The organism is Phreatobacter aquiterrae (assembly GCF_053471285.1).
Genome location: NZ_JBJPHW010000006.1, coordinates 108121 through 165410 on the forward strand (window position 1 = coordinate 108121; position 57290 = coordinate 165410).

Here is a 57290-nt window from a genome sequence, read left to right on the forward strand (position 1 = left end):
GCGGCCCGCGAAGGGAAGGGCGGCCCGTGCCGCCCTGTCCCGTTAGTTCACCCGCGTCCAGGTCTGGCTGCGGCAGACGAGGCCGCCGAGAACGCAGCCGGACAGGCTCATGGCGTTCGCCGCCGGCATTGTCATGCGGCCGTTGTAGGTCTTTCCGTCCTGGAAGTTGTAGAGCGTGCCCTGCCAGGCGTTGGCGCCATTGGGGCGCATGGTGATCATCCGCACGCCGACGAGATTGCGGCTGCGCAGCGCGGCATTCTCGTTCTTCTCGTCGCGGGTGTTTCCGCGAACAGAGATGATCGTGCCGCAAATCTGACCGCCGCAATCGGCAAAGTGCACGCGGGTGTCGCCGGACTGGCTGGCGAAAGTGCCGATGGGGCTCTGGGCGAGGGCTGGCAGCGACAGGGCGGCGAGCAGGGCGGCTGTGGCGAGCGGCGTCTTCATGGGTGTCCTCCCGATGCGCCTTTGCGTCTGGGCACATCTGATCCGGCATTCTGCCGTCCGCGCCGGGGCGTCGTCCAGCGCCGGAGCCCCCTCTTCATCTTCCCGTAGCGTTAATTCATCGTTGACCTATGGGAAGCACACTGCCCCGAACAGAGGTAGCGGGTGGCCGCCGGCCGCCCTCATGGGAGATCATGCGATGACCGTGATGATCCTCGCGGAAGCGGACGTGCCGTCCATTGCGCCGATGGAGCTGGAAAACCGGCCGGCGCGGGAACTGGGAACCCTCTATGCGGCCGGCCGGGTTGTGCCGCGCGATCTGGTGGCGGCCCACATGTGGTTCAACATCGCCGCGCTGAAGGGCGACAAGGACGCTGCCCGCCAGCGGCAGGAGGTTGCTGCCGAAATGAGCAAGGATGAGATCGCTCAGGCTCTCGGCTGGGCGCGCGCCTGGCTGGATTCGCAGGCCCCGGTGGCGGTTTGATCAGGCGGCCTTTGCCCTTGCCCTCTCCCTGTCCATGTCGGGCAGGAAGATCGTCAGAAGGCCGATGAGCGGCAGGAACGAGCAGAGCCAGTAGACGTAGGCGATACCCTTCGCATCGGCGATCTGGCCGAGGACCGCCGCGCCGATGCCGCCCATGCCGAAGGCGAAGCCGAAGAACAGCCCCGCGATCATGCCGACCTTTCCCGGCACCAGTTCCTGCGCGAAGACGAGAATGGCCGAGAAGGCGGAGGCCATGACCAGACCGATGACCGCAGTGAGGATCGCCGTTCCGGTCAGGTTGGCGTAGGGCAGGGCGAGCGTGAAGGGGAGCGTGCCGAGGATCGACCCCCAGATGACCAGCTTGCGGCCGAAGCGGTCGCCGATCGGCCCACCGAGCACGGTGCCGACGGCGAGGCCCCCAAGGAAGATGAACAGCAGCAACTGGGCGTCGCGCACCGACACGCCGAAGCGGTGCATGGTGTAGAAGGTGTAGTAGCTCGTCAGGCTGGCCATGTAGACGTATTTCGAGAAGACGAGCAGCCCGAGAACGACGAGCGCTATCACGACCCTGCGGCGCGGCAGGACGAAGGGACGGGCCGGTGCGGGGCGGGTCGCCTGTGCCGCCCGCTGGCGCGCACACCAACCGCCGACCCTGACGAGGATGATCATGGCGGTGAGCGCCAGAACGGCGAACCAGGCGACGCTCTGCTGGCCGCGCGGCAGGATGATGAAGGCGGCCGCGAGCGGGCCGAGCGCGGTGCCAACATTGCCGCCGACCTGAAACAGCGACTGGGCGAGGCCATGGCGTCCGCCCGACGCGAGACGCGCCATGCGTGAGGATTCCGGGTGGAAGACTGCCGAGCCGAGCCCGACGAGCGCAGCGGCCAGCAGCAGCAGCTCGTAGCTTCCGGCATAGGCCAGCAGGATGAGCCCGGCGAGCGAGAAGCCCATGCCAGCGGCGAGCGAGTAGGGCTGCGGGTGGCGGTCGGTGTAGAGGCCGACGAGCGGCTGGAACAGCGAGGCCGTGCCGGAGAAGACGAAGGCGAGCAGGCCGATCTGGCCGAAATCCAGCGCGTAATTCTCCTTAAGCACCGGATAGAGCGCCGCGACCAGCGACTGCATGACGTCGTTGAGCAGGTGGCAGGTGCTGAGCGCCGCGAGGATTCCGAAGGAGGTGCGGTCGACGTGAGGCGCAGCCTGCTCGACGGGTGTGCTGGTCACGCGGGGCTCCTCGGGGCGGCTTCGGCGCGCGTTCTTCTTGCCCGATTGGGAGGCAGTTGTTGGCGTCGGTCAATGGCGCGCCGATGGGAGCCCGCATGCGCGGCGCGAGGGGCTCCCGTCGGGATCAGTTCACGACGCGGACCGCGCCCCTGGCGGCGCTGGTGGTGAGCGCCGCATAGGCTTTCAGCGCCGTCGTCACCTTGCGCTTGCGCGGTGCAGCCGGCTGCCAGGCGGACTTGCCCTTCGCCTCCATGGCGGCGCGGCGGCGGGCGAGTTCCTCGTCCGAGACACGCATCGAGATCGAGCGGTTGGGGATGTCGATGTCGATCATGTCGCCCTCTTCGACGAGGCCGATGGCGCCGCCCTCTGCGGCTTCCGGCGAGGCGTGGCCGATGGAGAGGCCCGACGTGCCGCCGGAAAAGCGACCGTCCGTGATGAGGGCGCAGGCCTTTCCAAGGCCCTTCGACTTCAGGTAGCTGGTCGGATAGAGCATTTCCTGCATGCCGGGGCCGCCGCGCGGTCCCTCGTAGCGGATGACCACGACGTCGCCGGCCTTGATGCGGTTGGTCAGGATCGCCTCCACCGCCGCGTCCTGGCTCTCGAAGATGCGGGCCGGGCCGGAGAATTTCAGGATCGAGGCATCGACGCCGGCCGTCTTCACGATGCAGCCGTCGAGCGCGATATTGCCGGAGAGCACGGCGAGGCCGCCGTCCTTCGAATAGGCGTGTTTGGCCGAGCGGATGACGCCCTTCTCGCGGTCGGTGTCGAGTTCCTCGAAGCGGCGGCTCTGGCTGAAGGCGGTTTGGGTGGGCACGCCGCCCGGCGCGGCCGAGAAGAATGTCCGGACGCTCTCGCTGTCGGTCACGGTGATGTCCCAGCGGGCGAGGGCGGCGGCCATGCTCTCGGCATGGACCGTCGGCAGGCTGGTATCGATGAGGCCGGCGCGGGCGAGTTCGCCGAGGATCGCCATGATGCCGCCGGCGCGGTGGACGTCCTCCATGTGGACGTTGGCGACCGAGGGCGCGACCTTGCAAAGCACAGGCACGCGGCGGGACAGGCGGTCGATGTCCTCCATCGTGAAGCCGATCTCGCCCTCGTAGGCGGCGGCGAGCAGGTGGAGCACCGTGTTGGTCGAGCCGCCCATGGCGATGTCCAGCGTCATGGCGTTCTCGAAGGCCTTGAATGAAGCGATGGAGCGCGGCAGCGCGGTGGCGTCGTCCTGCTCGTAATAGCGGCGGGCGAGGTCGACGATGAGGTGCCCGGCTTCGACGAAGAGGCGCTCGCGGTCGGCGTGGGTCGCAAGCACCGAGCCGTTGCCGGGCAGGGCGAGGCCGAGCGCCTCGGTCAGACAGTTCATGGAATTGGCAGTGAACATGCCCGAGCAGGAGCCGCAGGTCGGGCAGGCGGAACGCTCGATGACGTCGACCTCGGCATCGGAGATCCTGTCGTCGGCCGCGGCCACCATGGCGTCGACGAGGTCGACCTTCCTCAGCACGCCCTCGGCGATGAACTTGCCGGCTTCCATCGGCCCCCCGGAAACAAAGATCGTCGGGATGTTGAGGCGCAGCGAGGCCATCAGCATGCCGGGCGTGATCTTGTCGCAGTTGGAGATGCAGACGAGGGCGTCGGCACAGTGGGCGTTCGTCATGTACTCGACGCTATCGGCGATCAGTTCGCGCGAGGGCAGCGAATAGAGCATGCCGTCATGGCCCATGGCGATGCCGTCATCGACCGCGATGGTGTTGAACTCCTTGGCGACGCCGCCGGCCTTCTCGATCTCGCGGGCCACAAGTTGGCCGAGATCCTTCAGGTGCACGTGGCCCGGCACGAACTGGGTGAAGGAATTGGCGATGGCGATGATCGGCTTGCCGAAATCGCCGTCCTTCATGCCGGTGGCGCGCCACAGGCCGCGGGCGCCGGCCATGTTGCGGCCGTGGGTGGACGTGCGGGAGCGATAGGCGGGCATGGTCGTTTCCAGGGCTCGACGGGTTGTGCTTCATCGGACCGGCGGGCGGCCCGTTCCCTCCAGCCTTTAGCGTTTCGACGACGGATGTGCCAGTGCATGGCTGGCCCGGCGCCATGAGCCGGGCAGGGGACGCGATCCCTCATGGCAGGCATTCCGGTCCGATGGTTCGGGACTTGCTTCAAGTGCGTAGCCGCCGGCCCCGCGAGGGGCACTCGGCGCGCAGGCGACGAGGGTTGCAGCGGGGTCAGGCCTCCGGTCCGGAGGCGGGCCTTCCGCCACAGCCGCACTCCGCCTTCAATGCAGTGACGGGATTGGCGCGTCCGATCGGGGAGCAGAACGACGTGCAGACCAGAGACTGGGATATCGGCACCGACATCGGCGGCACCTTCACCGACATCATCGCTGTCAGGAGCGGCAGTCACGAAACCCGGATCGCCAAGGTGCCCTCCCGCCCCGATGCGCCGGTGAGGGCCATGATGGAGGCGCTGACAGCGGTCGGTCTCGGACCCGACGACGTGCGGCGCTTCGTCCACGGCACGACGCGCGTCACCAACGCCCTGGTCGAGGAGCGCCTGCCGAAGGTGGCGCTGGTGGCGACCGCGGGCTTCGAGGACGTGCTGGAGATTGCCCGCTACCGCAGGCAGGAACTCTACCGGCTCGACATTCCGCCCAAGGCGCCGCCACTGGTGCCGCCGTCGCTCTGTTTCGGCATCGTCGAACGGCTGGACCATACGGGGGCGGTGCTGACGCCGCTCGCCGACAGCGAGATCGCGCGTCTCGTCGCCTGGCTGAAGGCGAACGCGGTGCAGAGCGTGGCGATCTGCCTGCTCCACTCCTACGCAAACCCGGACCACGAGAAGCGGCTAGCCGAGCGGCTCGCGGGGGTCGTGCCGCATGTCTGCGTCTCGCACGAGATCAACCCGGAGGCGCGCGAATACGAACGCGCCTCGTCGACGGCCTTCAATGCGGCGGCCATGCCGATCGCGGTCGAATACCTGACCGAGCTTGAGGAGAAGCTGCCGATCGGGCCGGGCCTGCAGGTGTTCCACTCGGCCGGCGCCATGGTGCCGGTGCCGGCGGTGAAGCGGCGGCCCCTCGTCATGGCCATGTCCGGGCCGGCCGCAGGCGTCTCGGCGTCGGCCCGCATCGCCCGCGACCTGAAGCGCCCGAGGGTTTTGACCTTCGACATGGGCGGCACCACGACCGATGTCTGCCTGATCGTCGACGGCGCGGCGGAGATGACCGACACCCGCATGATGGGCGGGCGGCCGCTGCGCCAGCCGATGCTCGCGGTCCATTCGATCGGGGCCGGCGGCGGCTCCATCGTCGATCTCGGGCCGGGCGGCCTGACCGTCGGCCCGAAGAGCGCCGGCGCCGTGCCCGGACCGGCCTGCTACGGCCGTGGCGGGATGCGGGCGACCATCACCGACGCCAATGCCATCCTTGGATATCTCGACCCCGAGGCCTTGCTCGGCGACACCATCCAGATCGATGTCGCGGCGGCGCGCGCGGCGGTGCAGCCCATCGCCGACCGTCTTGGTCTCGGGCTCGAGGAAACCGCGCTCGGCATCGTCAAGGTCGCCAATGCCACCATGGCGCGGGCGCTCAGGCGCGTCACCGTCGAGCGCGGCGTCGACGGGCGCGACTGCACGCTGCTCGCCTTCGGCGGCGGCGGACCGATGCACGCCACCGGCCTCGCCGACCTCTATGGCCTCGCCGAGATCATCGTGCCGGCGGCGTCCAGCGCCTTCTCGGCGCTCGGTTGTCTCACCGCGGACTTCAGCTTCCTGCAGCAGCGCACGGTGCGCATGGCGCTGAACGGGCTGTCGCACGCGGTCTTCGGGAGCCGAGTCGCCGAACTCGTCGCCGAGGCGCGCGATCCGCTCATCGCCAACGGCATTCCCGAGGCGGAGATCTCCGTCGAGCATGTCGCCCTGATGCGCTACGCGGCGCAGAGCGACGCGATTCCCATCGGCTTTGCCATGCCGCTCGACCCCCATCGGCTTGAGGCCGATTTCCACGCCCGCCACCGCGAGCTCTTCGGCTACGCCACGGGCGAGGACTGCGTCATCGAGGCGCTGCGCGTGAAAGCGACCAAGCCCTCCGTGACACCCTTCTCGCGGCCCGACGTCGGTCGCCCGCCGGTGGCTGGCCGCAGCCGCGCCTGCATCTTCGGGCCGGAGGGGCCGGTCGAGACGCGCATCCTGCCGCGCGAGACCATCGCCGGCATCACCACCGGCCCCGCCATCATCGAGGACGCCTGGTCCACCGTCATCGTGCCGCCAGGCTGGCAGGCCCGGCCCGACGACCTCGGCAATCTGTTTCTGACCCGGAGCGCGGCATGAGTACGCTGGACCCCTTCGTCGTCGAGGTGATCCGCCACGGCCTCTCGGCGGCCGCCGAGGAAATGAGCCTCGTGATGACGCGCTCGGCCCGCTCGCCGCTGCTGCGCGAGGCCGGCGACCTCTCCTCTGCCATCACCGATGCCGAGGGCGGGCTGGTGGGGCAGGGGCGCGACATCCCGATCCACCTCGGCGCCATGGCCTATACGGTGAAGGAGCTTCTCAAGGTCTGTCCCGCCTCCGGGATGAAGGAGGGCGACGCCATCATCTACAATGTCGGTGCGCTCGGCGGAAACCACCTCAACGATGTGAAGATCGCCCGGCCGGTCTTCGTCGATGGCAGGCTCATCGCCTTCGCGCTCAGCCTTGCGCACTGGCCCGATGTCGGCGGCACCTGGCCGGGGAGCTATCTCGCCAATGCCTTCGATACCTTCCAGGAGGCGATCCGCATTCCGCCCCTGCCGATCGCCAGCGCCGCCGGGGTCAACCGCTCCGTTCTCGACCTGATCCTCGCCAATGTCCGCGATCCCGTCTCCTGCGAGGGTGACCTGATGGCGCAGCTCGCCGCGACGACGGCGGCCGAGCGGCGCATCCGCGAGATGTGCGCGCAATACGGCACTGCATCCTTCGTCGAGACGATGAGCCGGCTGCACGACCTCTCCGAGGCGGAGATGCGCGCGGCGCTCGCCGACCTGCCGGACGGCACCTATGAGGGCGAGGACTTTCTCGACGATGGCGGACCGAACGGCGAGCCGGCGCGCATCCACGTCAAGATCCAGATCCGCGGCGACGAAGCGACCTTCGACCTCTCCGGCTCGGCCGACCGGGTCGCCAATTTCTGCAACACCACGCCCTTCATCGCACGCTCGGCGGTGGTCTATGCCGCCCGCATCATGAGTGGGCGTGACATGCAGCAGAATGCCGGCGCGCTGCGCCCCATCACCATCATCACCCGGCCCGGTTCGATCCTGGAGCCGGGCTGGAACGCGGCGGTCGCAGCGGGCAATCACGAGACCTCCATGCGCGTGGTCGATGCCGTCTTTCGCGCCATGGAACACGTGATCCCGGAGCGGCTGTCGGCCGGCGGGCCGGCAACCTCGGGGCTGCTCGCGTTCGCCGAGCCGATGCCGGACAGTTCCTGGCGCATGCTCTACGAGGTTCATGGCGGCGGCGAGGGCGCCCGCCATGACCGCGACGGCTGCCCGGCGACGCGCGTCCATCTCGCCAACACCTCCAACACGCCGGCCGAGATGATCGAGGCGAACTACGCCATCCGCGTCGAGAGGCAGGCCATCCGCCGCGATTCCGGTGGGCGCGGTCTCCACAAGGGTGGCGACGGCGTCATCCGCGCCTATCGCGTGCTGGCGCCGAGCCTTTGGCTGACCACCTGCGTCGAGCGATCGGTCATGCCGACCTATGGGCTGAAGGGCGGCGAGGACGGCAAGCCTTACACGATCACGCTGGAGCGCGACGGCAAGGCGGAGCGGCTGTCGGGCAAGGCCAACCTTCTCCTGAAGGCCGGCGACCTCGTGACGCTGGAAGGCTGCGGCGGCGGTGGTTTCGGGGCCCCCGTCGCATGAGCGTCTGGCCGGCCGGCGTCGATCGCAGCATCGGCCCGTTGCTGGAGAGCCTCGGCGCGGCCCTGAGGGCGACAGCGGCGCGGCGGGGCGAGGCGCTGGCCATCGCCTTCTACGGCGCGGAAATCAGCTTTTCGGAGCTGCTGTGGCGGGTGGAGCGGCTGGCCGCCTTCCTTCAACACCGCTGCGGCGTTGCGCACGGCGACCGCGTCCTTCTCGACATGCAGAACTCGCCCCACGCCATCATCGCCTACCAGGCCATCGCCCGGGCCGGCGGCGTGGTCGTGCCGGTCAATCCGATGTCGATGCCCGAGGAGATCGCCTATCTCGCTGATGACAGCGGCGCGAAGGTGGCGCTGATCGGGGCCGAACTGATCGGCCGTTTCGCGGCGCTCGTGCCGGCGCCGCTCGGCCATGTGGTCGTCGCCGCCTACGGCGACGAGATCCCCGCCGATACGCCCTTCCGCCTGCCGCCCGTCATCGGCGAGAGCGTGCTGCCGGCGCGGCTGCCGCCCGGTTTCGTCGCCTGGTTCGATGCGCTGGGCGAGGCGCGGCCGCCCTTGCCGGATGTGAGCCGGCCGGACGATCTCTGCGTCATGCCCTACACCTCCGGCACGACCGGCAAGCCCAAGGCCTGCATGCACACGCATCACAGCGTGCTCTTCACCGCCTTCGTGCAGGCCCGGTGGTATTTTTACGACGACGAGACCGTGCTCACCGGCTTCATGCCGATGTTCCACGTCGCCGGCATGCAGCTGTCGCTCAACGGCTGCGCCGCCTGCGGCGCCACCGTCGTCGTCATGGCCCGCTGGGACCGCGATCTCGTGGCGCCTCTGTTCCGTCGTTACGGCGTGACGCTGTGGAGCGCGGCGCCGACCATGGTTGTCGACGCGCTGGCCGCCGACAGTTTCGACGATTCAGCCTTTGCAAAGCTGAAGATCATCACCGGAGGTGGTGCGGCGATGCCGGCGGCCGTCGCGGCCGAGTTGAAGCGGCGCTGGAACCTCTCCTATGTCGAGGGCTACGGACTGACCGAGACCATGTCGCCGAGCCATCTCAATCCCGTGGACCGTCCAAAGGCCCAGTGCCTCGGCGTGCCGGTGCAGGAGACCGATGCGCGCATCATCGACCCGGAAACGCTCGGCGAGTTGCCGGCCGGCGAGACTGGCGAGATCGTCATTGCCGGGCCGCAGGTCATGCGCGGCTACTGGAACCGTCCCGAGGCCGACGCGACGGCCTTCGTCGCGCTCGACGGCAAACGATTCCTGCGCACCGGCGACCTCGCGCGGGTCGATGAAGACGGCTATTTCCATATGGTCGACCGCCTCAAGCGGATGATCAGCGTCTCCGGCTTCAAGGTCTGGCCGTCGGAGGTCGAGGCGGTGCTTTATCGCCATCCCGCCATCCAGGAGTGCTGCATCGTCTCGGCGCCGGACGCCTATCGCGGCGAGACGGTGAAGGCCTTCGTCGTGCGGCGGCCCGGCATGGAACTGACGGCCGAGGCGCTCACGAATTGGGCGCGCGAGGCGATGGCTGCCTACAAGGTGCCGCGGCTGGTGGACTTCGTGGCAGCCCTGCCGCGCACGGCATCGAACAAGCTGGACTGGCGATCCCTGCAGGACGCCGAATGGGCGAAGGCCGCGTCATGAACGCCTGTCTTGTGAGCCTGCGACCCACAGGTCAGGATGCGGCCTGCATCTTGCCTGCCCGAGCCGTGCCCCCTCTGCGTGCCGCCTGAGACCCAAGATGACCCTGCCGTGCCTGAGCGACCTCGAAGCCCGCATCCGCGACGATCTCGACCGCATCGCCCATCCGCGCGCTCCCTGGCTCACGCCGCGTGCTGCACCAGATGGGTCGAAGGCTCTGGATGTCCTCATCGTCGGAGCCGGGCAGTCCGGCGTGGTCGCCGCCTTCGGCCTGAAGCGGTCGCGCGTGGACAATGTCCTGGTCGTCGACCGGGCGCCCTACGGGCAGGAAGGGCCATGGGTCACCTACGCTCGGATGAAGACCCTGCGCAGCCCGAAGGACTTCACCGGCCCCGATCTCGACATTCCGAGCCTCACCTACCAGTCCTGGCACGAGGCGCGCTATGGCGCGGACCATTGGCGGGCGCTCGATCTCATCACCCGCGACGACTGGAATGCCTACCTCCTCTTCATGCGCAGGGTCACCGGCGTTCCGGTCGAGAATGACACCGAGCTCCTGTCGCTGACGGAGGCCGCCGGCCTGATCGCCGCGCGTGTCAGGGGTCCGCAAGGCGAGCGCACCGTCTTCGCGCGGAAGGTGGTTCTGGCGACGGGGCAGGATTCCACCGGCCGCTGGTGGCTGCCGGACTTCGTGGAGGCGCTGCCGAAGGCGCTACGCGCGCACACGGCCGATCCCATCGATTTCGGCAGCCTGAAGGGCAAGGTTGTGGCTGTGCTCGGCGCCGGGGCTTCGGCCTTCGACAATGCCGCCGAGGCGTTGGAGGCGGGCGCGGCCTCGGTCCATCTGTTCTGCCGCCGGCTCGAGCCGCAGGTCATCCAGCCCTATCGCTGGATCACCTTCCGCGGCTTCATGAAGCATCTCGCAGATCTCGACGACGCCTGGCGCTGGCGCTTCATGAGCCGCGTCATGGGGCTGCGCGAGGGCTTCCCGCAGGCGACCTATGACCGCTGCGCGAGCCACCCCAATTTCATCCTCCACACCGGCGCGCCATGGACCGGCGCGCGGGCCGCGGACGGCAAGGCGGTGGTGACGACGGCCCATGGCGATTTCGCTGCCGATTTCCTCATCTGCGGCACGGGCATCGCGATGGACTATGCCGCGAAGCCGGAACTCGCCGCATTCCACGACAACATCGCCACCTGGGCCGACCGCTACACGCCGCCCGAGGAGGAGCGGAACGACAGACTGGGCGCCTTTCCCTATCTGTCTCCCGACTACCAGTTCGTCGAGAAGGTGGCGGGCCGGACGCCGTGGATGGCCAATGTCCACCTCTTTTCCATCGCCTCGACCATGAGTTTCGGGCCCTCGGGGTCCTCCATCAATGCCATGACCACGGCGGTGCCGCGTCTCGTCGACGGCGTCACCAAGGGTCTGTTCGCTGCGGATGTGGAGGCCCACTGGCAGGCCTTCCTCGCCTATGACGTGGCGCAGGCGGAGGTGCGCGGGACGGTGCCGGGGCTCGGGGTGGCGGCGGAATAGTTCCGCGCGGCGCATCGTCGGGCCGGTCAGCCGGCGGGCACGAGTTCCCGCGCGCGCGTCATCGCCGCTTCCGGATCGAAATGCGGAATGGCCGCGATGAGCTGGCGCGCATAGTCGGAGGCCGGATCGCTGAACAGAGCGCCGCTCGGTCCCTGTTCGACGATCTGGCCGGTCTGCAGGACGATGGTGCGCTCGCACATCATGCGGACGACGTTGAGGTCGTGGCTGACGAAGAGATAGGCGAGCCCGGTCTCGCGCCGCAGCCGGTCGAGCAGGTGCAGGATCACCGCTTGGACGGACACGTCGAGGGCAGCGGTCGGCTCGTCGAGGACGAGGAGGCGGGGCCTCGCCGCGATGGCGCGGGCGATGCCGACGCGGGCCTTCTGGCCGCCCGAGAGCTGGTGCGGGAAGCGGTCGAGGAACTCGACTGGCAGTCCGACCCTGAGCGCGCATTCGGTGACCTGCGTGCGCAATTCGCGGGAATCCTGCACGCCGGCGAGCAGCCGCAGCGGATCGGCGATACAGTCGAAGGCCGAGAAGCGCGGGTTGAGGCTGTCGCCGTGGTCCTGGAAGACGATCTGGATGTCCTTGCGGAATCGCGACCGGTAGAACTCGCTCGAGGTGATCCTGCCGATGTCCTCGCCGTCGAAGGCGATGGTGCCGGCCGAATGATCGAGCAGGCGACACACCAGACGGGAGATGGTGCTCTTGCCGGAACCGGATTCGCCAACGAGGCCAAGGCTTTCGCCGGGAGCGAGCGCGAATGACACGTCGTCGACGCCGCGGAAGCCGTTGTCGAAGGTCTTGACGAGGTTCGAGACCTTCAGCAGGGGCTCCGACTCGCGACGCGGTGTGATGCGGACCGCGGGGGTGACGGGCTCGCCGGCATCGACCACGAGGCTCTCGACCGTGGAGTTGCGGGTCGGCGAGGCGGCGACGAGGCGCTTCGTGTAGGGGTGGCGGGGGTTGCCGAAGAGGGTCGCGGGAGGCGCCTCCTCGACCACGAGACCCTGCTCCATGACGGCGACCCGCTGGCAGTATTGCGCGGCGAGGCCGAGGTCGTGGGTGATGAGGATCATCGCCATGCCGCGCCGTTCGGTGATCTCGGCGAGAAGGTCCATCACCGTCTTCTGCGTCGTCACGTCGAGGCCGGTGGTCGGCTCGTCGGCGATCAGCAGCGCCGGCTCGCAGGCAATCGCCATGGCGATCATGATGCGCTGGCACATGCCGCCGGAGAGCTCGTGCGGATAGGCGTCGAGGCGATCCTCGGGATCACGGATCAGCACGGCCTCGAGCAGCTTCAGCGCGCGGGCGCGCGCCTCCTTCGCGGATAGCGGCTCATGGGCGCGCAGGACGTCGGCGATCTGCAGACCGACCGTGCGGATCGGGTTCAGCGCCGCACGCGGGTTCTGGAAGATCATCGACATGGCCGCGCCGCGCAGCGGCTGCAGCATGGACCGCGAGGCGCGGGTGATGTCCTGGCCGCGGAAGGTGATGCGGCCGTTGGTGATGCGGCCGGCCCGGTCGAGGAGCTGCATCACCGAGAAGGCGGTCACCGACTTGCCGGAGCCGGATTCCCCGACGATGCCGAGTGTCTCGCCAGCGTCGAGCGTCAGGGATACGCCCTTCAGCGCCTCCACGAGGCCGTTGCGGGTGGAGAAGGTGACCTTCAGGTCGTCAATGGCGAGGAGCGGCGCCGTCATGTCCGCATCCTGGGGTCGAGGATGTCGCGCAGGCCGTCACCCAGCAGGTTGAAGCAGAGCACGGCCGTCATCAGCGCCGCGCCGGGAAAGACCACCAACCACCATTTGCCGGTGGTGATGAAACGCGCGCCCTCGGCGACCATGATGCCCCATTCGGGCGTGGGCGCCTGGACGCCGAGGCCGAGGAAGGAGAGGCCTGCGGCATTGAGGATGGCCCAGCCGAGGTTCAGCGAGATCTGCACCGCCATGGCCGGCAGGACGTTGGGCAGGAGGAAGAGCAGGACCACGCGCACATGGCTGTTGCCGGACGCGCGGGCCGCTTCCACCCAGCCTGAATTGCGGCGGACGTTCACCTCGGCCCGGGCGAAGCGGATGTAAAAGGGCAGGTTGATGATGGCGGTGGCGTAGATGATGTTCTCGACCCGGTTGCCGAGCGCCGCCACCAGCGCCATGGCCAGCACGAAGAGCGGGAAGGCCATCAGCACATCGACGAAGCGGCCGACCCAGCGGTCGACGCGCCCGCCGTGATAGCCGGTGAAGGCGCCGATGGTGGCGCCGAGGACGAAGGACAGGCTGACCGCCGAGGCGGCGATGGCGAGGTCGAGCCGGGTGGCCACGATGACGCGGGAGAAGACGTCGCGTCCGAGCTGGTCGGTGCCGAACCAGTGCGCCGCGCTCGGCGGCTGCAGGGACTGCGGCACGTTGGAGACGGTCGGGCCGTAGGGCACGATCCACGGGCCGATGAGCGCGATCAGGACCAGCAGCGCCGCGCCGAGGCCCGCGACGAGCGTCACCGGGTTGCCGCGCAGGATGTAGCCGGTATGGCGGAGCGTCGCGCTCATTCGATGGAGATCCTAGGATCGGCGAGCCCGTAGAGCACGTCAATGGTGAGATTCACCATGACGAAGATGAAGGCCATCAGCAGCACGAAGCCCTGGACGGGCGCATAGTCGGAGGTCAGCAGGGCGTCGAGCGCGTAGGAGGCGACGCCCGGCCAGGAGAAGACCTTCTCCACCAGCACGTTGGCGCCCAGCATGGTGGAGAAGACGATGCCCATGATGGTCAGCACCGGCAGCAGGGCGTTGCGCAGCGCATAGACCAGCACCACGCGCCGGCGCGACAGGCCAAGGGCTTCACCCGTGCGCACGAAATCGCTGGTCATCACCGCGAGCATGGCGGCGCGGGTCATGCGCGCCAGCGGCGCGAGGACAAAGAGCGCCATGGTGGAGGCTGGCAGGATGAGCTGACTCGCCGCGGCGCGCCAGGATTCCCACTCACCGGCGAGGACCGCGTCGATCAGGATGAAACCGGTCACCACCGGCGGCTGCGAGGCGAAGACGTCGAGCCGGCCGGTCGGGTCGGGGGCGATGCCGAGGATGTAGTAGAAGGCGTAGATCAGCAGCAGCCCCGAGACGAAGGTCGGAACGCAGACGCCGAGCGTGCAGAGGAAACGCACGCCGTGGTCGACGATGGAGTTGGGCTTGAGCGCAGCGAGGATGCCGAGCGGCAGGGCCAGCGACAGGGCGATCAGCAGAGCGGTGAACGTCAGTTCGAGCGAAGCCGGCAGCCGGTTGATGAGGTCAGTCACCACCGGCTGGCCGGTGTTCATGGAGCGGCCGAGATTGCCGGTAGCGATGTCCTTCAGATAGAGCAGCAATTGCTGCGGCAGCGGTTTGTCGAGCCCCATCTGCTCGCGGATCATCTCGATTTCCGCCTGCCCGGCATTGGGACCGGAGGCGAAGAACACCGCCGGATCGCCCGGCAGAACCCGCATCAGCAGGAAGGTGAAGACGATCACGCCGAGGAGCGCCGGGACGGACGAGAGCGTCCGTCGTCCGGCGCGCCTGGCGATGGCGACTGCAAGGCTCATCGGGCGGTCAGGTCCGCTTCACGTCGCGGAAGTCGACCTGCCGGTGATAGCCGTAGGTGTAGCCGTCGATGTTCTTCGGCATGACGGCGTCCTGGTTCGGCTGCCACAGCATGACGATGGGCGTCTCCTCGGCCATGATGGCGATCATCTCCTTGCAGGTCGCATCATACTTGGCCTTGTCGGTCTCGAAGCGCGCCTTGCCGGCGAGATCGGCGATGCGCTCGTCGTTCCAGCCTGAGTAGTTCCAGCGCTGCGGTCCGTAGAGGAAGGTGCGGAAGAAGTAGTCGGTGGAGGGCAGCCAGGCGATGGAGGTCTCGATGAAGAAGGGCAGCTTGCGCTCGGTGACCATGGTCGAGATCTGCGCGTCGGGCAGCTTCTGGATCTCGACCCGGATGTTGATGGCGCCGAGCGCCTCCTTCACCAGGGCCGCGATGGGCTCCGCGAAGGCGGCCGAACCGAGGTTGAAGGCGAAGAACGTGTCAAAGCCGTTGGGAAAGCCGGCTTCGGCGAGCAGCGCCTTGGCCTTGGCGACGTCCTGCTTGTAGGGCATCGGCTGCGGGAAGGAGGCGTCCGTGGGCGTTCCCGACCAGGTGCCGCCGTAAAGCTTGGCGCCGCGCTCGAACAGGCCCGCCTTGAACAGGGAATCATAGGGCAGGGCGGCGGCGATCGCCTGACGCACCTTCTTGTTGTCGAAGGGCGGCATCTTGGTGTTGAAGGCGATCATCGAGAAGGCGTTGAACTGCGGGGTCGAGATCGCCTTGACGCGGCCGCGCTGGACCAGCGTGTCGATATCGCTCGGCTGCAGGTCGATGGAGAGGTCGGCATCGCCCTTCTCGATGAGGCTGGCGCGGGTCGCCGCCTCGGGAATGGTCTGGCAGATGATACGGCGGAAGGGCGCTGGCTTGCCGTCGACGCCGCCGGTCCAGGCGTCGTTGCGGCGCAGGATGACCTGCTCGCCGGGCTTGAAGCTCTCCACCGTGTAGGCGCCGGAACCGGCCGTGTTGTCCTTGGTCCAGGCCTGGCCCCAGGGGTCCTGCGGCGTCACGTGTTTCTTGACCAGGGTGGAGTTGAAGACGATGGCGTAGAGCGTGCAGAGGTTCGGCAGCGCCAGGCGGTCGGGCTTGTCGATCTTGCCGACAACCGTGTGGGTATCGACGATCGTGAACTGCTCGGGCTTGGTCCATGAGCCGGTGGCGATCTGGGCGGCCGCCAGCGAACGGGCGGAGACGGCGCGGTCATAGGACCATTTGACGTCGGCGGCGGTCACCGGGGTGCCGTCGTGGAACTTGGCGTTCTTGCGGATGTGGAAGGTGAAGGTCATGCCGTCGGGGCTGACGTCGACCTTCTCGGCGATCTCGCCGCGGATGGTGTCGATGTCGAACACCCAGTTGCCGTCCCTCTGCTTGCGGCCGAACGAGACGAGACGGTCATAGACGTTGACGCTGATGCCGAAGGCCTCGCGCGTCGATCCCGGCATGGTCGGGTCGAGCGTGTTGACCGCTGCGCCGGTCACGTAGCGCAGGGTTTCGGCGCGGGTCTGCGCCTCGGCCCTGCCACTAAGATAGGGCGCGGTCGCCACGGCGGCCGTTCCCGCAAGGAGGTTACGACGGTTCAGATTCATGACGCAGTCTCCGTTGACGCTCGCGGACCGATCGCGCGGATCGGGGTTTCCAGAAGGTGTTTGCAAGCGCCATACCAGCCGCCTGCGATGTCCATGCCGTGCGGGATTCAGGGAAAATCCTTATTGCCGAGTGACGTCGATGCAGGGGCGGCGTTTGGATTTCGCCATAAGGAGCAGAATGAAAACCATCCTGCCCAAAGGTTAGGCAGTGTCAGCCCGCCAGCCACCCGCCGTCAACCGCCAAGGTGGTTCCGGTGGTGAAAGCGGCGGCATCGCTGGCGAGATAGAGGGCGGCCTCGGCGATCTCTTCCGGCCGTCCGAGCCGGCCGAGCGGATGGCGGCCAACCGACTTCGCCTCCGCCGCGGCAGGGTCGGCGGCGCGTCCGAAACTGCGCCTTAGCATCGGCGTGTCGATGGCGCCGGGCGCCAGTGCATTGACGCGGATGCGGTCGGCGGCGAAGTCGAGCGCCATGGTTCGGGTCAGGCTGAGGATGGCGCCCTTTGCCGCGATATAGGCAGCGTTGCCGGCCCCTCCCGCGATGGCGAGTTGGGAAGCGGTCGTCACGATGGCGCCGCCGCCCTGCTGGCGCATGACGGGGACGACGGCACGGGCCCAGAGCCAGGTGCCGCCGACATTGGCGCGGAAGACGCGGTCCCAGTCCTCCGGCGACGTCGTGAGGATGGTGCCGCCCACGGAGAAACCGGCGGCGGTGAACAGCACGTCGATCCGTCCGAAGCGCTCGACGATGGCCGCCGCGTCCCGGTCCGCGGACCCTGGCTCGCCGACGTCCGAGATGCGGACCAGTGCTTCTCCGCCGGTCGTGGCGATCATCGCGGCCGTCTCGTTCGCGCGCGCCTCGTCGCGGTCGATGATGGCGATGCGGGCGCCCTCGCGGGCGAAGAGGAGCGCGGAAGCCCGGCCGATGCCGGATCCGCCGCCGGTGATGACGGCCACCTTGTTCGCCAGGCGCATCAGGCCGCGTCCGTTCGCACGCCGGCGATGGCGGCTTCCACCGAGGTTTTCAGGAGATCGACCATGTGGTCGATCTCCGGCCGGGAGATGATGTAGGGCGGCGCCAGGATGACGTGGTCCCCCGAGTGGCCATCCACCGTTCCGGGCGAGGGGTAGCAGAGCAGGCCGCGCGCGAAAGCCTCGTCCTTGACGCGCTTGTAGAGGCCGAGTTCGCTGGCGAAGGGCGCCTTGGTCTCGCGGTCCTTCACGAGTTCCACCGCGACGAAGAAACCGCGGCCGCGAATATCGCCGACATGCGGGTTCTGGCCGAAGGCCTGCTCCAATGCGCCCATGAGATAGGCGCCGTCGTCGCGGCACTTGGCGACGAGGCCGTCGCGGATGATGACCTTCTGCACGGCGAGGCCGGCGGCGCAGGCCGCCGTATGGCCCGAATAGGTGTGTACCGAGGCAATGGTGCCAAAGGTGTCGGCGATGGTGCGATAGACGTCCTCGGTCATCAGGGCGGCGCCGAGCGGGGCATAGCCGCCGGCGAGCCCCTTGGCGGTGACCATGATGTCCGGCGAGACGCCGTCGTGGGCGAGGGCGCGCCAGGTGCCGCAGCGCCCGACGCCGCACATGACCTCGTCGGCGATCATCAGGATGCCGTAGCGCGAGCAGATTTCGCGCATCCGCGCGGCGTAGCCCTCGGGGGCCGGGACGGCACCTCCCGCAGCTCCCACGACCGGCTCGAAGAAAAAGGCGGCGACCCGCTCGGCGCCGAGGCGGTGGATCTCCCGCTCGAACTCCGCAGCGAGACAGTCGACCAGCCCTTCCTGCGTCACGCCAGCCGGCGGACGATAGTCATTGGCGGGGGAGAGATGCGTCACCGGCATCAGTGCCCCGACATAGGGACGGCGGCGGGCCGGATGGCCGGACAGCGACAGGGCCCCCATCGTGTAGCCGTGCCAGGACTGGCGGCGGGCGAAGAAATGCGTTCGGCCGGCATGGCCGCGTGCCAGATGGTATTGCAGCGCGATCTTGATGGCGGTCTCGTTGGCCTCCGAGCCGCCGGAGACGAAGGAGACGCGGCTCATGCCACCGCCGGCCTGCTCGACAAGCGTGTCGGCGAGGGCGTCGATGGGGTCGGAGGTGAAATCGGCCGTGTAGCCGAAGGACAGCGTGTCGTACTGCGCCTTGATCGCCTCGATCACCTCGCGATGGCCATGGCCGAGGCAGAAAAGGGCGGGGCCGGACGAGCCGTCGAGGAAGCGGCGGCCGTGTTCGTCGATCACGTGGATGCCTTCGCCGCCGACGGCCCTCGGCAGCCTCTGCCCCACGCGGTGCTGATTGAGCCAGCGGTGTCCGACGTCATCCATGCCCGTTCCCCTTCGGCGAATAGGGAAGGCTAGGGTCGGCGATCAGGCGCGGTCAAACCCCGCCTTGCGCATGGCTGTCCTCGCGCCGGCAGCGGCTGCTCAGGCCCGGCCAAGCCAGGCGAGATAATCGGCGGCGGCAGCCTTCAGGCCGAAACGCGGCGCGAAGCCGGTCGCTGCCTTCAGCCGTTCGAAGTCGCTGCCAGGCTTGTCGGCCGGAATCTGGTATCGGACCGTGGGAGCCGCGGCGTCGATGGCATGGCTCCAGCCGGAGAAAGCGGGTGCGATCTCGGCGCAGAAGGCCTCGACGGAGAAGACTTCCGGTCCGCCGAGATCGAAGACCGGCGCCGGCTGGTCCAGAGCCGCGTCGACCAGCGTGACAAGTCCCGCCGCCGCGTCACGCGAATAGAGCCAGCCGGCAAAGCCCGGCCGGCTGAGGCGGGTGCGCTGTCCCGCCATGGCATCGGCGACGACCTGGGCCTGCGCCGACAGGATCTCGCGGACGCCGGTTTCGCGCTCGTAGGGGCCATAGACGCCGGCAATGCGCAGGATCGGCGTCATGATGCCGTAGACTTGGCCGAGGCGCCGCGCCACGTCCTCGGCCATCTTCTTGGTCATCCCATAGAGGGCGGCCGGAGCCGGGGCATCGACATCGGCGCGGAACCGCCGGTCATCTGCCTTCGCGAGCGGATAGACACTCGCCGACGAGGCGATGACGACGCGGGAGCAGCCGGCCTCGGCCGCGGCCTGCATCACGGCGGCCGTGCCGCCGACGTTGACGGACACGATCTTCTCGGGGTGGTTCTTCTCCATGTCGGGACCGGCGGTGATGGCGGCGGCATGGACGACCGCCGAGACCTTGTGCGCGGCCATGACGGCCCGTAGGCCGTCGCCGTCGCGGACATCGCCAATGGTCACCGCGATGCCCTCTGGCAGCCAGCCGGGCTCCGCCGGATGGGCCGCGAGGACGACGACGTTCCGGCCGTTCCGGACGAGGTGATCGACGGTGGCGGCGCCGACGAAGCCGGTTCCCCCGGTGATGAGAATGGTCACGCGCGCCCCTGCCTGCTCGATGTCGAAGGGCCCATGCTAGCGAGGTCGCGACGCCGCCGGTAAGGGGCCGGGCGCACAGCGACCATTCGAGGCCGCCGGTCAGGCAGCCCAGCGGTCCGCGTCGGGCTCGTGGCCGATCAGGGCGAGGCCGTAGGCGATGGATTCAAACTGGTCGCCGTTGGTGAGCTTTGCCTCGTCGAAGCGGCGGGTGAAGAGGCGTCTGATGGCCGGAACGAAGGAGGTGCCGCCGGTGAGAAACACCCGCTCGATGGCGCTCTCCTTCACCCCGGCCCGGGCAAGGGCCTCGTCGATGGTGTCGGCGATGCGGGCGACATCGGCAGCGATCCAGCGCTCGAACTCCTTCCGGGTGATGCGCCCCGTGATCTCGACACCCTCGGCGGCGAAGCGGAAATCGGCAGCCTCCGCGGATGAGAGGGCGACCTTGGCATGGGAGACGGACCGATAGAGCGCGAGGCCGAGATCGTAGTCGATGATGTCGATGAACTTGCGCAGCCCTTCAGGCTGCACCGCTACTTTTTCGAGATCGCGGAGGCCCTGAAGGTCGCCGTTGGACTTCATCATGGCGAGTTGGTGCCAGCGCGCGAGATTGGCATAGTAGCGGTTCGGCACCGTCAGGAGCTTGTCCATCGAGCGGTAGTCGGACCCCTTGCCGAGCACCGGCGAGACGACATGGTCGACGATGCGGTAGTCGAAACTGTCGCCGGCGATGCCGATGCCGGCATGGGACAGCGGCTCGGCCGCCAGGCGGCCATCCCGCCGCTCGAAACGCATGACCGAGAAGTCGGACGTGCCGCCGCCGAAATCGGCGACGAGCACGGTCGCGTCGTGGTCGAGGGCGCGGGCATAGAAGAAGGCCGCGCCGACCGGTTCATAGACATAGCGGGCGGTTTCGAGGCCGAGCCGGCCGAAGGCATCGCGATAGCGCTGCATGGCGAGCCCCTCGTCGGGGTTCGACCCGGCGAAGCGCACCGGCCGGCCGATCTGCACCCGCGCCGCGCTAAAATCGAGCTCGCGGTCGGCGTGGCGCTGGAGGGTCTGCATGAACGCGACGAGCAGATCCTCGAACTGCGTCTTCTGACCGAAGATGCGCGTTTCCTGGAAGCTGCGGCTGGCGGCGAAGGTCTTGAAGGACTGGATGAAGCGATGGGCCATGGTCCCGGTCATCAGCTGGTCCATGGCCCAGGGACCGCCCTCGACGCGGGTGGTCAGCCGTCCTCCCGCACGCTCCTGCCAGTAGCAGAGGGCCGTGACGTAGCCCTTCAGCGTGGCGCCGTCGTGCCGGAAGGTGATGGCCTCGGCCCGTCCGTCGGCGCCCGCGATGGCGACGACGGTGTTGGTGGTGCCGAAATCGATGCCGATCGACACGGCTTGGGCGGCGGAGGGCACGGGCGTCTCGCAGAAGGGGCTTCGGGAAAGCCGGCGGGCATAGACCATTGCCGCCGGCAAGGCCAGAGCCGCGGCCCGGTCAATCCTGTGGGATTCGCTGGGCTGGCCGCAGCGGCGGCCGCGCCGGGATGCTAGGAGAGGTCCGCGCAGTGGATGAGGGTTCCTGAGTCGGGATGAGAGTCGATATCGACATGGGGTCGCAGTCCGGCGGGAAGGCGGCCATGCTCGATCTCGAGGAGCTTCTGGCCACCCGCCTGCTGGTGCAGGGCAATTCGGGGTCGGGCAAGTCGCACCTGCTCCGGCGCCTGCTTGAGCAGAGCGCGCCCTGGGTGCAGCAATGCGTCATCGACCCCGAGGGCGATTTCGTCACGCTGGCCGACCGTTTCGGCCATGTCGTCGTCGACGCCGCGCGCACCGAGGCGGAACTCACCCGCATCGCCGCGCGCATTCGCCAGCACCGCGTCTCGGTGGTGCTGAATCTTGAGGGCCTCGACGTCGAGCAGCAGATGCGCTGCGCCGCGGCCTTCCTCGGCGGGCTCTTCGACGCCGACCGCGACCACTGGTATCCGGTGCTCGTCGTGGTCGACGAGGCGCAGCTCTTCGCGCCGGCGGTGGCCGGTGAGGTCTCCGACGAGGCGCGCAAGCTTTCCCTCGGCGCCATGACCAACCTCATGTGCCGCGGCCGCAAGAGGGGGCTCGCCGGTGTCATCGCGACGCAGCGGCTCGCCAAGCTCGCCAAGAACGTCGCGGCGGAAGCCTCCAACTTCCTGATGGGCCGCACCTTCCTCGACATCGACATGGCGCGGGCCGCCGACCTGTTAGGCATAGATCGCCGGCAGTCCGAGATGTTCCGGGATCTGGCGCGCGGCCATTTCGTCGCCCTTGGACCCGCCCTGTCTCGCCGCCCCCTGCCGGTGACCATCGGCGCGGTGGAGACCTCCGCCCGCTCCACCAGCCCGAAGCTGACGCCGCTGCCTGATGCGCCGGCGCCGGAGGATGCCCGCGATCTCATCTTCACGCCCTCGGCCGAGGAGATGAGGCCGATGCCGGTACGCCGTCCGCCGCCGCCGCCCTCCGTCTCGACCGCCGACATCCTCACCCAACTCTCGCAGGTTCGGCCGAAAGTGGAGGAGCCCTCCGAACCCATGCTTCCCGTCATCGCCGAGGCGGACCACAAGGCGATGATCGACGAGGTTCTGCGCGAAATCCTCGCCGATCCCGACGCAGCCTTCCGCACCGTCGCCGTGCTCTACCAGGATTTCCTCGTGCGCTGCCGCATCCGCCGGGTGCCGGGCGAGCCGCTGACCCTCGCCGATTTCCGCCGCCGCTTCGCCGTGGCGCGGGCCGGGGTCGACATGACCAAGGGCGGCGAAGAGGGCTGGTCGCAGGCCGTGGAGCTGTCCGCATCACTCCCCGACGACCTGCAGGGCGTGTTCCTCGTCCTCGCCCGGGCGGCGATGACGGGCGCGCCGTGTCCGTCGGATGCGACTATCGCGCGGGTCTATGGCAGCCATTCGCCGAGCCGTGCGCGGCGGCTCCTCGCCTATTTCGAGGAGCGCGGGCTGTTCGTGGTGCGGACCGACTTCCGCAACCGCCGGATCGTCGCCTCGCCCGATCTCGGCTGCGAGACCGCACCGGGCGATTCCGCCGGGGCCGAGGAGCCGCTGGATGTCGTGCGTTCGGCCGCCGGCTGATGGACGTTCGGCTCAGCTGTAGCCGAGCCAATGCCAGTAGGTGGCGCCGAGCAGCATGACGAGGGCGAGTGCAATGACGGTCAGCACCAGGCCGGTGCGGACGAAGTCACGCGCCTCGAATGTCTCCGTGCCGTAGGCCACCATGTTCTGCGGCGCGTTCACCACCAGGATGAAGCCGAAGCTGACCACGAACTGCAGCAGCATGGTCATGCCGGCGATGTTGATGCCGGGGGTGGCGACGTTCTGCAGCACGGCGATGACGATCGGGATCATTGCCGAGGCGAGGGCCGTGGCGCTGGCGAAGCCGAGGTGGATGACGGTGAGGAACAGGCTGAGGGTGCCGAGGATGAACAGGGCCGTCGCCTGCTTCAACCCGAACTGGGCGACGACGATGTCGGCGAGGAACACCGCGGCGCGGGTCTGGAGCAATGCCGTGCCGAGGCTGATGCCGATGCCGAAAAGGACCACGGTTCCCCACGGAATCCGCGGCTGCGCGTCCTTCCAGGTCATGATGCCGATGCCGGGCAGGAACATCAGCGCAACGGCGGCGACGGTGGTGGAGGAGGTGTCGAAGCGGTGCAGGACGCCTTCGGTCGACCAGAAGGCGAGCAGGGTCAGCGAGATGGCGAGCAGCTTCTTCTCCGCCAGCGTCATCGGGCCCAGCTCGGCCAGCGATGTCGCGATGGCCTCGCGGCCGCCCGGAACGGCCTTCACCTCGGGCCGCATCATGGTGGTCATGACGAAGTAGAGGGCGATGGTCATCAGCACCGCGAAGGGCGCCGCGGCGATGAACCATTCCAGCCAGGTGATGGTCTTCTGCAGCGTGCGCTCGATGAAGCCGACCGCCACCATGTTCTGGGCCGCTGCCGTCTTGATGCCGACGTTCCAGATGCTGGCCGTCTGCACCGTGGTGATCATGAGCATGCCGGCGAAGGCACCCTTCCGGTCGACGCCGAAGGCCTTGATGATGCCGACCATGATCGGCACGAGACAGGCGACGCGCGCCGTGGTGGAGGGGACCAGGAAGGCCATGACGAAGCCGACGAGCATGGCCCCGATGATGACCTGGCGCGTCTCGCCGCCGACGCGCGACAGGATGACGAGGGCGATGCGCTTGTCGAGGCCGGTCGCGGTCATCGCGGCAGCGATGAAGAGTGCGGCGGCGACCAGCGCCAGGGCCGTGTTGGCGAATCCGGAAAAGGCGAGGCCGAGGCCCGCGCTGGTGCCCATCAGCACGTTGGGATTGGTCAGACTGGGCGACAGGCCGAGCAGGAAGGCCATCAGCGCCGCGATGAGAACGGCCGAGACGGCATAGTCCACGGCTTCCGTCATCCAGACGATGACGGCGAAGGCGAGGATGGCGAGCATCCTGTGGCCGGCCACCGTCAGGCCTACCGGCGTCGGCAGGACCAGGATCACCGCCAGGGCGAGGATGGCCAGCAGCAGACCCCAATGCTGGCGCAGCCAGGACGGCGGCGGGGTGGGCGTCGCCTCGCCCGTTTGAGGAGCTGTTCCCGTCCGACTGTCGCTCATGGCACGCCTCCCCTGCATGATGAACTGTCATTCAGCGACAAACGGCAGGGACTCGCCTTGCGCAAGATCAACCCTGCGTTGGCGGGATCGCGTCGGCGCTCGCGTGCCGAGACGTGGAACGGCCGATCAGTAGCCGCGCGAACGGTCGACGAGGCCGGGCAGGGGCTCGCCTCTCCTGTGGCGGGCGATGGTGTCGAGGACGAAACGGACCGCGGTTTCCGGCGTCGTCATGCTGGCGACGTGGGGGGTGAGGACGATCTTGTCGTGATGCCAGAACGGATGGCCGGGCGGCAGCGGCTCGGGCTCGGCGACGTCCAGCATGGCGGCGGAAAGCTGGCCGGAATCGAGAGCGGCCAGAAAGTCCGCTTCCACCAGATGGCCGCCCCTGCCGACGTTCACCAGCATGGCGCCCGGCGGCATGGCGGCGAAAAGATCGCGGTTGAGAATGCCGCGCGTCACGTCAGTGAGCGGCAGGAGACAGACGAGGATGTCGGTCCGCCCGAGGAACTCCTTCAGGCTGTCCGTGCCGGCATAGCAGTTAACGCCGTCGATGGCGCGCGGCGAGCGGTTCCAGCCGGCCAGCGGAAAGCCGAAGGCCTTCAGCCGCTCCAGCACCGCGTGGCCGAGCTGGCCGAGGCCCATGACGCCGACCCTGCGGCGGGCGGCGGCGGTGATCTGGATCTCCTTCCACACCTGGCGACGCTGCTGGTCGAGGAAGCGCGGCATGTCGCGGTGCAGGGCGAGAACGGCCAGAGTGACATATTCGACCATGCCTGCGGCGATGCCCGGTTCCAGCATCCGGACAAGAGGCACGTGGTCGGGGACCTTCGTGAAGTCGAACTGGTCGACGCCGGCGCCGACCGAGAAGACCAGTTCGAGGTTGGGGAAGGTCGCGGCCATGTCGTCCGGCGGCACCCATGTGGCGAGGTAGCGCACCGCGGCGGGGTCGCCGATATCCGGCCACAGGCGAAAGGGCAGGTCGGGCGCCAGTGCCGCGACGTGCCGTCCCCACTCCGCGCCGCGGACGGCATTGGCCTTGTAGAGGAGCGTCATCGGGTCCTCAGAACAGCCCGACGGGAGCCAGAGGGCGGCCGTCGATAAGCCGCTCGTAGGAATAGGCGGCCGGGTCGATCAGCGGCGCATCGCCCATGACGATGTCGGCGGCAAGACGGCCGGCGGCAGGTCCGATGCCGAAGCCGTGGCCGGAAAATCCGGTGGCGAGGAAGAAGCCGGGCAGCTTGTCGACGGCGGAGATCACGGGAATCGTGTCGGGGGTGGTGTCGATGGTGCCGCCCCAGGCCTCGGCGATCTGGACGCCGTTGAGGTCGGGATTGGCCTTGATGAGGGCGGCGAGCGCCTCCTCGACCAGCGTCATGTCGGGTGCGGGGTCGCGGACGCGCTCGGCCTCGAAGGGCGAGGGCTTGTCGAGGGGCCAGTTCGTGCCGCGCAGCAACTGGTCGAGGAAGGGCTTGCCGAAGGAGATTTTCAGGCCCTTGCGGCGCTCCCGGTAAGTCGGCAGGAAAGTGCGGGCATAGCGGATGAGGTCGGGCGTCAGTTCGACGGTGCCGCGGCCGCGGAGCGCCAGGGTGAGCCCGCCGTCGAGGCGGCGGCGGATGCAGAAGAAGTCGGTGCCGAGGGCGCCATCGGTGATCTCGGGAGCCGGCGTCGTCCGGCACGCTGTGGCGTTGACGAGGCCCACCGGCAGCTCGATGCCGTGGCGGCGGCAGAACAGCGACGACCACGCGCCGCCGGAGAGCAGGGCCGCGTTGGTGCGGATGGTGCCCTTCTCGGTGACCACCCCCGACACGCGCCCGCCCGAGGTCTCGAGGCCGCGGGCCGCGCATCCCTGATGGATGGTGACGCCGTGCTTGCGGGCGGCGACGGCCAGAGCCGGAACCGCCATGGAAGGCTCGGCGCGTCCGTCGCTCGGCGTGTGCAGGCCGCCGACCCAGGTATCGACATTGCCGGGCAGGCGCTCGCGGACTTCCGCGGGCGTCAGGACGGTCGAATGGACCTGCATCTCGCGGGCGACCTCCGCCCATTTCTCCCACGCGGCCAGTTCCTCCGGGTTCTTGGTCAGGAAGAGCACGCCGGTGCGGCGGAATCCGGCATCGCGGCCGGCGTCGATCTGCATCTCCTCCCACAGGCGCAGGGCCTCCCGCGCGAGCGGGATCTCGGCGCGGGCCCGGCCCTGCTGGCGGCACCAGCCCCAGTTGCGGCTCGACTGCTCGCAGCCGACATGGCCTTTTTCGATGAGGGCCACCGAATGGCCCTTGCGCGCGAGATGGTAGGCGGCGGAGACGCCGATGACGCCGCCGCCGATGACGACGACGTCGGCGGTCTCGGGCAGGCGGTCGTCGCCCTGGATGCGGTCAAGGGGTGGCGACATGGCGGATGGCTCCTGGGACTGCTGAAGGGGTGCGGCGCATCGGGGGCGGGGTCACTTGATGTCGAGGCGGGGGTCCAGCGCATCGCGCAGGCCGTCGCCGAGGAAGTTGAAGCTGGTCACCGCCAGGGTGATGGCGACGCCGGGCGCGATAGCGAGCCAGGGGGCGCTGGTCATGTAGATCTGGGCGTTGTTGAGCATGTTGCCCCAGCTCGCGGCCGGCGGCTGGATGCCGTAGCCGAGATAGCTGACATAGGATTCCAGCAGGATGGCCTTGGCGACGTTGAGGGTCGCCGCCACGACGATGGCCGCCATGGCGTTCGGCACCAGCTCCTTGAACATGATGCGCAGGTTCGACGATCCGAAGGCGATCGCCGCAGCGGTGAAATCGCGCTCGCGGAGCGCCCGCATCTGCGCCTCGACGATGCGGGCGACGCTCATCCAGGCGGTGATCGAGATCAGGATCGTCGTGGCGACGATGCCGGGCTCGATCAGGGCGGCGAGGGCGAGCAGCAGGAAGATGGTCGGGAAGCACAGGACGGCATCGACGAAGCGCATCAGCGCGGCGCCGAGAACGCCGCCGTAGAACCCGGCGAAGGTGCCGATGACGATGCCCACCGCCATGGCGATCACCATGGCGACGATGCCGATGGTCAGCGATACGCGCCCGCCCATCATCAGGCGCGCCAGAACGTCGCGGCCGAGCTCGTCGGTGCCGAGAACGTGCGCGCCGGAGAGCGGCGGCGCGAAGCGGTGCATGATGTCGATGAACTTGTCGTCGAAGGGCAGCAGGAACGGTCCGAAAACCGAACCGAAGACGAGAAGGACGATGATGACCAGGCCGGCCATGGCGAGCCTGTGCCGGCGGAACCGCTGCCAGGCGGCCTGGGTAGGCGTGACGTAGACGGTCTCGTCGACGGCAATGGCGGTCATGGCTCAGCCCACCCGGATGCGCGGATCGACCACCGCATAGAGCATGTCGGCAATCAGCGAGCCGATCAGCACCATGGTGGCGGAGAACATGAGGATGCCCATCACCACCGGATAGTCGCGGTAGCCGATGGAATCGAGGAAGAGGCGGCCCATGCCCGGCCAGGTGAAGACCGTCTCGGTGACCAGCGCGCCGCCGAGAAGGGTCGGGAACTGCAGGCCGGCCACCGTGATCATCGGCAGCAGGGCGTTGCGCAGCGCGTGCTGGGACAGGATGCGCCACTCGGGAAGACCCTTGGCGCGGGCCGTGCGGATATAGTCCTGATTGATGACGTCGAGCATGGAGGAGCGCATGAAGCGCCCCCACATGGCGGTCTCCACCAGCGCCAGCACCAGGGCGGGGGCGATCAGGTGGTGCAGCATGTCGAGGAGCGAGCCGTCCTCGCCGACGGTCTGGCGGTTGCCGGAGGGCAGCCAGCCGAGCGTCACCGAGAACAGGTAGATGGCGATGAGGCCGAACCAGAAGGTGGGGATCGACAGGGCCACCATGGCGCCCACGGTCGCCAGGGAGTCGAAGATGGAATAGCGGCGGATGGCGCCGAGAATGCCGATCCAGCAGCCGAGGACGACGGCGATGAGGGTCGCCGTCGCCATCAGTTCGAAGGTGGCGCCGAGATGGGCGCCGATGATCTTCAGGACCGGTTCGCCGTCGCGGTAGGAGTTGCCCCAGTCGCCGCGCAGCATGCGCCACAGCCAGTCAGCATACTGGATCGGCAGGGGCCGGTCCAGACCGAGCTGGCGGGTGATGCGGTCGAGGTCCTCCTGCGTCATCTGCGACGACAGGGCGAACTGCGACAGCGGACCGCCCGGAGCCAGGTGCAGGATGGCGAAGCCCAGCATCGAGACGATGAAGAGCAGCAGCACGGCCTGGCCGAGGCGGTTGACGACATAGCGGGCCATGTCAGGCGATCCGGTCTCGCGGCCGCATCAGGCCCAGTACCATTCGCGGATGTTCCAGCAGTTCGTCGAGGTGTTGGCGTTGGGGCGGAAGCCCCTGAGGTTCGCCTTCATGCCCTCGGCGATGATACCCTGGTACAGCGGCAGGATGGCGAGATCGTTGCGGATCACCTTCTGCAGTTGGCCGTAGGTCGCCTTGCGTTCGGCGATGTTGAACTGCGTCGCGCCGAGAGTGAGAAGGCGGTCGGCCTCCGGGTTCTGGTACTGGTAGGTGTTGAAGCCGCGGCCGCCCTTGGCCGGGATCGCGCCGGAGCCAAAGCGCGGCGTGACGTCCGGGTCGCTGCCCAGCATGAAGTTGACCGAGACCAGCGCCGAGTTGAACTTCGACTGCTGCCAGAACTCGCCCCACATGACGGCGGGCGGCATGTTCTGGATGCGCATGGCGGCGCCGATACCGCGCCAGTCCTGCATGAGGAGCTGCTGGGTCTGCTCGCGCACAGCGTTTCCGGAGGTGGTCGAGTTGGTGAACTCCAGACGCACGCCCCCCTTGGCGCGAACGCCATCGGAACCGCGCGCCCAGCCCGCCGCGTCGAGCATCGTATTGGCCTTGGCCGGATCATAGGCGTGCTGTGGCAGGCCCGGCTGGAACGACCAGCCCTGCTGCGGCACGAAGGTTTCGGTGGGCGTCGGCAGGCCGTAGTTCAGCGCGTCGATGATCGCCTTCTTGTTGACGGCCATGTAGAGCGCCTCGCGCACCGTCCGGTCGGCGAGAGGCCCGAACTCGAGGTTGGGCGCGATGTGCTCGACCGACGAGGTCGAGGAGACGACGACGGTGCGGTCGCGCAGGGTCTTCGCCTCGGCTACGAAGTTCGGCAGGATGCCCTGGATGCCGGTGTAGTCCACTTGTCCGGTGCGGAACTGGGTGTAGAGCACGGTCAGGTCGGAAATGTACTTGAAGATCAGCCGCTCCACGTAGGGGCCCTTGCCGTGATAGGCGGTGTTGGCCATCAGCAGGATGTTGTCGCCGGGCGTGCGCGAGCCCCAGCGGAACGGACCGGTGCCGACCGGCGCGTTGTTCATCGGCGAGGTGTTCGGGTCCGCAGCCTTCTCCAGCACGTGCTTCGGCACCAGGAAGGTGAGCGACAGGATCGACAGGTAGGGCGAGTAGGGCGCCTCCATGCGCCAGTGGATCTCGTCCGGCGCGACGACCTTGATGTCCTTGACCAGGCTGTGGCCGACGCGGTTGCGCACCCGGAAGTTCGTATTGTTGATCAGCTCCAGCGAGTACTTGACGTCGTCGGCGGTGAAGGCGGTGCCGTCATGCCATTTGACGCCGGGGCGCAGCTTGATCTTCCAGGTCAGGCCGTCGGCGGACAGGCCGCCATTGGCGACGGTGGGAATCTCGCGGGCGAGGTCGGGGACGAAATTGCCGTCGGCGTCGATGTACCAGAGCGTCGAGAAGAGCTGCCACCAGACCGCCTGATCCACCTCGATGCCGGGCATGAGCGGGTTGAAGACGGTCGGCTCCTGCGACAGGGCGGCGACGATCTGGCCGCGCGGCCTTTCCGGGGGCGTGGAGGGGCGGGCGCCCTGGGCGAACACGGAGGCAGGTGCGGCCATGCCGGCAGCGGCTCCCGCGCCGAGGACCATCAGCGTGCGGCGGCTCGGCGCGGCAAACTCGTTCGCCGGCCCGAATGCGCCATGCTTCGTCTTGTCGACCATCGTGCAGTCCCCCTTGGCCTGGCGCACGGCATGGCGGTACCGTTCGCCGGAATGTTCCGGCGCCCGGCGGATTTGCCATCCGCGGCCTTCAGTGATCTTGAATTGTCGGCAGAGAACTTCAACACTGCTAAACAGAGCTGTCAATGGCGTCGCAAGCGATGCTCGGTTGCCCGCACAGGAGATCTTCTCTCCACGCGCAGGTGGCAATGATCGGCGGGCGAACGACGGGAGATCCAAGCATGAGTGGCCGCAGCAGCGCCGGACGCACCGGGACGGCAGAAGTTGCAGAGTCCATGGTGGATGCGGACGGCGACCAGCGCCTGGGCGAGACGATCCGCGTCATGCGCCAGCGCGCCGGCCTGTCGATGCAGGAGGTGGCGAAGCGGACGGGCTTGTCGACGGGCATGATCAGCCAGGTCGAACGGGCGCTCGCCACGCCATCTGTGCGAACCCTCCGGCTGCTCAGCATCGCCCTCGACGTGCCGATCTCCTACTTCTTCGAGGAGCATGCGGTGGTGTCGCCGGCGCGCTACATCGTGCGCAAGAACGACCGCCGGCTTCTGCGGCTAACCGCCAGCGGCGTGGTCAAGGAGGCGCTGACCCCGGTCGAAAAGGGCGAGCTGGAGTTCTACGAACTGACGCTCAACCCCGGCGGCTCGTCGGGGACGGATTTCGTCCAGCATACCGGCGAGAAGGCCGGATATGTGCTGTCGGGCCGCCTGCGTCTCTGGCTCGACCACGAGGCGCACGTGCTGGAGGCCGGCGACAGCTTCCGCTTCCCCTCCACCGTGCCGCATATGTTCGACAACCCGTCGCAGCAGGTCGCGCGCATCATCTGGGTGACGACGCTGGGCGCCCGCTCCGGATCCTGAGGGGCGGACAGTGGGGCCTTCGCCGCGACTGGAACCACTCTGGTGCCATCCGCGTTGACGTCCGATGTGCCCAAGACAGGAGCGACGATCATGATCGACAGAATCGGACGACGGCAGTGGCTGGTGGCCGTGGCCGCAGTGCTGGCCGTGACGGCCGTATCGCCGGCCAGCGCCCAGGGGCGCGGCTGGGGCCCCGATGGCATGCGTCCGCCCGGCCAGCGTCGCCGGCGCGGGTGGGTTCCGCCCGGGCAGCGCAGGCGTCGCGGCTGGGTCGCACCGGGCCGTGGACGGCGCCGTGGCCCGCCTCCCGGCCGTGGCTGGCGCCGCTGGGGCAACTGACCGGACGCCGCCAGCGATCATGATGGTGGTCGCTGGCGGCGCGCCGCCCGGCTCTCGCGGAACCCGGACGGTCGCGCGGCGTTTCTCCCGGACGACAGAGGAGTGAGGCCATGAGCGACACGAAACGAGACCCAGCCTATCGTGACACCGACGGTCAGCGGCCGGAAGCGCTGGCGACGTTCGCCGAGGCGGCCCGCGCCGACGGACGCAAGCCCGACGACGTCGGGCTGACCGCGACGCCGGACACGGCGCCGATTCCGACCGATTCCGCCCAGAAGGATCGGGCAGCGACGAAGGTTCTGCAGCGCGGCGTGACCGGTGAGGATACCGGCGTCGACGAGGCGGTCGATGCGCTGCCGGACAGGACCCTTCAGGGACAGTGAGACGGAGAGGGCGTGACGGGCCTGATCCGTCACCTGCTTGCGTCCGCCTTATTCGGCGGCGGTGAACGCAATCTCGACGCGATGCCCGGGCCTCTCCGCGTCATCGCGCGCCGGCCCGGACGTCAGCTTCGCCCGCAGGCCACGGACGAGGTTCTCGACGACGACCTGGCCGATCCCCCGCGCCGCTCCCTCCGCCGAGGCCAATCCCACGCCGTCATCCTCGATGATCAGGCGGCGCGGCGCATCGTCCGTCGCCGGCGACATGGTGACCCGCACGCGACCCGAGATGTCGCCCGGGAAGGCGTGCTTCAGAGCGTTGGTGACGAGTTCGTTGATCAGCACGACATAGCTGAGGGCGTCCCTCCCCGAGACGACCATGTCCGGCATGTCGAGCTCGACCGCGATCTTCGGGGTAGGCTGTGTCTCGCGGATGGCCGTGATGGCCTCCTCAAGATAGGGGCGGGCCTCGACCTCATCGGTCTCGATGTTGAGCCGCATCCGCCGCTGACCGGCAGCGATGGCGTGGATTCGCTCTCGCGCATTGGCGAGCGCCCGCTTCACGTCCTCGCTGCCCTCGGCGCGGCTTTGCATGTTGAGCAGCGATGACACCATCGCAAGATTGTTCCCGACCCGGTGGTTGACGTCGCGCAGCAGGGCCTCGACACGCAGCTTCTCGCGTTGAAGGTCCTCGGTGCGCTGATCGATCAGGGCTTCAAGGGAAGCATTGTCGGCGGCGAGCAGCTTCGCCTCCCCGAGCGCGTTGACAATCTGCCGGCTGCCGACGGCAACGAGCACCCCGATGATCAGGAGCATGGCGACAAGGCTACCGATCCGCGTGAGCCGGGCCCAGTCGAGGCGCTCGTCCAGCAGCGTCTGCTCGGTGAACTTGATCTGCTCCATGAGGCGCGTCGCCTCGTCCATCATGCCCTTGCCCCGGCCGTCGGCGATGATCGCGATGGCCGCCGTCGTGTCTCCGGCCTGGGTCAGTCGCGCGATCTCCTTCGACTGCTCCAATACGCGCAGCAGGACCGGGCGCGCCTGCTCCACCAGCCGGACCTGGGACGCCCTTTCCGCCACCAGCGCCTGCAATTGCGCCAGGTGGCTGAGGACCTGATCCTCGGCCCCGTCGAGCAACTGCATGAACTCGCGGTTCCCGGTCGACGCGAAGGCCCGGATGCCGGACTGTGCCTCGCGGGTGCGCCGGAGCACCTGTTCGGACCGCTCGCGAACCTGGAGCGAATGGATGGCCCAGTCCGCCGACTGCGCCGCCTGCCAGTTCGCCCACATGGCGAACAACGCCGCGGACGCCAGGATCAACAGGCCGAGGACGAGTGAGTTGACGGCAAGGGCGGCGCGGATTTTCGGCAATGGCGTGGCGGCTGCAAGCATTCGGACCCCGGGGGAAAGCGGTGGAGGTAATCGATAGGGCGTCGCGGCCGCGGTCAATGTGTCAAATGACGTTCAGGTCAGAGATCCCCTTCCGCCGCAGCGTCCGCCGGCTCATCGCCCGCGTTCAGGGATCCGTCATCAGCGGCCGCAACTTGCTCGCCACACTGTGCGACCTGATGATCGCCTTCCGAGCGGACGCAAGTCGGCAGGTGGGGCCGAAGGTCGGCTCGGTTGATCCCGTCGCTGGCGACAATCGCCCTCAAATGTGGCGAGGCAGCGTAGAGGTCATAAATTCTCGACTTCGGGCCGGGAACCGATGCCAAAAATACCGCGTTTGAGACGCGTCACAATGGCCACGAGGATGGCATCATGGTCGACAAGTTTCTTTCGCAGGATCTCTTGAGGGCGCTCGACATCTTCATCGCCGAACAGCATCCGGGCATTTCCCGTTTCGATGCGCTCCGGCTCGCCTTCCACGACTGGGCGACCCGACACGGCTATCTCGACACCCAGCTGGAAGAGGCCGAGGTGTTCCCGCGTCGCCATCAGGTGGGCGTCTCCAGGGCCGACCGGCATACGGCCGGCGAGATGCTCGACCAGTTCATCCATGTTCACCGATCGCCCAACGGCAAGGCGCGATAGGTTGGCGGCGGGGCGGCGGGTGGAGTGGCGGAGACGGAGGGATTCGAACCCTCGATACCCTTTTGGGGTATGCTCATTTAGCAAACGAGTGCCTTCAGCCGCTCGGCCACGTCTCCGTTAGCGCGCTTCTATGCCCGCGCCGCCGGTGATTTGCAAGGCGGCGGGGCGGGCGATGTTCACAGCACCGTCATGCCGAAGCCGGCCGTCTCGGCGAGCGGCTCGGCGATGGCGTCCTCGGCTGCCTCCTCGCGCAGCCAGGCGCAGAAGGCGGCGACCTGGGGCTTGGCCGCGCCAGCCTGCGAGCGGATGAGATAGTAGCCGTGGGGGCCGTCGACCTGCCGGTCGAAGGGAGCGACCAGCGTGCCGGAGCGGATCGCCTCGTTGATCAGCGGGGAGACGCCGAGCGCCACGCCCTGGCCGCTCATCGCCGCCTGAATCATCTGGTCGTAGCGCGAGAAGCGCAGCGAGCCGGCGGGCTTCAGGTCCTCGATGCCGAGCGCCGTCATCCAGGTGCCCCAGTCGAACCAGGTGCGGCTGGCGCCGTGGTAATCGAGATGCAGCAGCGTGTGGTGGCGGAGGTCCTCCGGCCGGCGCAGCGGCGTGACGCCGTCGGCGACGAGCGAGGGATGGCAGACGGGCAGGATGTCCTCGGCGAACAGGCGTTCGGCGCCGGCCGCGGCGCGGTCGGTCTTCGAATAGCGGATGGCGAGGTCGATCATGCTGCGGTCGAGGTCGAGGACGCGGTCGTTGGCGATGATGCGCACGTCGATGTGCGGGTGGAGCCGCGTGAAGCGCTTCAGCCGGGGGATCAGCCAGAGCGAGGCGAAGCCCGAGACGGTGGTCACCGCCAGCTGGTTGTCGGTGCTGCGCGCCCGCATCTGGTTGATGGCGCCCTGCAGGCGGTCCAGCACGTCGATGGCGATGCGCTGGAAGGCGCGGCCGTCCTCGGTGAGGGCGAGGGCGCGGTGCCGCCGCTCGAACAGGGTCACGCCGAGATGCTCCTCCAGCGTCTTGATCTGGCGGCTGACAGCCGACTGGGTCAGCGCCAGTTCGTCGGCGGCGCGGGTGAAGGAGAGGGTGCGGGCGGCCGCCTCGAACCCCTGGACGAAGCCCAGGGGCGGCAGGTCATAGCGTTTGCGTGCCATTCTCTGAACTCATGCAGTGCGTGAGAATTGATCGTTTGTGCGGTGCCGCAAGAGCAAACATCATAAGCGCATGCCGGAGCAGTTGTCGCGTCCGGATCAGTTCTGACATTCCCCTCGTTCATTCAGAGGAGGCCGCCATGGTCTGTCTCGACACCCCCTCGCGCGTCCACGTCCGCCGTGGCGGCATCATCCGCCTCGAAGGCGCCCTCGGCGCCGCCGTCCTGTGCCATGCCGGTGCTGTCTGGGTGACGCTGGAGGACGATTCCCGCGACATCCTCATCGAGGCGGGCGAGAGCTTCGTCATCGATCGCGGCGGGCTCAGCCTCGTCTGCGCCATTGCCGGGCCGGCGGAGATCGAGGTGACCGCGGCCGGGGCGGAACTGTCCGGCGGGGCGCCGGCCAACGAGATGCCCGCCGAGCTCAACCAGCCGGCCAGGGCGGCCTGACGCGATGCTCCGGTCCGCTCCACCCATGCGGCGCGGGCCGGCTGCCGCGCGCGTCACCCTGACCGAGCAACTCATCGTCCGCCGGTTCGAGGCGGGCGAGGAAGCGCGCCTGCAAGCGCATGTCGAGGGCCTGTCGCCGCTCTCGCGCCGGTACCGCTTCCTCGGGGTGATCAATGGTCTATCCCTCGCCGAGGCGCGCCGCCTGATCGGTGACGGAACCGGTCCCGTCTTCGCCGTCGCAGCCGAGTTGGACGGACCGGACGGGATGCGACTGATCGGGGAGGGGGTCTGCGCCATCGGTGGCGATGGCACGACGGCGGAATTCGCCCTGTCCGTCGCCGACGCCTGGCAGGGGCAGGGCATCGGCCGGGCGATCCTCGCCGGGATCGGACTGCGGGCCGTCTCCAGAGGGGTCGACGTGCTTCATGGCGAGGTGCTGCGCGGCAATGATCGCATGCTGGCCCTGGCGGCGCGTGCCGGCTTCGTCGCCCGGCCGCACCCCGGCGATCCGCGTCTCATCCGGATCGAACGGCGCATTTCGGTCGCTGCCGGCTTGCGCACGCGTCTGGCGGGCCTCGATGCCGGATCGGCCCTTGCGGCCTGAGGCGGGGGCTTGACAGGCCGGCCGGCCCCTTCTATCACTTAACTCAATGGTTAAATAAAGGGTCGATCGACCCCGGCCGCGGGGTCGCCTGCCAGTTCAACGCCGTGCCAGGGAGGAGGCGATGCACTGGATCGCCCGATACCGGACCTTCTGGCAATGCCGCCTCGATCGCCTGCAAGCCTTTCTGGAGAATGAGCCATGTCCGCCCAATCCCAGCCGATCACCACCGGCGCCGGCGTCCCCCTTGCGGCGACGCGGCCGAGCCTCACCCTTCGGCGCTGGCTCAACGCCTCTCCGGCGCGGGTCTATGCGGCGTGGACGGACCCGCTGAGGCTCGCCCAGTGGTGGGGGCCGGGCACGCCGGACGACATGGATGTGGTGGAACTGGACGTGCGCGTCGGCGGCGCCTTCCACATCGGCTTCTCCTATGCCGGCGAGCGCCATGACGTCCACGGCGTCTACAAGGAGGTCGTGCCGGGTGAGCGGCTGGTCTTCTCGTGGTTCTGGAAGTCGACGCCGGAACGCGTCTCGCAGGTGACGATCCGATGCCGTCCCGATAGCGAGGGCTGCATGCTGACGCTGATCCACGAGCAGCTCTTCGACGAGGCGGCCCGCCTCGGCCACACCCGCGGCTGGACCGCGTCCCTCAACAAGCTGGAAGCGCTGTTCTCGCGCGAGGCCTGACCATGCACCCCCGTTCCCCCGAACGCATGCAGCTCCACTTCGCCGAGACGATGATGCCGCGAAAGGCCTGTTTCGTGGCCCGGCATCTCGACGCACCCGTCGACTTCATCCGCGTCGATCTCGGCAGGGGCGAGCACAAGGCGCCTGCCTTCCGGGCGCTGAATCCCAACACGAAGGTGCCGGTCCTTGTCGATGGCGACCTCGTCCTGTGGGAGTCCGACGCCATCATGCTGCATCTGGCGCTGACCACGGGTTCCGGCCTCTGGCCGTCGGACCCGCGCGGCCAGGTCGAGGCGCAGCGCTGGCTGAGCTGGGCGGCGCACGAGTTCAATCCGCAGACCGCCACGCTCTATTTCGAACACATCATCAGGCCGATGTTCGGTCTGGGCGACGTGGACGCGGAGGCGGAATCCGCAGCGCTGGCGCGCACGCGCAAGGGGCTGGCGCTGCTCGACGCGCATCTCAAGGGCCGGGATTTCCTCCTCGGCCCGCGCCTCTCGCTGGCCGACGTCTCGGTGGCTATCACCTTTCCCTATGCGGAGAAGGCGAACATCCCGCTCGGCGACTATCCGGGTGTGGCGCGCTGGAACGAGCGCCTGAGCACCCACCGGTTCTGGAACGAACCCTTTCCCGAGGCGGTCGCCGCCTGACGAGGTCCAGGGGCCAGGGAATGGCCCCAAGCCCGATCTTTCCCGGCGGTGCCCCCTATGCCGGGAAAGGTCGGGCCTTCTTTTCCCGTCCGCTTGTCCGTCAGCCGCCGTAGCGGCCGGCGGCCTCCTCCGCGAAGGCGAATTCACCGATGAGACGGACACCGCCGAGCCAGATCTCGGCGATCTCGCCTTCCGCATCACGGACGCGGCTCGCGGCTTCCCCGGCCTGGTTGAAGCCTGGCGCGCGGGTGATGAGCCCGGCGTCGAGGCCGGTCACCGTGATCTCGCTGACCTCGGACAGCGGCGGGTTCAGCACCGGCGGCGAGGCCAGCACCCTGTTGCCGACCGGCACGAGATCCACCGCGCCCCAGAGCGTCCACCAGCGGCCGGCCCAGTCGGCGACCTCGGCATTCGGCGCGCCGCCCTTCTCGAAGGCCTTGAGAATGTGGCCGATGCCGTCGACCCAGACCTGGGCCGGACCGTCGATGGCGTTGGTCAGCACCGAGATGGCGATGTCCTGCGCCGGGAAGACGGCCGTGCGCGACAGCGTGCCGGCAAAGGACCCGGAATGGCCGAACCAGTCCCACCCGCTGAGCGAGCCGGAGATGGTGCCGAGCCCGTAATAGCGCTCCAGCGTCGATTCATTGTCGCGCCAGTGGCGGCGGGTCATGTCGCGCCGGCTGGCGGCCGAGAGGAGCGTCGACGGAGACGACGGCGCAAGCTGCGAGAAGAAGCGCGCGAGATCGGCGGCCGTGGACACGAAGCCGGTGGCAGAGGCGAGATCGGCGGTTGCGGCGTCCCCGGGGATGACGAGGCGCCTGCCGAAGGGCAGGCGGGTCGAATGGCCCTTCGCCAGCGTGCCCTCGCCCATCAGGCCGATGTCGGCATGGGTTTCCGTCAGCCCTGCCGGCACGACGATCTCGCGCATGATCCAGTCGCGGTAATGCTCGCCGGTCACCGCCTCGATGATGAGGCCGAGGATGCCGAAGCCGTGGTTGGAGTATTTGAAACGCTGGCCGGCGGGCAGGGGCGGCAGCAGCGCCAGTTCCTCGCGCAACTGGGCTGCGGTGAGGAAGGGGCGCAGGTCGCCGAAATAGCCGGCATCCGCGCCGTCGCGGACATAGCCGGCGCTGTGGGACAGCAGTTGCTGCACGGTGGCGGCCGCCGCCGCCTCATGCAGCCCCTGCACGAAGGTGCCCGCCGCATCGTCGAGGCGGAGGAGGCCGCGGTCCTTCAGCTTCAGGATGCCGGCCGCGGTAAAGGTCTTGGAGTGGGAAGCGACTCGGAACCGGTGCCGGGACGTCAGGGCTTCGCCCGAGGCGAGATCGGCCGTGCCGAACGCCTCTTCCAGGACGATCTCGCCCTTGTGGGCAATGGCGATCGAACAGCCAGGCTGGTCGACGTGCTGGACCTGAAAATCGATCCAGCGAGGCACGTAGTCGAGTGCGGCCCTCAGCCAGGCATCCATGGTCATCCCCCTCGCAATACTTGTCGGCGCGACATTGGCACGGCGCTGCGACAGGGGGAAAGCGGGAGATCGCCGGATGGTGAAAGGGCGATCTCCCGTCCGTGCCGTCAGACAGCGGCCAGCTTCTTCTCCACGACGCGTGCATAAAAGGCTGCCGCATAGGGCAGGAGCTTGTCGTTGAAGTCGTAGGCGGGGTTGTGGACCTGGGCGGAATCGCCGTTTCCGATGTTGATATAGGCGCCGGGCACCTTCTCCAGCATGAAGGAGAAGTCCTCCGATCCCATGATGAGCGAGCGGTTGCGCTCGACATTGGCCTCGCCGGCGATCTCGGCCGCGACATCGGCGGCGAAGGTCGCGTGCTCCGGCGTGTTGTAGAGCGGCGCGAAGATCAGCCGCCAGTCGACCTCGGCGGTGGCGCCGAAGCCGGCCGCGACGCCCTTGGCCATGCGCTTCATATTCTCCTCGATCAGCTTGCCGACCTCGGGCTTGAAAAAGCGCGCCGTGCCGCGGATGAAGGCTGTGTCCGGCACGACGTTGTAGGCGTCGCCGCCCTCGATCCGGGTCACCGAGATGACGCCCTGGTCGACCGCGCCGATGTTGCGGGCGACGATGGATTGCAGCGCCGTGACGATCTGGCAGGCGGTGAGCACGGGGTCGATCGAATGCTCAGGGTGGGCACCGTGCGAGCCGCGGCCCTGCACCTTGATGTCGAAGAAGGCCCCGCCGGCCATCATGTGACCGGGCCGGATGGCGAACTTGCCGACGTCGAGCTTCGGCGAATTGTGGAAGCCGAAGACCGCATCGCAGGGGAAACGCTCGAACAGGCCGTCCGCCAGCATGGCGCTGGCGCCGCCGACACCCTCCTCGGCCGGCTGGAAGATGAGGGTGACGGTACCGTCGAAGTTCTTCGTCTCGGCGAGATACTTCGCGGCGCCCAGCATGCTCGAGGTATGGCCGTCATGGCCGCAGGCATGCATGCGGTTTTCGAACTTGGAGCGGTAGGCGAGCTGGGTCGTCTCCTGCATGGGCAGCGCGTCCATATCGCAGCGCAGGCCCACGGAGCGGGTCGACGTGCCGACCTTCAGGCGGCCGACCACGCCGGTCTTGCCGACGTTGCGATGAACCTCGTAGCCCCAGCCCTCCAGCGCCTTCGCGACAATCTCCGAGGTCCGCCGCTCCTCGAAGCCGATCTCGGGATGGGCGTGGAAGTCGTGCCGCCAGGCGGTCATCTCGGGAGCGAGGGCAGTGATCTTCTCGGGGATCGGCATGGACAGGCCCTTGTGTTGGTCTCGATCGTCGGCGCGTGGCCGCGGGGAGAGGGACCATAGCCGCGGCTCGCCGCCCCTGCCATGCAGGCGATGCGGGCGGGCGGGCCGAGCCATGCGCGGCAGCCATGCCTCGCCCGCCCCGAGATTGCGTCGCCGTGCTCCGCTGGCACAGGATGGTGCGCCCCATCACCCCAGCGAGTCCGACTGCCATGAACCCCTGCGACCTCACCGCCGTCGAGGCCCGCCGTCTGATCGGCGCCAAGAAGCTCTCCGCATCCGAACTGCTGGAAAGCTGCATCGGGCGGATCGAGGCTGTCGACCCCGCCGTGAACTGCATGGTGGCGCGGGACTACGAGGGCGCGCGGGCGACCGCGAAGGCGGTCGATGCCGCGGTCGCGCGGGGCGATGCGCTCGGTCCGCTGCACGGCCTGCCGGTCGGGGTCAAGGATCTCGAGAACACCAAGGGCCTCCGGACGACCTATGGCAGCGTTCTCTTCAAGGACTTCGTGCCGGACGAGGACCAACTCATCGTCAAGTCGGTGCGCGAGGCCGGCGCCATTGTCCTCGGCAAGACCAACACGCCGGAATGGGGCGCCGGCGCCAACACCCGCAACGCCGTCTATGGGGCGACAGGTAATCCCTTCGATCCCGCGAAGTCGGCAGCGGGTTCCTCCGGCGGCTCGGGCGTGGCGCTCGCCTGCGGCATGGTGCCGATCGCCACCGGATCGGACACCGGCGGTTCGCTGCGCAACCCGGCCGCCTTCAACGGCATCGTCGGCTTCCGCCCCTCGCCGGGGCTCGTCCCCAGCGACAAGCGGCCGCTCGGCTGGAACCCCCTGAGTGTCCTCGGTCCGATGGCGCGCACCGTGCCGGACCTCTGCCTGCTGCTCTCCACCATGGTGTCGGACGATGCCTGCGACCCGCTCGCGACGACCATCCACGGCACTGTGGTCCGCCGTCCCGAGGACTTCGCGGTGCCGGCCGAGATCGACCTCGCATCGCTCCGCGTGGCAGTCACCCCGGATTTCGGCTTCACACCCACCGAGAAGCACATCCGCCAGGTCCTGGCCGAGAAAGTCGGGCTTTTCGCCCACCTGTTTGCCGGCGTCGACGACGCGACGCCCGATTGCAGCGGCACGGACGAGGTCTTCGAGGTGCTGCGGTCAGTCGCCTTCATGGCGGGCATGTACGAGCGCGTGCGCGACACGCCGGAACTCGTCGGCCCGAACGTGCGCGCCAATGTCGAGGAGGGCCTGACCTATTCCGCCCTCGACGTGACGCGGGCGCTGAAGCAGCAGACGGTCCTCTACAAAAACTGGCAGCGATTCTTCTTGGGCTACGATGTCATCCTGTCCCCGGCGGTGACGCTGAGCCCAAGGCCCTGGTCGGAACTCTATCCCGCCGAGATCGACGGCACGCCGACGCGCACCTATTTCCACTGGCTCGCCAACGCCTATGCGGTGACGACGGTCGGCTATCCCGCGATCTCGCTGCCCGTCGGCCTCGACCACAACGGCATGCCCTTCGGACTGCAGATCGTCGGGCCGCGCGGCGGCGATGCGAAGGTTCTTGCCGTGGCGGCGGCGCTGGAGCGGGAGCTTGCCGGCGATCCGCGCACGGCCCGTCCGGTTCCCGACATCGCCAGGCTTTCGGCCGCGGCGCCGATCAGCGCCATGCCCGGTTTCATGGGCTTCGACTGACCGCCGGGCAAAGCCGATTGCAAGACCCGCCCGGGCGCGCAACGATGGAAGGCCTTGCGCCGCGGAGATTGGCGCAGGCTGTGAAGGGGGACTCGCGATGATATTTGACAGACGTACGCTTCTGAAGGGCGCGACGGCCTCGCTGGTGGCAGCGCCGGCGCTGGCGCAGGACTGGCGCGCTTCCACCATGCGGTTCATCCCGCAGGCGAACCTGTCGTCCCTCGACCCGATCTGGACGACGGCCACCGTCACAAACAACCACGGCTATTACGTCTACGACACGCTCTTTGCGGCAGACATGAACTTCAAGGCTCAGCCGCAGATGGCCGAGGGGCACGAGGTGCTCGACAACGGCCTGCGCTGGCGGATCAAGCTGCGCCCCGGCCTGAAGTTCCACGACGGCGAGGCGGTCCGCGCGCAGGACTGCATCGCCTCTATCATGCGCTGGACGCAGCGCGACGCCTTCGGCCAGCTGGTCGGCAAGGTCATCGACGGCACGCAGGTGATCGACGACCGCACCTTCGACATCAAGCTGAAACGGCAGTTCCCGCTCCTGCTCGACGCCCTCGGCAAACCCGATACGCCGGCCTTCGTCATGCCGGAGCGCCACGCCAAGACCGAGGCCACCAGGCAGGTCACCGAGATGGTCGGCTCGGGTCCCTACCGCTTCATCGCCGGCGAGTACAATTCCGGCAGCCGGGTGGTCTACGAGAAGTTTGACGCCTATGTGCCGCGCCAGGAGGCCGCCAGCCGCGGCGCCGGCGGCAAGGTCGCCCATTTCCCGCGGATCGAATGGCACATCATGCCCGATACCTCGACCGCAGCGAACGCCATCGTTCGCGGCGAGATGGACTGGTGGGAGCGTCCGCCCGCCGACCTTCAGCCGCTGCTGGCCCGGTCGCGCGACATCACCCGCGAGGTCACCGATCCGTCGGGCCGCCTCGCCATCATGCGCCTCAACCACCTGCAGGCACCCTTCAACAACGTGAAGGTGCGTCAGGCCGTCCGGATGGCGGCGATGCAGGAAGACTACATGCGGGGATCGCAGGGCAACGACGCCTCCGCGTGGAAGATCTGCCGCAGCCTCTGGCCGCAGGGCACGCCCTACTACAGCGGCGAACAGGAAGACCTGATGCCGCAGTCGATCGACAAGGCGAAGGAGGCCCTGAAGGCCTCCGGCTATGCCGGCGAGAAGGTGGTGATCATCAACCCGACCGACTTCCCGGACATCGGCCCGCTCGGGCAGGTGACCGCCGATATCCTCCAGAAGATGGGCATGAACGTCGATCTCGCCGAGACCGACTGGGGCACCGTGATCCAGCGCCGTGGCAGCCGCGAATCGACCGACAAGGGCGGCTGGAGCATCTTCCACACGACCGGTCCGGCCGCAGGCTGGGGCACGCCGGCGACCTCGCTGCTGGTGCGCGGACAGGGCGCGCGTGGCTGGTTCGGCTGGTGGGACAGCCCGAAGGCCGAGGCGCTCACCGAGGAATGGCTTTACGCGCCCGATGCAGCCGGCCAGCAGAAGGCGGCGAAGGAGCTCGGCCGTCTCGCCCTCGAGGAGGTCGCGACCGTTCCGCTCGGCCAGTTCACGTTGCGCACGGCCTATCGCAAGACCCTGACGGGCATGCCGCACGGCTCGGCGCCCTATCCGTGGAGCATCAAGCGGGCCTGACGGCTGGACCCTTCGCCCGTTTCAGCAGACGACAATGAACGGCCGGGCCTCGCGCCCGGCCTTTTCGTTGTCGGGCACGGTCAGATGTGTGAGCCGTCGCGCGCCTTGTCGCCGCCGGGGGACGTCGCTGGCGGAGTGGGGTCCAGCGGCTCGAAGGGGGAGGATGTCGCGGTTGCCGTGTGCGGCACCGGCGCAGCACGGGACTCGCCCGTCACCTCGCTGATGATCCCGCGGGCGATCTCGCGCTCGCCCATGATGACGGTGCCGGCGCCGAGGTTCGTCAGGTGCTCGACCTCGGCGTCCGAGTGGGCGCGCGCGATGATGGTCAGCTGCGGATTGGCTGCCCTGGCCGTTTCGACGATCTGGCCGGCCTCGAAGGCATTGGGAATGGCCACGATGAGCCGCCGCGCGCCCGCGACATTGGCGCTGCCGAGGATCTCGCCGCGCACGGCATTGCCCGAGATCGTCTCGACCCCGTCGTCCCTGAGCCGGCCCTGCGGCCTCGCCGCGTCCTCGATGACGAGATAGGGCAGGGCCTTCTCCTTCAGCGCCTGCCCGACCAGGCTGCCGACGCGGCCATAGCCGACGAGGATGGTATGGTCGGTGAGGGCGGTGGTCTGCGGTTCTTCCTCGTCTTCAGCGGGCGGCGGGGGTGACACCGGGGCCGGCGTGTCGGCGGGGGCGGGCGGCGTCGCCGTCGCCCCCTGATCGAGCCGCCGCTTGATCCAGCCGACACCGGCGAAGACGGCGGGATTGAGCATGATGGACAGGATGGCGCCGGCCAGGATCAGGTCGCGCCCCTGTTCGGGCAGGAGCTTCAGGCCGACGCCCAACTCGGCGAGAATGAAGGAGAACTCGCCGATCTGCGCCAGCGAGGCGGAGATCGTCAGCGCCGTGCCCGTCGGATAGCGGAAGGCGATGACGATCAGGAAGGCGGCCAGCGACTTGCCGATGACGATGATGAACAGCGTCGCCAGGATCGGCCAGGCGCCGGTCATGAGGCTCCACGGGTTGAACAGCATGCCGACGGACACGAAGAACAGCACGGAGAAGGCGTCGCGCAGCGGCAGCGATTCCTCCGCCGCCCGGTGGCTGAGTTCCGATTCGCTCATGATCATGCCGGCGAAGAAGGCGCCGAGCGCAAAGGAGACGCCGAAGAGCTTGGCGGCGCCGAAGGCAACCCCCAGCGCGATGGCGAGCACGGCGAGGCGGAACAGCTCGCGCGACCCGGTATGGGCCACATAGTGCAGCAGCCAGGGGATGACCTTGCGGCCGAGGCCCATCATCACGGCGACGAAGCCGACGACCTTCAGGAGCGTGACGAGAACGACGCCGCCGACACCGAGGCCGAGCCATTGCACGACCGGATCGCTGGCGGCTGCCGATTGTGTCTCGCCCCCGAGCAGGCCGGCGACAGCCGGCAGGAGGACCAGCGCCAGCACCATGGCGATGTCCTCGACGATGAGCCAGCCGACGGCGATGCGGCCGCGCTCTGTCTCGATGATGCGGCGCTCCTGCAGCGCCCGGAGCAGCACGACGGTTGACGCCACCGACAGCGCGAGGCCGAAGACGATGCCGGCGCCCATGGTCCAGCCGAGCGCCCAGGCGAGCGCCATGCCCATGGCGGTCGCCGCGCCGATCTGCACGATGGCGCCTGGCACGGCGATGGCCCGGACCGAGAGAAGATCCTTCAGCGAGAAGTGCAGGCCGACACCGAACATCAGCAGGATGACGCCCATCTCGGCGAGCTCGGTGCCGAGCTTCTGGTCGGCGACGAAACCGGGCGTGTGCGGTCCGATGAGAAGGCCGGCGAGCAGGTAACCGACCAGGGTCGGCAGCTTCAGCCGGTTGGCGATGAGCCCGAAAATGAACGCGAGCCCGAGACCGGCGACGATAGTGGCGATCAACGGGGTATCATGCGGCATTGTCGAGCCTTCGGCCTCACGTCAGCGAACAGGGGAGTGGGCCGGAAACGGCCTGCGCCGCATTATGAGGACCGTACCGGCTTGAGGCAACGCAGGCGGCGCGGCAGGATGCCGCGCCGGGACAGGCTTTCGTGATGGCGGAGCCCCGATTCAGATGCCCGAGGCGAGGTAGCCGCCGTCGACCGCCACCACCGTTCCGGTGACGAATCCGGCGGCGGGAGAAGCGAGATAGACTGCTGCGCCGACGAGCTCCTGCGTCTTGCCCCAGCGGCCCATGGGCGTCCGCCGCAGGGCGTTCTCCTTGCGCTCCGGCGGCATCTTCGAGGCGTTCAGTTCCGTCATGAAGAAGCCCGGAGAGATGGCGTTGACCCGCACCCCGCCCATCGCCCATTCGGCGGCGAGCGTCTGCGTCAGGCCGACGATGGCGTGCTTGGTCATCGCGTAGGGGCAGGCGCGCGGCCAGCCGCGATGAGCCGAGAGCGAGGCGATGTTGACGATGGCGCCGCGGCCACGCTCCAGCATGAGCCGGCCGAAGGTGGTGCAGGAGAAGAAGACGCTGGTCTGGTTGGTGCGGAAGATGAACTCGACCTCCTCCTGCGTGAAGTCGAGGGTCGGCTTGATGATAGTGGTGCCCTGGCAGGGCACGAGGATGTCGATGGGGCCGAACTCGCGCGTGACGGTGTCGGCGAGGCGCGCGAGATCCGCGCCATCGGTGACGTCGGCGACATAGCCCTTCGAGCCGGGATGGGCGGCGGCAAGGCGTGCTGCGGCTTCGTGCAGCTTGTCCGGGCTGCGGGCGGCGATCGCCACACGCGCCCCGGCCTCGGCATAACCATGCGCGATGGCCTCGCCGATACCGCTCGAGCCGCCGATGACCAGGGCGTTGAGGCCGGCGAGCGACAGGGATGTGGAGGGCTCGCTCATTGCGCATCTCCGTAACAGTCGACAGCCCGCAGAGTGGCGTCGAGCCAGCCCGCACAGGCGCTGGGACGGATGGGCATGGCGGTTCCTCCCGGAGGCGGGCCATCCGCCCCTTTCTCTCAAACCTGCTCGTGTCCCAATGCCGATGCAAGCGCCTGCAACACGCGGGCTGCCCGGCCACCATACGGGCCACACCGGCGAGGCTCATGTCGCCGCCCTGCGTGGCGGATGACCGTCAGGCGCCGGGCGAATGGGAGTTGGTGCTGCAATGCGGGGCACTGTTGGAATATTCTTCTTCTTGTGCGTCGATGTTGTTCTTGTAGGATAAGGATATTCTACAAATCGCAGGCGCCGCGGGGTGGCGTCCAGCCGGGACCGCATCCATGGACGCCATCGACAGGAAGATCCTCACCATCCTCCAGGACGACGCGACGATCTCGATCGCGGAACTCGCCTCGCGGGTGAACCTGTCGCAGACACCGTGCTGGAAGCGAATCCAGAAGCTCGAGGGCAACGGCTTCATCATCAAGCGCGTGGCGCTGGTCTCGCCCGAGAAGCTCGGCCTCGGCCTGACCGTCTTCGTCTCGATCGAGACCTCCGATCATTCGCGCGAGTGGCTGGCGCGCTTCGCCGACACCGTCTCGGCCATGCCCGAGGTGATGGAGTTCTACCGGATGGCCGGCGACGTCGACTACATGCTGCGCGTCGTCGTCACCGACATGGCCGCCTATGACGCCTTCTACAAACGGCTGATCGACACCATTCCGCTGAAGAACGTCACCTCGCGCTTCGCCATGGAGCGCATCAAGTCGACCACCGCCTATCAGGTGCCGGCGGCAGTGGCGAAGGCGTAAGGGCGACCGACGGGCGAACATGCGCCGTCAAGTCAATCCGGTCAGGTCCGGAGGAATCGCTCGGATGCGCGCCAGCAGCTGACGCAGGTCGAATCGCCTCAGGGAGCCGCGCCGCCTCGAAAACCCGTCCGAAACCGCGCCGTTGCTGGCTTCCTCGCGGAATCGTGTCTGGCCGGCGATTGGGGCGTGCGTCACTGTGAACCGTGGGAAGCGGTCGGCTGTCATCTGGCGCCAGAGTCCAGGGCGGCTTTTGGCGGTTAACCCTCCCGGTCGCCGCACCGGTTCGAAATCCGCTGCATTTTCATCAAGTTGCAGTCATTTCGCCGGCGGCCCCTGTGGTTAAGAGGCCCGTGTCCTTCCTGCAACAGTCCCCGCCAAAGCCTGTTCGGGGGGCGTTCGGAGCCCTTGTTTCGATTGATCGGCGCGGGGGCATCGGTAATGGTGACCTTGCGACGAAGGGGGGCACCCCGGTCGCACCGCCCTTCCTGGGGTCGAACGGCACTCAGCCACGACAGCAGAAAAGGCGGCCAAACGGGGAATATCGGAACCAAGGCCTTCTTCGGGAAACCGGACAGGAACCAGGGAACCAGGCTCCCTCAGGAGAAACATTGGAGGTCTACACAATGAAGACGGTTAAGAGCCTTCTTCTCGGCGCTGCGGCGGGCTTCGTTGCCCTGACCGGCGCTCAGGCAGCGGATCTCCCGGGCAAGGCTGCCCCGGCCGAGTACGTGCGCATCTGCGACACCTACGGCGCGGGCTTCTTCTTCATCCCGGGCACCGACACCTGCCTTCGCATCGGCGGCTACGTCCGCATGGATGCCTATGTTGGTCAGCAGTTCTCGCCGGCGACGAACGTCTACTCGACGCGTACCCGCCTGCTCCTGAACTTCGACGCTCGTTCGAACACCGAGTACGGTCTGCTCCGCGCCTATGGTGAGTTCCTCATCCAGCGCGGCCCGGGCAACAACGTCCTGCCTGCGACCCTCGCCACCGGCGCTGGTTCGACGGGTCAGGCGTCGGCCGCCTACATGTCCCGCGCGTTCATCCAGTTCGCTGGCTTCACGTTCGGTAACTCGGCCTCGTTCTTCAACTTCTACCAGGGCGACGTCCAGTTCGTTGCTTCCGCCGGTGCCGCCATGGACCCGTCGCGCAACTCGTCGAACCTGATCGCCTACACCGCGTCGTTCGGTTCGGGCTTCTCGGCCACGATCTCGATCGAGGATCCGCAGTTCCGCCGCATCGGCGCGATCGGCACGATCGCTGCTGCGGCCGTCCAGACCAACGGCGTGATCTACAACGGTCAGGCTATCCCGGACATCGTCGGTAACCTGCGCGTCGATCAGGGTTGGGGCTCTGCCCAGATCATGGCTGCCTATCATGAAGTCCGCACGACCGTTGCTGCTGGTCCGCCGGCTGTTGGCGCGACCTCTGCTGGTTGGGCTGTTGGCGGTGGCGTCCGTCTGAACCTCGACATGCTTGCCCGTGGCGACGTGCTGTGGTTGCAGGCGACCTACGCGGACGGCGCTCTCGGCTACGTCTTCACGAACGATAACTCGGACGGTCTCATCCAGACCCGCCAGGCTGTCGGCGTGGGCCTGCTGACCGCTCTCTATGCGGACGGTGTGCTGAACGCCGCCGGCACCGGCATCGTGAAGTCGAAGGCCTGGGGCATCCACGGTGGTTTCCGCCACTTCTGGACCCCGGCTCTCCGCTCCGCCATCTGGGGTAAGTACGTCAACATCGACTCCCCGGGTGCTGGTTCGCTCGCCGGTCAGGCTCTCAACGACATCCGCTTCTGGCAGGTTGGCGTGAACACCGTCTGGTCGCCGGTTCGTAACCTCGACCTCGGTGTCGAGGTGGTCTACTCGAACCTCCGCTCGCGCGACAGCGGCATCGGCACCACGCCGGCTGCCTCGATCGGCAACGCGACCGCCTGGTCCGGTATGTTCCGCGTCCAGCGCAACTTCTGATCGGGTCCGGTCTCAGACCGGTTCCAGTCTATAAAGACCCCGGCGGGCAACCGCCGGGGTTCTTTTTTGTTGGCGGCGTTCGCCGCTTCGTGCGTCGTCCGGACGACGACAGGGGCGGATGGCGGGTGCGTCGCCGATGTCGGTCATGTTTCTGCTTCGGCCAGTACGGCTGATTTTGCGCTGGCGGCGGCCCTTTCACCCGCTCCGCTGCGGGACAACCAAGCCGGTTGCGACTCCGGCACTTCTGTAAAAAGTTGTCGATTTTGCATAATCTTGTGACCAATCGATAATTGGGATTATGAACGAAGTGGTGCCGTTCTTTTTCCTTGCGTCGGACGGGACGTGACGGCATTCCGGAGGGGCAGTTGCGCCGGATTCGGCGCGCGGTGGCACGGGTCGTCGTCGACGGGGGCAGGGCATGGCGGATGCAGGTTTCGGGCGCTTCATGCGGCATTGGCCGCGCCTGATCGCGGCGGCGCTATGGGTTCTGGCGCTGACGCCGACGCCCGGTGCGGCCCAGACGGCCGAGGCTCCCGCTCCCTACCAGCTCTCTCTGGTGCGCGAGGGTGACCTCGTCGCCCTCGGTGGCTCCCTGCCGGACGAGGCGAGCCGCGAGGCGGTGCTCGGTGCCATTCGCGCCGTCTCCGCCGACATTGCGGTGATCGACATGACGGCGCTGGCGCCGGATGCGCCGCCCGGCTTTGCGCCGGCGGCGATCTGGGCTGCCGGTCTCTCCGCGCGCCTCAAACCCGGCTCCGTGCTTCTGTCGGGCACAGACATGACCGTGCTGGGTCGGCCCGACGGGCTGGCCGGACAGGCGGCTGTGACCGCCGCCCTCGGCCAACGTCCCGCCGGCTTCGCCCTGCTGCGCAGCGAGATCGCCGCGCCGCTCGTCAAACCTTTCGTGCTGACGCTCGAGCGAACGGCCGGCGGCCTGTCGCTGGGCGGCGTTGTCGCGAGCGGCGCGGAGAAGGGCGAACTTGCAGCCTTTGCCGGGTCACTTGGACTTGGACCCGTTTCGGACAGCCTCGTCGTCGCGGATGGCGCGCCACCGTCCACCGACCGGATGGCCGCGGCGCGGTTCGGGCTGACGCAGCTCGCGCGGATGACGACGGGAGCCGTGCGCCTGGAGGACGCGGCCCTGTCGCTCGAAGGGGAGGCGGCGGACCGCGCCGGCTTCGCGGCGGTGACGCTTGCCCTCAGGAGTAGCCCGCTGCCCGGCGGCGTGTCGCTCAAGGCATCGCGGCTCGAAGCGCCCGTCGTCACGCCCTATCGCTGGACGGCGGAGAAGTCGGCGTCGGGCCTGCGGCTGCAGGGCTATGTGCCGTCCGACGCTGACAGGGCGTCCATTGCCGCTGCGGCGGAGGCCCTGTTCGCGCCGCTCGGCGTCACCGACGAGCAGGTCGTGGCGCGCGGCGCGCCGGCCGGCTTCGAGACAGCCGCCATCGCCGCGATTGGGCAATTGGTCCTGCTCGACCGGGGCAGGGCGACGCTGTCGGATTCCGCACTGGCGATTGCCGGCGAGGTTGCGTCATCGACGGCCGCGGCTGCGGCGCGTGCGGCGATCGAGGGCTCGGTGCCCTTCGGCTTCACGGTCAGCCATACCATTGCCGCTCCCCTGCCGCCGGTGGCGGCCGTTCCTCCGCCGGCGCCTCCCGCCTGCCTCGCCACCATTGCGACCGAGATGGCGGCGGGCGGCGTCGTGTTCCAGTTCGGCCGCGAGGTCATCCGCCCGGAGAGCGTCGCAAGGCTCCGCCGCATCGCCGAGGCCATGAAGGCCTGCCCGTCGGTTCGGTTCTCGGTCGAGGGGCATACCGATTCCGACGGGATCGCCAGCCAGAACGTCGATCTCAGCCATCGGCGCGCGCAGGCCGTGGTCGCCATCCTGATCCGCCAGGGGATCGAGGCGGGGCGGCTGCTCTCGGAAGGGCATGGCGCGACGAAGCCGCTGGTGCCCAACGATTCGCCGGCCAACAAGGCGCGCAACCGCCGGATCGAGATCGTCGCGCGGTGAACCGGGCGTTCCCGCCGCCGAATTCGCGCAGCGCCGCCGCCGCTTCCGTTTGAAGCCGGCGCATCCATCCGCTAAAGGGACGCACGTTCGAATTTTTGGGCCCGCGCCTTGCGCCGCCTTCGAGACCCTTGAGGCTTCCATGCACCGCTATCGCTCCAAGACCTGCGGCGAGCTGCGTTCAACCCATGTCGGCGAGACCGTCCGGCTCTCCGGCTGGTGCCACCGCATCCGCGACCATGGCGGCATTCTCTTCGTCGACCTGCGCGACCACTACGGCATCACCCAGTGCCTTGCCGATCCGGATTCGCCGGCCTTCAAGGCGCTGGAAGCCTGCCGCGCCGAGTGGGTCATCCGCATCGACGGCAAGGTGAAGGCGCGCGACGAGGGGCTGAAGAACCCGAAGATCCCGACCGGCGACGTCGAGGTGTTCATCACCGAGCTTGAGGTGCTGGGCAAGGCGGACGAGCTGCCGCTGCAGGTCTTCGGCGACCAGGAGTACCCGGAGGAGACGCGCCTCAAGTACCGCTTCCTCGATCTGCGCCGCGACAAGCTGCACAAGAACATCATGACGCGCGGCGAGGTGGTGGATTCCATCCGCCGACGCATGAAGGGGCAGGGCTTCTTCGAGTTCCAGACGCCGATCCTCACCGCGTCCTCGCCAGAGGGCGCGCGAGACTTCCTCGTGCCGAGCCGCATTCATCCCGGCAAGTTCTACGCCCTGCCGCAGGCCCCGCAGCAGTACAAGCAGCTTATCATGATGAGCGGCTTCGACCGCTACTTCCAGATCGCGCCCTGCTTCCGCGACGAGGACCCGCGCGCCGACCGCCTGCCCGGCGAGTTCTACCAGCTCGACCTCGAGATGAGCTTCGTCGAGCAGGAGGACGTGTTCGCGGCGGTGGAGCCGGTCATCCGCGGCGTGTTCGAGGATTTCGCCGAGGGCAAGCCGGTGACGCAATCCTTCCCGCGCATTCCCTATGCCGAATCCATGCGCAAATACGGCTCCGACAAGCCGGATCTGCGCAATCCCCTCGTGATGCAGGACGTCTCGGAGCATTTCCGCGGCTCGGGCTTCAAGGTCTTCGCCCGCATGCTGGAGGACGCCAAGAACCAGGTCTGGGCGATCCCCGGACCGACGGGCGGTTCGCGCGCCTTCTGCGACCGCATGAACGCCTGGGCTCAAGGCGAGGGCCAGCCCGGCCTCGGCTACATCATGTGGCGGGAGGGCGGGGAGGGCGCCGGCCCGCTCGCCAACAACATCGGCCCGGAGCGCACCGAAGCCATCCGTCAGCAACTGGGCCTGAAGGCGGGCGATGCCGCCTTCTTCGTCGCCGGCGACCCCGAGAAGTTCGTCAAGTTCGCCGGCCTTGCCCGCGCGAAAGTGGGCGAGGAGCTGAACCTCATCGACAAGGACCGGTTCGAACTCGCCTGGATCGTCGATTTCCCCTTCTACGAGTGGAACGAGGACGAGAAGAAGGTCGACTTCTCGCACAATCCCTTCTCCATGCCGCAGGGCGGGCTCGAGGCGCTGAAGACGCAGGAGCCGCTGTCGATCAAGGCGTTCCAGTACGACATCACCTGCAACGGCTACGAGATCGCCTCCGGCGGCATCCGCAACCATCGCCCGGAGGCCATGGTCATGGCCTTCGAGCTCGCCGGCTATGATGAGGCGACCGTGATCGAGCGGTTCGGCGGCATGTATCGCGCCTTCCACTACGGCGCGCCGCCGCATGGCGGCATGGCGGCGGGCGTCGACCGTATCGTCATGCTGATCTGCGGCACCCAGAACCTGCGCGAGATCTCGCTGTTCCCGATGAACCAGCGCGCCGAGGACCTACTCATGGGCGCGCCGAACGAGGCGACGCCGAAGCAGTTGCGCGAGCTCTCCATCCGCATCGCCATCGACCCCAAGAAGCCGTGATGACGGCGGTGGGCGAGGGCGCCTTCGAGAGCCGCTTCGTCACGGCGCAGGATGGCCTCCGGCTCCATGCCCGGGTCTATGGCAGGCCGGTTGGGGGCCGGGTCCCGCTCGTCTGCCTGCCGGGCCTCTCCCGCAATTCCGGCGATTTCGACGGTCTGGCCCGGACACTCGCGCCCGAGCGACAGGTGATCGCCCTCGACTATCGCGGGCGCGGCCTCTCCGGCTGGGACGCCAACTGGCAGAACTACGCCCTGCCGGTGGAACTCGGCGACGCCCTGTCCGTGCTCGCCGAACTTGGCGTCGCCAGGGCGGTGTTCCTCGGCACGTCGCGCGGCGGCCTCCTCACCATGCTGGCTGGTATGGTCAGGTCCGATCTCCTCGCCGGGGCGATCCTCAACGACATCGGCCCGGTGATCGAGAATGTGGGCCTTGCGCGGATCAGGGCCTATCTCGACCGGCTGCGGGAGCCCGCCACCATCGACGAGGCGGTCGCGCTTCTGAAGGCCGCCGGGGCCGAGCGCTTTCCCGCACTGACCGACGCGGACTGGCGCGGCCAGGCGGAGAGCATCTGGACGGACAGGGACGGTGTCTTCGCGCCCGCCTTCGATCCGGCCCTGGCGAAGACGCTCGAGACCGCCGACCTCGACGCGCCCCTGCCGACGCTATGGCCGCAGTTCGACGGCCTCGGGGACGTGCCGCTCATGGTCATCCGCGGCGACCGTTCCGACATCCTGTCTGCGGACACGGTCGCGGCCATGGCGGAGCGCCGGCCGGACATGGAGGTCGTCACGGTTGTCGGGCAGGGCCATGCGCCGCTGCTCACCGACGAAGGGTCAATCGGGCGCATCGCGGACTTCGTGCGGCGGCGCGATGCGGCCTGATCCCTGGGGACTGTGCCCTTGCGCCGCCTTGGCAGTGCGATGGCGTCACACTAAGGTCCTCGTCCCGGGGGCAATCGCGACAGCGCAGCACAGTGAACATTCCAAATCTTCTGACGCTGCTGCGCATCCTTCTTGTGCCGGTCGTCGTCTGGGCGATCGCGCAGGGGCAGATGGGCATCGCGCTGGCGGCCTTCGTCATCGCCGGCGTGACGGACGCGGTGGACGGCTACATCGCCAAGCGGTTCGATCAGCAGACCGAACTCGGCGCCTATCTCGACCCGCTCGCCGACAAGACGCTGATCGTGTCGATCTACATCTCGCTGGCGATCTTCGGCTTCATCCCGCCGTGGGTGGCGATCCTGGTCGTCTCGCGCGACATCATGATCGTCGGCGCGGTCGTCCTGTCGACGCTGATCGAGCGGCCGCTGACGATCCAGCCCCTGCTGGTCTCCAAAGCCAATACGGTGGCGCAGATCGTCTTCGCCGCGCTTGTCCTGGCGGCCAAGGGGCTCAGCCTCGACCTCGACTGGGCGATCTTCATCGCCATGTGGGCGGTGGCGGTCCTCACCCTCGCCTCGGCCGGCGCCTATATGGTCGGGTGGGTGAGGCACATGTCGAACTGATCGCGCCCGCGCGCGACAGCCCCTTGCATGCTGGCTCCCGCATTGCGACCTTGGGACGCGCGGGTCCGCCCCGCGCCCGCCTTGAGAGGACTTGCCCTTGACGTTGCAGAGACAGGTCGGCTTCTGGATCGGCGGGCTCGCCGTGCTGGCGCTGTCGCTGTTCGTCCTGCGCGGCATCCTGCTGCCGTTCATCGCGGGCCTGGCGCTGGCCTATTTCCTCGATCCCATCGTCAGCCGGCTGGAATTGATCCGCGTTCCCCGCATCGTTGGCGCGCTGACGGTGATCGGCACCTTCGTCGTCGTCTTCGTGGTTCTGACCGTGCTGATCGTGCCGATCCTCGCCAACCAGCTGACCGCCTTCGTCACCCGCCTGCCGAGCTATGTGGTGCAACTCCAGGCGCTTGCCACCGAGCAGAACCGCGAATGGCTGCAGCGGGTTCTGGGCGACCGGCTGCCCGACGTGTCGCGGACGATCGGAGACATCGTCTCGCAATCGACGGGCTGGGCCGCCTCCTTCGTGCAGCAGAGCCTTTGGACGGGCGGCGCCACCTTCCTCTATCTCTTCGCGCTGGCGATCATCACGCCGGTGGTCGCCTTCTACCTGCTGAAGGACTGGCCGCGCATGATGGCCAAGATCGATTCCTGGCTGCCGCTGCAGCACCGCGAGACAATCCTCGGCCTGATGCGCGAGATGAATGTCGCCATGGCCGGCTTTGTGCGCGGGCAGGCGACCGTCTGCGTCGTGCTGATGATCTATTACGGCATGGCGCTGACCGGTGCGGGGCTCAATTTCGGCCTGCTGATCGGCCTGGGAACCGGCTTCCTGTCCTTCATCCCCTATGTCGGTTCGATCACCGGACTGACGCTGGCGCTCGGCGTCGCCATCGTCCAGTTCTGGCCGGACTGGACCATGGTCCTCATTATCCTTTCGATCTTCGGCATCGGCATCTTCTTCGAGTCCTACGTCCTCTATCCCAATCTTGTCGGCGAGTCGGTCGGCCTCCATCCGGTCTGGCTGATGTTCGCGCTGTTCTCCTTCGGCGCGCTGTTCGGCTTTGCCGGCCTCATGCTGGCGGTCCCCCTGGCCGCCTCCGTCGGGGTCTTGACCCGCTTCGCGATCCGGCAGTACCTCGCGAGCCCGCTGTATACGGGCGTGCCGCGGCCCCGGCCGCATGACGGTTCGGCGCGGCCGGAGATGTGAGATGGTTCCGAGTGCGACGCGATCCGGTCCGCGCCAGATGGCGCTGGATCTGGCGCTGCCTGAAAGTCTGTCCCGGGACGATTTCCTCGCCGCCCCCTGCAACGAGACGGCGCTGGGGCTGATCGAATCCTGGCCCGACTGGCCGTCCAAGGTGGTGGCGCTGGTGGGGCCGCCCGGCGCCGGCAAGAGCCATCTCGGCGCGATCTGGGCCGACATGGCCGGCGCCCGGCGCCTTGCCGCCCGTGATCTTGCCGGCTCCAATCCGGCCGAGGCGCTCGCCACCGGCGCCCTGCTTCTGGAAGACGCAGGCCCGCGGACGTCCGAAGTCGCCCTGTTCCACCTCCTCAACAGCGCCCGCGAAGAGGACGCCTTCGTGCTCATGACGGCCCGCGAGGCGCCAGTGTCCTGGGGCACCGGCCTGAGGGACCTCGCCTCGCGCCTGCGGGCGCTCCCGGTCGTTGCCGTCGCCGAGCCGGAGGACGGGCTGCTGCGCTCCGTCCTCGTCAAGCTCTTCGCCGACCGGCAACTGGTGGTCGACGCCGAGATTGTGGAGTTCCTCGCCCGGCGGATGGAACGCTCGCTGGATTCGGCGCGGCGGCTTGTCGCAGAACTCGATCGCGAAGCGCTGGAAACCGGGCGGCGGCTCACCCGTCCGCTCGCCTCGCAGGTCCTCGACCGCGTCATGCAGCCGACCCTGATCTGACCTGTCGGGGCGCCCGCCCTCTTTGACGGCCGTCACAGTGCCGTCATGATGGCAGGGGAAGGGTGGCGCGTTCCACCCGGCGAGGACATGATGACGACGCTCGACACGAAGAAGGATGCGGCCACGCGCGTGGCTGCCGACGCCAAGGGCCATGGCCGCAGCCAGGCTGCTGCGGCGGCCTCGGCGGTGCGCGTCGTCGCCCAGGAGGCGGCGGCCGCGATCAGCGATCTTCGCGATCGTCCGGAGCGCTTCATCAACCGCGAGCTGTCCTGGCTGCAGTTCAACCGGCGCGTGATGGAGGAGGCGTCCAACCGCAACCATCCTCTGCTCGAACAGCTCCGCTTCCTGTCGATCTCGGCGAACAATCTCGACGAGTTCTTCATGGTGCGCGTCGCCGGCCTGCGCGGGCAGGTGCTGCAGGGCGTCGGGACCGTCTCGCCGGACGGCCTGACCCCGGCCGAGCAGTTGTCGCGAATCTCCGAGGCCGTCGCCAGCCTTGCCTCCGACCAGCAGAAGCGCTGGCGCGAATTGCGCGAGGAGGTGCTGCACGAGGGCATCGTGCTGGTGGATGCTCCTGATGTCACCAAGGCCGAGCGC

48 protein-coding genes and 1 tRNA gene (1 of these 49 running past the window's edge) are annotated in these 57290 nt (G+C 68.2%); 25 read left to right on the plus strand and 24 right to left on the minus strand.

What is annotated here, in order from left to right; all coding sequences use genetic code 11:
* Positions 1-42 precede the first annotated feature (42 nt).
* Positions 43-444 (minus strand): DUF2147 domain-containing protein, encoded by a 402-nt coding sequence (locus ACJ4V0_RS11125; RefSeq protein ID WP_448299645.1) that lies wholly within the window; start codon positions 442-444, stop codon positions 43-45.
* A 196-nt stretch (positions 445-640) separates the two neighbouring features.
* Between ACJ4V0_RS11125 and ACJ4V0_RS11130 the strand changes: the two genes are divergently transcribed.
* Positions 641-925 (plus strand): SEL1-like repeat protein, encoded by a 285-nt coding sequence (locus ACJ4V0_RS11130; protein WP_448299646.1) that lies wholly within the window; start codon positions 641-643, stop codon positions 923-925.
* Here the strand turns inward: ACJ4V0_RS11130 and ACJ4V0_RS11135 are convergent, their stop codons facing one another.
* Together ACJ4V0_RS11135 and ilvD are read right to left on the minus strand one after the other, a co-directional pair.
* Positions 926-2146, minus strand: coding sequence for an MFS transporter (locus ACJ4V0_RS11135; protein WP_448299647.1), 1221 nt, complete (start codon positions 2144-2146; stop codon positions 926-928).
* Positions 2147-2270: 124 nt separating this feature from the next.
* Entirely contained in the window at positions 2271-4112 is a 1842-nt protein-coding gene (ilvD, locus tag ACJ4V0_RS11140) for a dihydroxy-acid dehydratase (RefSeq protein ID WP_448299648.1), read from the minus strand.
* A 341-nt stretch (positions 4113-4453) separates the two neighbouring features.
* Here ilvD and ACJ4V0_RS11145 point away from each other — a divergent pair, with 341 nt between their 5' ends.
* From ACJ4V0_RS11145 to ACJ4V0_RS11160, 4 genes are all read left to right on the plus strand, one after another.
* Positions 4454-6457 carry a hydantoinase/oxoprolinase family protein gene (locus tag ACJ4V0_RS11145; RefSeq protein WP_448299649.1) on the plus strand — a complete coding sequence of 668 codons (2004 nt, stop codon included), beginning with the start codon at positions 4454-4456 and terminating at the stop codon, positions 6455-6457.
* Entirely contained in the window at positions 6454-8034 is a 1581-nt protein-coding gene (locus ACJ4V0_RS11150; protein ID WP_448299650.1) for a hydantoinase B/oxoprolinase family protein, read from the plus strand. The genes ACJ4V0_RS11145 and ACJ4V0_RS11150 overlap by 4 nt, the downstream gene beginning before the upstream one ends.
* Positions 8031-9680: a long-chain-fatty-acid--CoA ligase gene (locus tag ACJ4V0_RS11155; protein ID WP_448299651.1), complete on the plus strand. Its 1650-nt coding sequence runs from the start codon at positions 8031-8033 to the stop codon at positions 9678-9680. Before ACJ4V0_RS11150 ends, ACJ4V0_RS11155 begins: the two co-directional genes overlap by 4 nt.
* Before the next feature lie 97 nt (positions 9681-9777).
* Positions 9778-11217 carry an NAD(P)-binding domain-containing protein gene (locus ACJ4V0_RS11160; RefSeq protein WP_448299652.1) on the plus strand — a complete coding sequence of 480 codons (1440 nt, stop codon included), beginning with the start codon at positions 9778-9780 and terminating at the stop codon, positions 11215-11217.
* Between the two features lie 26 nt (positions 11218-11243).
* Here ACJ4V0_RS11160 and ACJ4V0_RS11165 read toward each other — a convergent pair whose 3' ends face one another.
* The 8 genes from ACJ4V0_RS11165 to ACJ4V0_RS11200 form a co-directional block, all read right to left on the minus strand.
* Entirely contained in the window at positions 11244-12920 is a 1677-nt protein-coding gene (locus tag ACJ4V0_RS11165; RefSeq protein ID WP_448299653.1) for a dipeptide ABC transporter ATP-binding protein, read from the minus strand.
* Positions 12917-13762 (minus strand): ABC transporter permease, encoded by an 846-nt coding sequence (locus tag ACJ4V0_RS11170; RefSeq protein WP_448299654.1) that lies wholly within the window; start codon positions 13760-13762, stop codon positions 12917-12919. The genes ACJ4V0_RS11165 and ACJ4V0_RS11170 overlap by 4 nt, the downstream gene beginning before the upstream one ends.
* The gene (locus ACJ4V0_RS11175) at positions 13759-14790 is read right to left on the minus strand and encodes an ABC transporter permease (protein WP_448299655.1); all 1032 of its coding nucleotides are present in this window, start codon (positions 14788-14790) and stop codon (positions 13759-13761) included. The genes ACJ4V0_RS11170 and ACJ4V0_RS11175 overlap by 4 nt, the downstream gene beginning before the upstream one ends.
* Before the next feature lie 7 nt (positions 14791-14797).
* Positions 14798-16411 carry an ABC transporter substrate-binding protein gene (locus ACJ4V0_RS11180; RefSeq protein WP_448299656.1) on the minus strand — a complete coding sequence of 538 codons (1614 nt, stop codon included), beginning with the start codon at positions 16409-16411 and terminating at the stop codon, positions 14798-14800.
* Between the two features lie 211 nt (positions 16412-16622).
* Complete coding sequence (locus tag ACJ4V0_RS11185) at positions 16623-17384, minus strand: SDR family oxidoreductase (protein WP_448299657.1); 762 nt, start codon at positions 17382-17384, stop codon at positions 16623-16625.
* Complete coding sequence (locus tag ACJ4V0_RS11190; protein ID WP_448299658.1) at positions 17384-18739, minus strand: aspartate aminotransferase family protein; 1356 nt, start codon at positions 18737-18739, stop codon at positions 17384-17386. The genes ACJ4V0_RS11185 and ACJ4V0_RS11190 overlap by 1 nt, the downstream gene beginning before the upstream one ends.
* A gap of 99 nt (positions 18740-18838) precedes the next feature.
* Complete coding sequence (locus ACJ4V0_RS11195) at positions 18839-19789, minus strand: NAD-dependent epimerase/dehydratase family protein (RefSeq protein ID WP_448299659.1); 951 nt, start codon at positions 19787-19789, stop codon at positions 18839-18841.
* Positions 19790-19888: 99 nt separating this feature from the next.
* Positions 19889-21196, minus strand: a complete 1308-nt coding sequence (locus ACJ4V0_RS11200; RefSeq protein WP_448299660.1) for an Hsp70 family protein — start codon at positions 21194-21196, stop codon at positions 19889-19891.
* 173 nt (positions 21197-21369) lie between these two features.
* Between ACJ4V0_RS11200 and ACJ4V0_RS11205 the strand changes: the two genes are divergently transcribed.
* Entirely contained in the window at positions 21370-22890 is a 1521-nt protein-coding gene (locus ACJ4V0_RS11205; RefSeq protein ID WP_448299661.1) for a helicase HerA domain-containing protein, read from the plus strand.
* A gap of 12 nt (positions 22891-22902) precedes the next feature.
* On the opposite strand, the gene ACJ4V0_RS11210 is transcribed toward ACJ4V0_RS11205, so the two are convergent.
* From ACJ4V0_RS11210 to ACJ4V0_RS11235, 6 genes are all read right to left on the minus strand, one after another.
* The gene (locus tag ACJ4V0_RS11210) at positions 22903-24423 is read right to left on the minus strand and encodes a DASS family sodium-coupled anion symporter (RefSeq protein WP_448299662.1); all 1521 of its coding nucleotides are present in this window, start codon (positions 24421-24423) and stop codon (positions 22903-22905) included.
* A 126-nt stretch (positions 24424-24549) separates the two neighbouring features.
* Positions 24550-25476 carry a 2-hydroxyacid dehydrogenase gene (locus tag ACJ4V0_RS11215; RefSeq protein WP_448299663.1) on the minus strand — a complete coding sequence of 309 codons (927 nt, stop codon included), beginning with the start codon at positions 25474-25476 and terminating at the stop codon, positions 24550-24552.
* A gap of 7 nt (positions 25477-25483) precedes the next feature.
* Positions 25484-26812 carry an NAD(P)/FAD-dependent oxidoreductase gene (locus tag ACJ4V0_RS11220; protein ID WP_448299664.1) on the minus strand — a complete coding sequence of 443 codons (1329 nt, stop codon included), beginning with the start codon at positions 26810-26812 and terminating at the stop codon, positions 25484-25486.
* 51 nt (positions 26813-26863) lie between these two features.
* Positions 26864-27742, minus strand: coding sequence for an ABC transporter permease (locus tag ACJ4V0_RS11225; protein ID WP_448299665.1), 879 nt, complete (start codon positions 27740-27742; stop codon positions 26864-26866).
* A 3-nt stretch (positions 27743-27745) separates the two neighbouring features.
* A complete protein-coding gene (locus tag ACJ4V0_RS11230; protein WP_448299666.1) occupies positions 27746-28699 on the minus strand; it encodes an ABC transporter permease in 954 nt (317 codons plus the stop codon).
* Positions 28700-28726: 27 nt separating this feature from the next.
* Positions 28727-30418, minus strand: a complete 1692-nt coding sequence (locus ACJ4V0_RS11235; RefSeq protein WP_448299667.1) for a peptide ABC transporter substrate-binding protein — start codon at positions 30416-30418, stop codon at positions 28727-28729.
* A gap of 239 nt (positions 30419-30657) precedes the next feature.
* Here ACJ4V0_RS11235 and ACJ4V0_RS11240 point away from each other — a divergent pair, with 239 nt between their 5' ends.
* The 3 genes from ACJ4V0_RS11240 to ACJ4V0_RS11250 all read left to right on the plus strand — a co-directional run bounded on the left by ACJ4V0_RS11240 (position 30658) and on the right by ACJ4V0_RS11250 (position 32012).
* Positions 30658-31290: a cupin domain-containing protein gene (locus ACJ4V0_RS11240; RefSeq protein ID WP_448299668.1), complete on the plus strand. Its 633-nt coding sequence runs from the start codon at positions 30658-30660 to the stop codon at positions 31288-31290.
* Positions 31291-31380: 90 nt separating this feature from the next.
* A complete protein-coding gene (locus ACJ4V0_RS11245) occupies positions 31381-31629 on the plus strand; it encodes a hypothetical protein (RefSeq protein WP_448299669.1) in 249 nt (82 codons plus the stop codon).
* A gap of 110 nt (positions 31630-31739) precedes the next feature.
* Positions 31740-32012, plus strand: coding sequence for a hypothetical protein (locus tag ACJ4V0_RS11250; RefSeq protein ID WP_448299670.1), 273 nt, complete (start codon positions 31740-31742; stop codon positions 32010-32012).
* Between the two features lie 48 nt (positions 32013-32060).
* On the opposite strand, the gene ACJ4V0_RS11255 is transcribed toward ACJ4V0_RS11250, so the two are convergent.
* A complete protein-coding gene (locus ACJ4V0_RS11255; protein ID WP_448299671.1) occupies positions 32061-33401 on the minus strand; it encodes a sensor histidine kinase in 1341 nt (446 codons plus the stop codon).
* Between the two features lie 369 nt (positions 33402-33770).
* Between ACJ4V0_RS11255 and ACJ4V0_RS11260 the strand changes: the two genes are divergently transcribed.
* Positions 33771-34043 (plus strand): hypothetical protein, encoded by a 273-nt coding sequence (locus ACJ4V0_RS11260; RefSeq protein ID WP_448299672.1) that lies wholly within the window; start codon positions 33771-33773, stop codon positions 34041-34043.
* 25 nt (positions 34044-34068) lie between these two features.
* Here the strand turns inward: ACJ4V0_RS11260 and ACJ4V0_RS11265 are convergent.
* Together ACJ4V0_RS11265 and gcvA are read right to left on the minus strand one after the other, a co-directional pair.
* Positions 34069-34159, minus strand: a tRNA-Ser gene (locus ACJ4V0_RS11265).
* Between the two features lie 60 nt (positions 34160-34219).
* Entirely contained in the window at positions 34220-35188 is a 969-nt protein-coding gene (gcvA, locus tag ACJ4V0_RS11270) for a transcriptional regulator GcvA (RefSeq protein ID WP_448299673.1), read from the minus strand.
* Positions 35189-35325: 137 nt separating this feature from the next.
* Here gcvA and ACJ4V0_RS11275 point away from each other — a divergent pair, with 137 nt between their 5' ends.
* The 4 genes from ACJ4V0_RS11275 (at position 35326) to ACJ4V0_RS11290 (ending at position 37572) form a co-directional block, all read left to right on the plus strand.
* A complete protein-coding gene (locus ACJ4V0_RS11275; RefSeq protein WP_448299674.1) occupies positions 35326-35634 on the plus strand; it encodes a DUF2917 domain-containing protein in 309 nt (102 codons plus the stop codon).
* A 25-nt stretch (positions 35635-35659) separates the two neighbouring features.
* Positions 35660-36238 (plus strand): GNAT family N-acetyltransferase, encoded by a 579-nt coding sequence (locus ACJ4V0_RS11280; protein ID WP_448299675.1) that lies wholly within the window; start codon positions 35660-35662, stop codon positions 36236-36238.
* A gap of 198 nt (positions 36239-36436) precedes the next feature.
* Positions 36437-36922 (plus strand): SRPBCC family protein, encoded by a 486-nt coding sequence (locus ACJ4V0_RS11285; RefSeq protein ID WP_448299676.1) that lies wholly within the window; start codon positions 36437-36439, stop codon positions 36920-36922.
* A gap of 2 nt (positions 36923-36924) precedes the next feature.
* Positions 36925-37572: a glutathione S-transferase family protein gene (locus ACJ4V0_RS11290; protein WP_448299677.1), complete on the plus strand. Its 648-nt coding sequence runs from the start codon at positions 36925-36927 to the stop codon at positions 37570-37572.
* A 100-nt stretch (positions 37573-37672) separates the two neighbouring features.
* On the opposite strand, the gene ACJ4V0_RS11295 is transcribed toward ACJ4V0_RS11290, so the two are convergent.
* Both ACJ4V0_RS11295 and ACJ4V0_RS11300 read right to left on the minus strand, forming a co-directional pair.
* On the minus strand, positions 37673-39040 hold the full coding sequence (locus ACJ4V0_RS11295; RefSeq protein ID WP_448299678.1) for a serine hydrolase domain-containing protein: 1368 nt from the start codon (positions 39038-39040) through the stop codon (positions 37673-37675).
* A 107-nt stretch (positions 39041-39147) separates the two neighbouring features.
* Complete coding sequence (locus ACJ4V0_RS11300) at positions 39148-40308, minus strand: M20 aminoacylase family protein (RefSeq protein ID WP_448299679.1); 1161 nt, start codon at positions 40306-40308, stop codon at positions 39148-39150.
* Between the two features lie 209 nt (positions 40309-40517).
* Between ACJ4V0_RS11300 and ACJ4V0_RS11305 the strand changes: the two genes are divergently transcribed.
* Positions 40518-42008 carry an amidase gene (locus ACJ4V0_RS11305; protein ID WP_448299680.1) on the plus strand — a complete coding sequence of 497 codons (1491 nt, stop codon included), beginning with the start codon at positions 40518-40520 and terminating at the stop codon, positions 42006-42008.
* 97 nt (positions 42009-42105) lie between these two features.
* A complete protein-coding gene (locus tag ACJ4V0_RS11310; protein ID WP_448299681.1) occupies positions 42106-43683 on the plus strand; it encodes an ABC transporter substrate-binding protein in 1578 nt (525 codons plus the stop codon).
* Positions 43684-43763: 80 nt separating this feature from the next.
* On the opposite strand, the gene ACJ4V0_RS11315 is transcribed toward ACJ4V0_RS11310, so the two are convergent.
* Positions 43764-45608 (minus strand): cation:proton antiporter domain-containing protein, encoded by a 1845-nt coding sequence (locus ACJ4V0_RS11315; RefSeq protein ID WP_448299682.1) that lies wholly within the window; start codon positions 45606-45608, stop codon positions 43764-43766.
* Between the two features lie 150 nt (positions 45609-45758).
* The gene (locus ACJ4V0_RS11320) at positions 45759-46532 is read right to left on the minus strand and encodes an SDR family NAD(P)-dependent oxidoreductase (protein ID WP_448299683.1); all 774 of its coding nucleotides are present in this window, start codon (positions 46530-46532) and stop codon (positions 45759-45761) included.
* A gap of 380 nt (positions 46533-46912) precedes the next feature.
* Here ACJ4V0_RS11320 and ACJ4V0_RS11325 point away from each other — a divergent pair, with 380 nt between their 5' ends.
* The 9 genes from ACJ4V0_RS11325 to ACJ4V0_RS11365 all read left to right on the plus strand — a co-directional run.
* Positions 46913-47383 (plus strand): Lrp/AsnC family transcriptional regulator, encoded by a 471-nt coding sequence (locus ACJ4V0_RS11325; protein ID WP_448299684.1) that lies wholly within the window; start codon positions 46913-46915, stop codon positions 47381-47383.
* Between the two features lie 623 nt (positions 47384-48006).
* Positions 48007-49353: a porin gene (locus ACJ4V0_RS11330; protein ID WP_448299685.1), complete on the plus strand. Its 1347-nt coding sequence runs from the start codon at positions 48007-48009 to the stop codon at positions 49351-49353.
* Positions 49354-49771: 418 nt separating this feature from the next.
* Positions 49772-51367 (plus strand): OmpA family protein, encoded by a 1596-nt coding sequence (locus tag ACJ4V0_RS11335; RefSeq protein ID WP_448299686.1) that lies wholly within the window; start codon positions 49772-49774, stop codon positions 51365-51367.
* A 139-nt stretch (positions 51368-51506) separates the two neighbouring features.
* A complete protein-coding gene (gene aspS, locus ACJ4V0_RS11340) occupies positions 51507-53285 on the plus strand; it encodes an aspartate--tRNA ligase (RefSeq protein WP_448299687.1) in 1779 nt (592 codons plus the stop codon).
* Positions 53285-54166, plus strand: coding sequence for an alpha/beta fold hydrolase (locus ACJ4V0_RS11345; protein WP_448299688.1), 882 nt, complete (start codon positions 53285-53287; stop codon positions 54164-54166). Before aspS ends, ACJ4V0_RS11345 begins: the two co-directional genes overlap by 1 nt.
* A 92-nt stretch (positions 54167-54258) precedes the next feature.
* Entirely contained in the window at positions 54259-54789 is a 531-nt protein-coding gene (locus ACJ4V0_RS11350; protein ID WP_448299689.1) for a CDP-alcohol phosphatidyltransferase family protein, read from the plus strand.
* 97 nt (positions 54790-54886) lie between these two features.
* Positions 54887-55990 carry an AI-2E family transporter gene (locus ACJ4V0_RS11355; RefSeq protein ID WP_448299690.1) on the plus strand — a complete coding sequence of 368 codons (1104 nt, stop codon included), beginning with the start codon at positions 54887-54889 and terminating at the stop codon, positions 55988-55990.
* Between the two features lies 1 nt (position 55991).
* Entirely contained in the window at positions 55992-56693 is a 702-nt protein-coding gene (locus ACJ4V0_RS11360) for an HdaA/DnaA family protein (RefSeq protein ID WP_448299691.1), read from the plus strand.
* A gap of 90 nt (positions 56694-56783) precedes the next feature.
* Positions 56784-57290, plus strand: the start of a protein-coding gene (locus tag ACJ4V0_RS11365; protein WP_448299692.1) for an RNA degradosome polyphosphate kinase. The gene runs 1767 nt beyond the window's last position; the window shows 507 of its 2274 coding nt (coding positions 1-507); the start codon lies at positions 56784-56786; the stop codon falls past the right edge of the window.

Coding starts and splice junctions, on each gene's coding strand:
- ACJ4V0_RS11275 (WP_448299674.1), top strand. CDS start 35,326: ATGGTCTGTCTCGACACCCCCTCGCGCGTCCACGTCCGCCGTGGCGGC.
- ACJ4V0_RS11245 (WP_448299669.1), top strand. CDS start 31,381: ATGATCGACAGAATCGGACGACGGCAGTGGCTGGTGGCCGTGGCCGCA.
- ACJ4V0_RS11205 (WP_448299661.1), top strand. CDS start 21,370: ATGAGAGTCGATATCGACATGGGGTCGCAGTCCGGCGGGAAGGCGGCC.
- ACJ4V0_RS11225 (WP_448299665.1), bottom strand. CDS start 27,742: ATGACCGCCATTGCCGTCGACGAGACCGTCTACGTCACGCCTACCCAG.
- ACJ4V0_RS11250 (WP_448299670.1), top strand. CDS start 31,740: ATGAGCGACACGAAACGAGACCCAGCCTATCGTGACACCGACGGTCAG.
- ACJ4V0_RS11210 (WP_448299662.1), bottom strand. CDS start 24,423: ATGAGCGACAGTCGGACGGGAACAGCTCCTCAAACGGGCGAGGCGACG.
- ACJ4V0_RS11325 (WP_448299684.1), top strand. CDS start 46,913: ATGGACGCCATCGACAGGAAGATCCTCACCATCCTCCAGGACGACGCG.
- ACJ4V0_RS11230 (WP_448299666.1), bottom strand. CDS start 28,699: ATGGCCCGCTATGTCGTCAACCGCCTCGGCCAGGCCGTGCTGCTGCTC.
- ACJ4V0_RS11130 (WP_448299646.1), top strand. CDS start 641: ATGACCGTGATGATCCTCGCGGAAGCGGACGTGCCGTCCATTGCGCCG.
- ACJ4V0_RS11240 (WP_448299668.1), top strand. CDS start 30,658: ATGAGTGGCCGCAGCAGCGCCGGACGCACCGGGACGGCAGAAGTTGCA.
- ACJ4V0_RS11185 (WP_448299657.1), bottom strand. CDS start 17,384: ATGCGCCTGGCGAACAAGGTGGCCGTCATCACCGGCGGCGGATCCGGC.
- ACJ4V0_RS11220 (WP_448299664.1), bottom strand. CDS start 26,812: ATGTCGCCACCCCTTGACCGCATCCAGGGCGACGACCGCCTGCCCGAG.
- ACJ4V0_RS11300 (WP_448299679.1), bottom strand. CDS start 40,308: ATGCCGATCCCCGAGAAGATCACTGCCCTCGCTCCCGAGATGACCGCC.
- ACJ4V0_RS11235 (WP_448299667.1), bottom strand. CDS start 30,418: ATGGTCGACAAGACGAAGCATGGCGCATTCGGGCCGGCGAACGAGTTT.
- ACJ4V0_RS11310 (WP_448299681.1), top strand. CDS start 42,106: ATGATATTTGACAGACGTACGCTTCTGAAGGGCGCGACGGCCTCGCTG.
- ACJ4V0_RS11125 (WP_448299645.1), bottom strand. CDS start 444: ATGAAGACGCCGCTCGCCACAGCCGCCCTGCTCGCCGCCCTGTCGCTG.
- ilvD (WP_448299648.1), bottom strand. CDS start 4,112: ATGCCCGCCTATCGCTCCCGCACGTCCACCCACGGCCGCAACATGGCC.
- ACJ4V0_RS11295 (WP_448299678.1), bottom strand. CDS start 39,040: ATGGATGCCTGGCTGAGGGCCGCACTCGACTACGTGCCTCGCTGGATC.
- ACJ4V0_RS11320 (WP_448299683.1), bottom strand. CDS start 46,532: ATGAGCGAGCCCTCCACATCCCTGTCGCTCGCCGGCCTCAACGCCCTG.
- ACJ4V0_RS11335 (WP_448299686.1), top strand. CDS start 49,772: ATGGCGGATGCAGGTTTCGGGCGCTTCATGCGGCATTGGCCGCGCCTG.
- ACJ4V0_RS11215 (WP_448299663.1), bottom strand. CDS start 25,476: ATGACGCTCCTCTACAAGGCCAATGCCGTCCGCGGCGCGGAGTGGGGA.
- ACJ4V0_RS11150 (WP_448299650.1), top strand. CDS start 6,454: ATGAGTACGCTGGACCCCTTCGTCGTCGAGGTGATCCGCCACGGCCTC.
- ACJ4V0_RS11315 (WP_448299682.1), bottom strand. CDS start 45,608: ATGCCGCATGATACCCCGTTGATCGCCACTATCGTCGCCGGTCTCGGG.
- ACJ4V0_RS11305 (WP_448299680.1), top strand. CDS start 40,518: ATGAACCCCTGCGACCTCACCGCCGTCGAGGCCCGCCGTCTGATCGGC.
- ACJ4V0_RS11165 (WP_448299653.1), bottom strand. CDS start 12,920: ATGACGGCGCCGCTCCTCGCCATTGACGACCTGAAGGTCACCTTCTCC.
- ACJ4V0_RS11360 (WP_448299691.1), top strand. CDS start 55,992: ATGGTTCCGAGTGCGACGCGATCCGGTCCGCGCCAGATGGCGCTGGAT.
- ACJ4V0_RS11190 (WP_448299658.1), bottom strand. CDS start 18,739: ATGGATGACGTCGGACACCGCTGGCTCAATCAGCACCGCGTGGGGCAG.
- ACJ4V0_RS11180 (WP_448299656.1), bottom strand. CDS start 16,411: ATGAATCTGAACCGTCGTAACCTCCTTGCGGGAACGGCCGCCGTGGCG.
- ACJ4V0_RS11280 (WP_448299675.1), top strand. CDS start 35,660: ATGCGGCGCGGGCCGGCTGCCGCGCGCGTCACCCTGACCGAGCAACTC.
- gcvA (WP_448299673.1), bottom strand. CDS start 35,188: ATGGCACGCAAACGCTATGACCTGCCGCCCCTGGGCTTCGTCCAGGGG.
- aspS (WP_448299687.1), top strand. CDS start 51,507: ATGCACCGCTATCGCTCCAAGACCTGCGGCGAGCTGCGTTCAACCCAT.
- ACJ4V0_RS11255 (WP_448299671.1), bottom strand. CDS start 33,401: ATGCTTGCAGCCGCCACGCCATTGCCGAAAATCCGCGCCGCCCTTGCC.
- ACJ4V0_RS11330 (WP_448299685.1), top strand. CDS start 48,007: ATGAAGACGGTTAAGAGCCTTCTTCTCGGCGCTGCGGCGGGCTTCGTT.
- ACJ4V0_RS11175 (WP_448299655.1), bottom strand. CDS start 14,790: ATGAGCCTTGCAGTCGCCATCGCCAGGCGCGCCGGACGACGGACGCTC.
- ACJ4V0_RS11160 (WP_448299652.1), top strand. CDS start 9,778: ATGACCCTGCCGTGCCTGAGCGACCTCGAAGCCCGCATCCGCGACGAT.
- ACJ4V0_RS11285 (WP_448299676.1), top strand. CDS start 36,437: ATGTCCGCCCAATCCCAGCCGATCACCACCGGCGCCGGCGTCCCCCTT.
- ACJ4V0_RS11260 (WP_448299672.1), top strand. CDS start 33,771: ATGGTCGACAAGTTTCTTTCGCAGGATCTCTTGAGGGCGCTCGACATC.
- ACJ4V0_RS11290 (WP_448299677.1), top strand. CDS start 36,925: ATGCACCCCCGTTCCCCCGAACGCATGCAGCTCCACTTCGCCGAGACG.
- ACJ4V0_RS11170 (WP_448299654.1), bottom strand. CDS start 13,762: ATGAGCGCGACGCTCCGCCATACCGGCTACATCCTGCGCGGCAACCCG.
- ACJ4V0_RS11345 (WP_448299688.1), top strand. CDS start 53,285: ATGACGGCGGTGGGCGAGGGCGCCTTCGAGAGCCGCTTCGTCACGGCG.
- ACJ4V0_RS11155 (WP_448299651.1), top strand. CDS start 8,031: ATGAGCGTCTGGCCGGCCGGCGTCGATCGCAGCATCGGCCCGTTGCTG.